Source organism: Photorhabdus sp. RM71S, assembly GCF_042879355.1.
GTDB lineage: Bacteria > Pseudomonadota > Gammaproteobacteria > Enterobacterales > Enterobacteriaceae > Photorhabdus > Photorhabdus kayaii.
Genome location: NZ_JBHFKV010000001.1, coordinates 1 through 57671 on the forward strand (window position 1 = coordinate 1; position 57671 = coordinate 57671).

The window sequence follows — 57671 nt, forward strand, 5'->3', positions numbered from 1 at the left end:
TCGGTCAGTTGTGTATAGGCCATAGTGCATTTTCCTTTGGCGAGAAAGATGCCTACTATAGCAACTGACCGCCCTTCTGAAAAATTGCACTTATTAGTCGAATCTGCCATGAGTGAATATTTCAAGGTGTATAATTAAAAAACAAATTAGATTTATTGCTTAAATTTCATGATATTGATGAAGTAGCCCTAAGTATTTTATGCTAATACTTAATTATAGTTATACCTCTTACATTCAAAATAGGGTATTCAATAGAATCACGTAATTTTAACTTAATATCTTAAATAGTCATAAACATTCTGAGGTTTGGTTTGCAAAATTATATAAAAACCTTAATTATCAAAAAATTGACTTCCCTGAAATAGATACCCCCAAAATGAAATTCTCTTGGAGAACAAACGATGAATAAAACATTAAGGAATATATCCTTATTCACAGGTATTATATTTGGAAACCTGGTATTATCTCATGCCGCAATTATTCCAGCAGGTACATTATTGTCAGTTAATCAAGATATCGTTCGCAATAATGGTTCGGAACCTGTGTCTCTTGATGTTCATAAAGTTGAAAATGATGTTGAATTTAATATTATTCATGATTTTTTTAGTGGATTAATCAGAGCGGGCAGTGATGGAAAAATCAATCCTGATTTAGCGATCAGTTGGGAAGCCAAAGATAATAAAGTGTGGTTATTTCATCTAAGAAAAGGAATAAAGTGGTCTGATGGCTCCCCTATTACTGCCCATGATGTGGTTTTTAGCTGGCGACGTTTAGTTGATCCCAAAATTGCCTCTCCGTATGGCAGTTATCTTGGAAACATGCATGTAGTCAATGCCAAAGATATTGTTGCTGGCAAGAAAAAAACCGATGAATTAGGTGTAAAAGCGCTGGATAATTTAACTTTGGAAGTGACGTTAGAACAACCCGTATCCTATTTTTTACAGATGTTGGCCTACCCTGTTATGGTACCTATAAGCCAAAAAGCGGTTGAAAAGTATGGCGAAAAATGGACTCATTCCGATGTATTTGTCAGTAGTGGGCCATTTAAGTTATCCGAATGGGTTGTTAATGAGAAAGTTGTGGGTATCAGGAATTCACAATATTGGGATAGTGCTCATACTGTTATTAATAAAGTCACCTACCTTCCAATAGCATCAGAAACGGCAGATATCAATCGTTATCTAGCCGGAGAAATTGATATCACCAAGAATATCCCGTCGATTTTATTTAAATCCTTAAAGACAAAATTAGGTAATCAAGTTCATATCACACCAGCATTAGGTGTTTATTATTATGATTTTAATAATAAAAAACCACCTTTTAATGATTTCAGAGTCAGGCAGGCATTAAATTTGGCTTTAGATAAAGAGATTATAGCGAATAAAGTTTTGGGGCAAGGTCAAGAACCTGCTTATAATCATACTCCACCAAATACTGGAGGAATGAATTTAGGGCAACCTGATTATGCATCATGGACACAACAAGCAAGAATTGAGAAAGCTAGGAAGTTATTAAATGAAGCGGGTTATAATAGAAGTAACCCATTGAAATTTAAACTTCTTTATAATACGTCAGAAGAGCATAAACGGATTGCTATTGCGGCGACTTCAATGTGGAAAAAAAGTCTGGATGTAGATATTATTTTGCAGAACCAAGAACGAAAAGCTATGTTGGATGTTATTCATCAAGGTAATTTTGAGATGGTGAGATATGCACGGATCGCTGATTACGATAATCCTGCCTCGTTTTTAAATAATTTTGTTACTGATAGTTCTAATAATACATTCTTATATAGCAATCATACTTATGATGATTTGATAAATAAAGCTAAAGCAACAAATGATCGAAAATATTTTCAGCAAGCAGAAGATATTTTGGCAAAAGATGTACCAGCAATTCCTGTTTATTACTATATCGGTGTCAGATTAGTCAAACCTTATATTGGTGGGTATTATATGAGCCCATTGGGTTTTGTGTCGACAAAAGATCTTTATGTTATTAAACATTAGTAGAATATTATTATAGTACTTAAGTAGATATTACGGTTTTGGACAGGTTGGTTGTTTTAAACCGTAATATGAGATATGAGATGATTTAATATTTTAATCAATTGTTTTTATTACCATATATCGATAATTTTTTATTTTAATTATCTGAATAGGAATATTCTGATGAAAATATATCACCATAACTATAAATAAGTGTTTTTAAGATAGCGGGCGTTACCTAAGATGCATCAACTGTCTATTATATGAACCATATCGAATAAATTAGAAAAATCATATCGTTTTATATTACAAAAAATAGTAACAGGCATATTTCAAACAAAATTTCAATAACTTAATATAATTAGATTGTTAATCAATTTATGAAATGGATAATCATATTATATTTATCTAGAATTGATAGCTAAGTCCTGGGGCTTTATTTGTCGTAGATAAATTATCCTGTAAAATGGAGGACACTATTATGTATAAACATAAAGTGAAAGTGATGACTTTATCCGCTACGATAATTACAGCTTTATTTAATGGCGCATGGGCTCATGGTTATATTGATAGTCCAGGAAGTCGTGCATTCCTTTGTTCTGCACAGGGAAATGAACAAAATACGGATTGTGGGTTAGTTAAGTATGAGCCTCAATCTCTTGAAGCTAAGAAAGGCTTTCCGCAAACTGGTCCGGAAGATGGCCATATTGCTAGCGCTGGCATTGGTCATTTTGGCTCATTGGATGTTCAAACTGAAGATCGCTGGAGAAAAATTCCTATTACTGCCGGTGATATTGAGTTTCAGTGGGAAATTATGATTCAACACAAAACCTCAAGTTGGGAATATTTTATTACCAAACCTAATTGGGATCCCAATAAACCTTTAACCAGAGAGCAATTTAATAGTACACCTTTCTGCTTTGAGGATTATCAGGAAAAAATGCCGGGCAACCGAGTTATTAATAAATGTACCTTACCAGAGGGTTATCAAGGCTATCACGTTATACTGGGTATTTGGACAATCTCAGATACCTTAAATGCATTTTACCAAGTAATTGACACAACAATTAGCCCTGCTTGATTATAAAATAACTATTATCGGGAACAGCATGATGCTGTTCCTGTTTATCGAACTTCTTGTTCCATCTATTGAACTCAATTAATATAGGTTTGCTCCCAAATTATGTGGAACAAACCTACGCAACAAAGCTCAAAGACCGAATTTTTCTTTAAGTTTATCAAGCTGTTGTTGTTGAAATAGCTCAAACTTAGCTCTTGGCTGCTGCAAGCGTATAGAATCTAACATTGGATCTTTGACTTCCGTACGAATGCCGCTCATCTGTTCAAGTACAGCCAATCCACAGAATGGTACATAAGACTCCGCATACCCGCCTTCATGAACAACGACTAGTTTTCCGTCGCATAAACTATCTGCTGCCTGTTGCACTAGCTGGGTCATCTCCCGAAAACTTTCACTATGGAGCTGCATCCTGGCCAAAGGATCCACCGCATTCGCATCATAGCCACAGGCAACAATAATCAGTTCCGGTTTAAAACGTTCAAGCGCTGGAAGTATTATCTGTGTCATTGCATAGATATAGCTATTATGTCCGGCTCCAGCAAGTAATGGGATATTCAGGTTATAACCTATTCCTTCACCTTCCCCAATATCATCTTCACCGCTGTATCCTGGAGGGAAGCAACCATCCTGATGTATCGAGATGGTCAAAACATCAGAACGCTCCCAATAAATATGCTGAGTACCATTACCGTGGTGAACATCCCAATCAATGACCGCAACTCGTTTTAAATCAAAACGTGCTTTTGCCTGTTCAATTGCCAATGGGATATTTGCTAGAAAACAAAATCCCATGGACTTATCAGGTAAACAGTGATGACCTGGTGGTCGAGAAAGGCTGTAAGCATTATCAAGCTCACCGCTAAGCACTGCTTCCACCGCCGCACAAGCAAGGCTGGCTGAAAGCTTAGCAATTTCATAGCTTCCCGGCCCCAGAGAGGCTTCTATACCAAGCATTCCTCCACCATTATCACTGACTTGCTTAAACCGCTTCAGGTACTCTTCCGGATGAATTTTACGTAGTGTTTGCTCATCAATAGGCGATGCCGAAGAAAGGTGCAAAGAGTGGCTCAAGCCCGATACATCCATCAAATTTTTTAGCCGCCTTTTTGTTTCCGGCGATTCAGCATGTGCAGTTCCAGAAGTAGGTTGAACCCAACCACCGACAGGTAAAGTAACTACATACGCGCCAGTACTATGCCAAAAACAATGTTCATCAAAGAAAAACCCTGTTTTTCGTTTCATCACCCTTCCTTATATATTAAATTAATTAACATATCATTAATATAATCAAAACAAAAACAGATTATGCCTAAGCCTCCCTAATATTCGTGGGCACCGATGAGATAACCCGAACAAGTATGTTCTGACCTCTAAATCCAGCACTTAACTGCTGGATTTAGAGGTCAGAACCACTCGGTGAAGCCCCATGTCGTGGTAAAGTCTCTAAGTATTTTCAGTTGTATGTTGCCCTGAATTCCAACAAATGCAAGATGGTCATCCTTTCTCATACACCACTCGAATCCTCCAGACGAACGCTTAACCACAGCCATATCTTCCCATTTTTGTTGGTACTGAGCTTTACAGATAAGTATCTCGTGAGCGTTGTAGCCAAGGTAAGCCCCGTGATCACTTACAGGGGAGGCCCGGCAAATAAAGCCAAGGTAGCCTCCCCTCTTTCCTTCCCAGACGCACTCAAATTTTTGGTGTGGTATAGTGCTCTCCCATATTGCCAATGACACGCTCCCCGGCGCTGCATGAAACTTACTAGCCACCGTTACAGCAGTCGCGTAATCACCCGCTGGATACGGATGAATAATATAGGATTTTCCTGGGATCGGAGTATCGTTGCCTGTGAGTATTCCCATAATCATTCTTCGTTAGTTTATGTGGTATTCACATTCATTTAGGTAGATATTTTAATTATTGTGTCTTTTTAATGAAGCTCAATAATCAACATCAGTATCCTGATATATAAATATCTAAAAAATTCATAATAAATGACATCTACAATCCAACCATGAATTTCGACACAAGGATATTATAACTTTTATTGTTTATTTGAATTTTAATATTCGATGGCTTTGTGTGGCGTATGGCACAAAGGTGACAGTAAAAATCCGCCTTCGCCCCACCCCGAGTATTGTTTCTGTGCTGCTGAAATGAACATTTCCACCAAACAGTCTTGTTCATAGTAACGTTCAATGCATTGATATTTTGTGTTTTTTCTCAGTGGTATCATTTAGTGACATTCCTGACCACATTGTCGCCTTCAAATTTTATAGGTGGTTGAATGTGCATTTGACATATTTGAGTTTGATGTTTGCTCCTTTTGTTTTATAATAAAAAGTATGTTGTAACTAATTGTGTTATTCAAATGAGTAAATATTTATCAATTGAAGATTTGAATAGTTGTTTTCAAAGACAAGAGAATAAGTTGAAACAACTGTATGAACAATTAAATAGCTATTCTTTGTTGGCCGCTCATGTGTTTATTCTGCCTGATGTAGAAAAAGGCAGTGAACATGAGCCAGTAACGAAAATAATTGTTAATGAAGCGACGGATAATGACGCATTAAATATAGGGTTAAATCATTACCAGAAGCTATTTATATATCACAACAACCAAAATATCAGCAGTAAAGCTGCCGTTCGTCTTCCCGGTGTATTATGTTTTTCTGTGAACCAACAACAATATCGCTCTGCTTTACTTTTGATTGAGGAAATTAATAAGTTGAAAGCAGAACTTGAACATATCGTAACTGTGCAATCAGGAGTGGATAAAGAACAACGGTTTGAGTTTGTTCACAGTCAGTTACATGGTTTGATAACTTTAAACGCTTACAGAACCATCACTCCCCTTATCAATCCCGATTCAGTTCGCTTTGGTTGGGCAAATAAAAATATCATCAATAAAGTCACAAAAGATCAAATTCTACAACGTTTAGAGAAAAGCTATAACGCTGGACGAGCAGTTTCCCCCTATTCTCGTGAACAGTGGGCAGCATTAGTCGCCAAAGAAATTATCGACATAAAAAAATTACCTAATGATGTGGTTTTAAAAATCAAACGTCCAGTGAAAGTGCAGCCCATTGCACGAGTCTGGTATGCGGAACAACAAAAACAGGTGCAGTATGCTTGTCCCCTGCCAATAATTGCATTTTATGTTAACTATGGCGATAACCAACCAAAGATAGGTAGACTTGCCAACTACGATGCCAATGCCATAGTGCATCGTTATAAACCCAAAGCCAAACCACTGGAATTGATTATTCCAAGGCTACATTTATATCGTGAGATTTAGCAAAAACCGCCGTAAACCCTTGTCCAGTGCGAGGGTGTCAGAAAGCGGTTGCTCCAGCATCTGCATGAACGCATGATATTTTTCCAGAATACTCCCGTACATTCTACTAACCGGAGCATTCGTCTCCGGTCAGTTTTTCATGTCTAAACAACAATTACTTCAAGCTGCCAACCATATCTTCCGGACGAACCCACTCATCAAACTCTGCGTCTGTCAGATAACCCAGTTTCATCGCCGATTGTTTCAATGTCAGCCCTTCTTTATGGGCTTTCTTAGCAATTTCTGCGGCTTTGTCATAACCGATATGTGTATTCAGCGCTGTTACCAGCATCAGAGATTCATTCAGCAACTGAGTAATGCGATCACGGTTAGGTTCGATACCAACTGCACAATGTTCATTGAAACTACGCATACCATCCGCCAGCAAGCGAACAGATTGCAGGAAGTTATTAATCACCATTGGACGGAACACATTCAGCTCAAAGTTGCCAGATGCACCGCCAATATTAATAGCAACATCATTACCCATCACCTGAGCACAAAGCATTGTCACCGCTTCACACTGAGTTGGGTTAACTTTACCTGGCATGATTGAACTACCCGGTTCGTTTTCAGGAATTGAAATTTCGCCGATACCACAGCGAGGGCCGGAAGCCAACCAACGAACATCGTTTGCAATTTTCATCATGGATGCTGCCAGACCTTTTAATGCCCCATGAGAATGAACCAGAGCATCACAAGTCGCCAAGGCTTCAAATTTATTTGGTGCAGTAACAAACGGATGGTTGGTCAGTTCAGCCAATTTCTTAGCAACACGAACAGCATATTCAGGATGAGTATTTAAGCCGGTGCCAACCGCAGTTCCCCCTAGCGCCAGTTCACAAACATGGGGAATACTGTCTTCAATGTGTTTCAGATTATGCGTTAACATTGCAGCCCAACCAGAAATTTCCTGACCAAGGGTCAATGGCGTCGCATCTTGCAGGTGGGTACGACCAATTTTAACGATATCCTTATAAGCTTCAGCTTTATCAGCCAATGTTTTTTGTAATATTTTCAGCTCAGGAATAAGGTGTTCACGCAACGCGATAACAGCGGCAACATGCATTGCTGTTGGGAAAACGTCGTTAGAACTCTGACTTTTATTGACATCATCGTTAGGATGGATAAGGCGTTCATTCCCCCTCACCCCACCAAGGATCTCGCTACCACGGTTCGCCAACACTTCGTTCATGTTCATGTTACTTTGTGTTCCAGAACCGGTCTGCCAGATAGCAAGCGGAAATTCTGTCGGATGTTTACCTTCCAGCACTTCTTTCGCAGCAGCAATAATTGCTTCTCCACGTTCTTGCGGCAGAAGGCCTAAATCCATATTGACACCGGCCGCAGCCTGTTTGGTCAATGCCAGAGCATGAATTAATGCAACCGGCATTTTCTCCTGCGAAATGCGGAAATGCTCAAGTGAGCGTTGAGTTTGCGCTCCCCACAATTGGTCAGCAGGTACTTCGATAGGCCCCATTGAGTCTTTTTCAATGCGAGTGGCTGCCATTACTATCTCTCCTTAACACACAGAATAATCGAATATGCATATACCCGTCATCTTTCAAGTTGCCTCTTTGTTGGCTGCACTCGGTCACATAGTTACCTATGCTCCCAGGGATTCGCTCTCTTGCCGTCGCGATGCATCTTGAAATCAATAGGGTATAATCAGTCTTTGCAGATAAACTGATTAGCATTCTGTTATCATGCCACATATTAGTTCCTGATTATGCCAACCAAGTCGTATTTATCGTATTGTGGTAGAAAGGAAATAGATTGATTTTTTTAAAAAGAGAGTAACGGCCATGTTGAAGATGATAAATCAGATCCAGCGCTATTCATGGGGAAGCAAAACCGCCCTGATGGATATTTATGGTGTTGAAAATCCAGATAATCTGCCAATGGCTGAATTATGGATGGGTGCCCATCCTAAAAGCAGTTCACTTGTAGTCAATCCAGAAACGGGAAAACCCATTGCCTTAAATGAATTAATAGCCAGTGATCCGGAAAAATATCTGGGGAAAAAAGTTTCAGATAGATTTCACCGTTTGCCTTTCCTATTTAAGGTATTGTGCGCCGCTCAACCTCTTTCAATTCAGGTTCATCCTGATAAAAAATCCGCAGAAGAGGGGTTTGCCAAAGAAAATATCGCCGGTATTCCGTTGGATTCCCCGGAAAGAAATTACAAAGATGATAACCATAAGCCCGAATTGGTTTATGCCCTTACCCCTTTCCGGGCAATGAATGGGTTCCGTCCATTAAACGAAATCGCGCAATTACTGAAATTTATTACTGCGGCCCATCCCAAAATTCCGTTCTTTATTCAGACACCAAATGAACAGAATCTTGCCTGCTTATTTTCCCAATTACTGAATATGAGTGGTAAACAAAAGCAGTTAGCTCTTGGCGTATTGAAATCAGCATTGAATAGTCGGCTCGGAGAACCTTGGGATTCCATCAAAAAAATGACGGCATTTTACCCTGACGACAATGGCCTATTTATTCCACTTTTACTTAATGTCATCGAACTTGAACCTGGTCAAGCCATGTTTCTATGCGCCCGCACGCCTCACGCTTATCTGGAAGGCGTTGCTCTTGAAGTGATGGCAAACTCAGATAATGTCCTACGAGCGGGCTTAACCAACAAATATATTGATATTCCTGAGCTAATGGCAAACCTTGACTTTATTTCAAAACCAACAAACACCTTATTTATGCTACCAAGACAGGAAAAAACAGCTAAAAATTTCCATATTCCAGTGGATGATTTTGCATTTTCTATTTATTCTCTATCGGAACAGTCAATTACGCTTGATAACAATTCAGCATCGATTGTTTTTTGTGTTGAAGGTCAAACAGTTATACAATCTGGCGAACACCAATTGAGAATTTTCCCAGGTGAGTCAGTATTCATATCTGCTGCCGAAAAGGCTGTGATAATTCACGGTGATGGTTTTACCGCCCGGGTTTTTAATTAATAATACCAATCTGGGCCTAAAACTTATTCACAGGCGCTGTTAAGCACTACTTACACTCCAAGTTGTGTTAACGGCCATTTTTATACCAAGAGAATGCATATTACCTGCAAAATATGCATTAAAAGGATGGATTTGCATTATGAAAAAATCGTTAGTGGCAATAGGCATTATTGTTGCCTTGGGAGCAGCCTGGACTGGAGCTTCATGGTATACAGGTAAACAGATTGAACAACGTATAGATCAATCTATTTCCCGCGCCAATGCTGAGATGAAAAAAGCCTTCCCTGAAACAGGTCTGATGTTACAGAGTAAAGATTTCCACCGTGGCGTGTTCAGTTCTGATGTCCGTCTTGTTCTGACAGCTAAAGACGGCGTTAAAAACGCAGAAATCAAACCCGGTGAAGAGATTTCAATTAAATCGGTGATTGATCACGGGCCTTTCCCACTTGCACAAGTGAAAAAATTAACCTTAATTCCTAGTATGGCTTCCGTACATTCCGAGCTGGAAAATAATGAATCTTTAAAACCCCTGTTTGAAATCACTAAAGGAAAATCACTGTTCACTTCTGATTCACGTGTCAGTTATAGTGGTTCTGTTATTTCTGATGTTGATATCGTCCCTGTCGATTTTGAAAAAAATGGTGCTAAGTTCAATTTTTCCGGCGCCAAACTGACTTCCGATCTCAGCCGTGATCTGAAAGAGATATCACTGGCAATCAAGAGTGACCAGTTAGTCATCAATAAAAATGACGAAAATTTCCTTGTCAAAGGTATTGATTTAAACCTAGCTAACAAAAAAGGCAAATTTGATATCTATATTGGCGATCAAAGCATCAAAATTCAGGAAATCAGCCTAAAAGGCATCGACAATGAAGATATGATGCTTTCCGGAGTTAAAATAGATTCAAATATCGGTGAAGATGAAACTAATCTGAAAGGAAAAATCACTTATAGTTTAGATGGTCTTAAACTGAAAAACATTGATTTTGGTTCTGGTAAGTTTGCAATTACTGCGGATCGTCTGGATGGTGAATCTGTCCGTAAGTTCACCCAAGCATATAATGATGCCACAACTAAATCCCTCGCGTCTGGTGATCTCTCTTCCGATGCGGCAAACACAGCGATTATTGACGCGGTATTTTCTAACCTGCCTATTTTGCTGAAAAACAATCCACAATTTGGTATTGAGCCATTGACCTGGAAGAATACTAAAGGTGAAAGCACCATTAATTACCAAGTGGGTTTGAAGAGCTTGCCGAAAGATAAAAGTAGCTTGTCTTCAATGAAAACAGAAGAAGCTATTCGCACTTTAATTCAAAACATGTCTCTGAATGTCACATTACCAAAACCTATGATGATTGAGTTCGCTACTCAGTCGATGATAATGAATGGTGTGGATAAAGCAAAAGCTGAACATAATGCTGAACAACAGATAAAACAGTTTGAACAATTAGGACAGTTGTTTAAAATTACCACGGTTGATAAAGATGCTATCAGCATTAAATTTAACTATGTAGACGGTAATGTAGAAATGAATGGTAAGAAAATGCCCTTACATCAGTTCATGTCTGAATACAATTTATCCGACCCTTCTGATGATGAAGCACCAGAGCAAATAGTGCCAGAAGGCGACACCCCCCACGACAATGGAAAAGTGAAAGCAGAAGGTACTGTGAAACCTGTGCAATAAAACGCGCCCATAAACGTTTTGTTAAATTGCCAGTCAACGTATGTGACTGGCTTTTTTATATAAAAAAGGACTGGAATGTGATTGACATAAAACTCCCACTAACAGATTTACACCGCCATCTCGATGGAAATATCCGACCGGAGACTATCTTAGATCTTGCCAACCAGCATAATATTCAGCTTCCAGCAAATGATCTGGAATCACTACTCCCTCACGTACAAATTATTGAAAATGAACCAAGCTTAGTAAGTTTTTTGCAAAAACTTGATTGGGGAGTGGCAGTATTAGCTGATTTGGACGCTTGTCGTCGTGTTGCTATCGAAAATGTTGAAGATGCCATCAATACTGGGCTAGATTATGCTGAATTACGTTTTTCCCCTTATTACATGGCGATGAACCACAAATTGCCGGTTGAAGGGGTCGTTGAAGCGATTATTGATGGTATCCGTTCTGTCCGTCAAAATAACGATATCGACATCCGTCTTATCGGAATTTTAAGCAGAACTTTTGGTGAACAAGCCTGTACTGAGGAATTAGCTAGCCTGCTGGCTCACCAGCAACATATTACTGCATTGGATCTCGCGGGTGACGAGTTAGGTTTTCCCGGCCATCTTTTTCAATCTCATTTTACCAAAGCCCGTGATGCTGGATGGCATATAACCATTCATGCCGGCGAAGCCGCTGGTGCTGAAAGTATTTGGCAAGCAATTAGGGAATTAGGAGCTTCTCGTATTGGTCATGGGGTAAAAGCCATTACCGATCCCGTATTGATGGATTATTTGGTTGAAAACCGTATTGGTATTGAAGCCTGTTTAACCTCAAACCTTCAAACCAGCACCGTCAATTCTTTATTGGACCATCCACTGAAACGATTCCTGGAAAAAGGTATTCTTGCTTCCATTAATACCGATGATCCGGCCGTTGAAGGCATCGATATCCGCCACGAATATGAAGTTGCCGCACCTGCCGCGGGTTTATCTATTGCTCAAATTCGCCAGGCTCAGATAAATGGGCTGGAAACCGCTTTTATCAGTGATGCAGAAAAACAGGCATTACGTATGAAAGCAGCAAGTCGTTAAATATAAACAGTGCAGGAATGGAGATTCCATTCCTGACTTATTTTGGCTATTTATTAGGGATCACGGTTATATAATCACTGACACAATTTATCAGCTTACTATCACTTGTGATCAGTGGAATCTTGTTGTGCTTCGCCTGAGCGACAATTAACCGGTCAAACGGGTCTTTATGTAGTTTTTCAGGTAAATCGCTCACAACAAGCGTATGCTCGCTTTTTATGGGGATTTCTATCAAACCAGCCTCAAACAACCCATCCCTGAACTGTTTGGGATCTACGGAAAAATCAGGCTTGTTGAGACTATTTTTGATGACCACTTCCCATACTGACGCCGCACTAAAACAAAGAGTTTTGTCGGTATCTTCAAGTATATCAACAATATCTGCTTTCAATTTTTCCGGTTCATATGCCATGAACAGCAGGATATTGGTATCTAACAACAAATCCATTAGGAGTATTTTCCTTCAAACATATCAATAACTTCGGTGCTGTTCATATCGTCAAAATTGGCGGGGACGCTACCTTTGCCTTTGAGAAAACCAAGCTTGCGCTTAGGTTTATCTTCTCTGTATGCGATGACTTTAACCAATGCATGACCATTCTTGGCGATCACTACGGGCTCACCGGTGCGAGCGACTTCCTGGATAATTCTGGACAGGTTAGTTTTCGCGTCGTAGATGTTAACCTTTTCCATAAAATGACCTCTTGTTGTACATACTTTAAGCATAGTTATTTTTATTGGTCTAGTCAATTTAGTTAGACTAATGGTTTGCTTACAACTTGCTAATTACTCAATTTAAAGGATATATCCCATGACCGTATATCATTACGGATTGCCTCAGAAGAAAAATCGCTGTTAGTGCCTACAATATAGGTTTATTGTTAAATGATTTTTTATATACCCTAGTCGCCTCAATTCATCATATTAACTATCTTTTTGGATAATTGAATCATTCCCTACCATAGATTTATATCTATTTTTATTTTAACCCCTTGGCATAACGTTGCGCCAATACTGCACACACCATCAACTGAATTTGATGAAAAATCATCAACGGCAACAACATTACACCAACCGTCGCAGCGGGGAATAAAACATTTGCCATTGGCACGCCATTAGCCAGACTCTTTTTCGAACCACAAAAAACAATCGTAATTTCGTCTTCTTTATTAAAACCTAACCAACGGGCAATATAAGTATTAATAACCAACACAACCGCCAATAAAACACAGCAAACCACCCCAATCATCAGTAGCGAATAACCATCAATTTTATGCCAGATACCTTCTACCACCGCCTCACTAAAAGCCACATAAACCACTAAAAGAATCGATGACCGGTCAGTCATATTAACCAGTTTTTTATGTTTTTCTACCCAACGGGCAATCAATGGCCGCGACAAATGCCCAATAATAAAAGGAACCATCAATTGAAGAATTATGGATTTTATTGCTTCCAGCGTATCGGGGCTGCCTTCGCCTTGTGTATGGATCATCAACCCGACTAATATTGGCGATAAAAACACGCCCAGAATACTGGACGCCGAAGCACTGCAAATGGCAGCGGCAACATTACCACCAGCAACAGAGGTAAAAGCAATAGCTGACTGAACCGTAGCCGGTAATGCACAAAGATAAAGGAATCCCCAATAAATCGTTGATGTCATGATTTCGGGTACTAGCAAATTCAACCCTAATCCGATAATTGGGAATAAGACAAAAGTACTGAGAAAAACAACTAAATGAAGCCGCCAATGTCCCATGCCGGTAATAATGGCCTGACGGGATAATTTAGCTCCATGCATAAAAAACAGCAAAGCAATAGCAGCCGTCGTTAGCCGTTGAAACCAGACTTTAATTTCTCCCTCGCAAGGCAAGAATGTCGCAATAACGACTACCGTCACTAATATCATCAAAAAAGGATCTATTCTTAACTTTTGCCACCAAGTCATTAGTTATTTTCCTTGCTTTGCAAATAGTTAGCCCGGTTTACCAAGCTAACTACTAAGAATTAAATAGCTGAAAATAGACAAATCTTAAGAAATTCTGCGGGAGTTTATTCCATCACCACGATACCAAGCCGTTCCATCAGCTCCGACGCTTGATAGGTATCGATTTTCACGCCCTCCAGATTAATGCTACGAATGTCGAGTTCACCCAGCATTGAGTTAGTTAGATTACAGTGTGTAAAATTTGCTGCGCGCCAATCAAAAGCGGCAAATTCACCACCAGAAAGATCGGAGCCACTGAAATTTGCACCAAGAATATTCGCACCGTTCCAACGGTTTTCCCATAACTCACACTTTTCAAGAATAACCTTAGAAAAGTTGGCATAGCTCAAGTTACTTTTGGTTATGTACGCACGACAAAACCAGACACGAGAACTAATCATATTCACAAAACTGGTTCCACGAAAATCTGAACCTTGAGCCCTACATTCCCTGATCTCTATACCAAGGGCGTTAGCATTCCTGAAATTAACCATTGACAGATCACAGCTTTTAAAGCTGGCGTCCTTTAGCACAGCATGGCTGAAGTTACACCCCATCTGACTTTCCTGGTCATAAAACTGACAACCGATAAACTGCGTTTCGCTCAGATCGGCCCCTGAAAAATCGCAGTTAAGGAATTTACTGTTTTCAATTACCTTTCCAGTAAACTGGTTACGTCCAATCTTCTCATCACACAGTATTAACGTTTTCATATAATGACTGTTCGTTGTTGTTTTGCCGACTGAATACCGGCTTCAATTAATTTCATAATTTGAATGGCTTCACTTGCCGTGACTGGATTAGGTTTACCTAGCGTAATCGCATCACGGATAGCAGCATAATAAGCAGAATAATTACCAGGCAAAGTCGGCACATGTTCAGTCACTAACTCCTCTCCACTTAACAGTGTCATAACACCGTCACGAATATCATATCCCCAATCGGCATGCAGTGGCCTTTCCCCCGCTTTCAATCGCTCTTCCTGAGGATCAAGACCATATTTTACGTAACTACCTTCCATACCATGCAACGTATAAACAGCAGATTCAGCCGCCGCCACAGTTGTTGCATGAAGAACTACTTTGATATCCGGGTAATTCAGCAATACATGAAAATAATCCACCGCTTCCGCTTGTGGGCGAATCATTCCCAAATCAGCCGTAATAGATTGCGGTTTACCAAACAGTTGAACCGCTTGATCGAGTAAGTGAGGGCCTAAATCATACCAAATGCCACTTCCTTGCCCTGCCGCTTCACGCCATCTTTGACGTATAACCGGACGATAACGATCAAAATGGGATGCGAAATATTTTAATTTGCCCAAACGATTCTCTTTAATTAACGACTTTATCGTCAAAAAACCGGAATCCCAACGGCGGTTATGAAATACAGAAAGTAATAAATTCGCTTTTTCTGCCTGCTCTTTTAAAGATTCAGCTTGTTCAACTGTGATAGTAAACGGTTTATCCACCACAACATGCTTACCCGCTGCCAATGCCTTCTGTGCTAGAGGATAATGCGTATCATTAGGTGTCGGAATAACGATTAAGTCAATGTCGGGATCATTAAAAAGATCCTCAGTGCGGGATATCACCGGGATATTTGGCCAATCTGATTTCACTTTCTCAGCATCACTACTGGAAATAGCGGCCAATTTAACACCAGCAGTGCCAGCAATTAATGGTGCATGAAACGTTTTACTCGCATAACCATACCCCACCAGCCCAACCTTTAACAGCTCACGCATAACAGCCTCTCAAACTCATTAATAATATGCAGCAATTCAGCATCCGTAAAAAATATCATCGGTGATGACCGCTGCGCAAATTATCTCTGAATCTACTCTTGAAGATCTTTCAATCAATCTATTTCCTAAGTTATCAGAATCGCCTATTATTCTTTTTTCATATAGCTTCAAGTGGAATGATTTATGTATCAAACCAATGATTACCATCGAATTAATGGTTGGATTCTGGCTCCGGCGGCTTATCTGATTATGACCTTTCTCAGCGCCAGTATAATGCTCGCCTTATATATTGTGGCATTTTTTAGTCAAAACAATGCATTGAGTGCCGGGAATAATCACTTTACTTTAATGTGGTTTCTTTCTGTTGCCATTACTGCGGTAATGTGGTGTTACACCCTATGGGTATTGAAACTGCTTTTCATTCGATCAAAAAGATTTCCCCAAATTTTTATTATTTGGCTTATTGTTACCGTATTAATTGCATTGAAAACTTTCGCTTTCTCCCCTATTCCTGATCAAATAGCTTTGCGTGCATTAGCATGGCCACTATTGGCAACTGCTATTTTTGTCCCCTACATTAAACGCTCTCATCGAGTCAAAATGACTTTCACACAAGATCGATAACCTCAACTTTCTTTGGTTGTTATCATTAACAATAGATTGCCCCTGGTAAAACGAGGGCATACTTATAATTTAATAAAAAGTCAACAAACTCATTTTCAGGCACAGCAATGACTGACTATTTTCTTTTATTTGTTGGAACCGTATTGGTTAACAATTTCGTCTTGGTGAAATTCCTCGGTTTATGCCCTTTCATGGGCGTATCTAAAAAACTGGAAACTGCCATCGGGATGGGGTTTGCGACAACATTTGTTATGACACTAGCCTCTGTATGTTCATGGCTGGTGAATACCTTTATTTTATTACCACTGGACTTAATCTATTTGCGTACTCTGAGCTTTATTCTTGTCATTGCAGTCGTGGTGCAATTCACAGAGCTTGTTGTACGCAAAACCAGCCCGACGTTATACCGGTTATTGGGTATTTTCTTGCCGTTGATTACGACTAACTGTGCTGTACTGGGTGTGGCGCTGCTGAATATCAATCAATCACACGATTTTTTACAATCCGCTATCTATGGTTTCGGTGCTGCCGCCGGTTTCTCTCTTGTTATGGTATTGTTTGCCGCTATTCGCGAACGTCTGGCTGTTGCTGATGTACCCGCCCCTTTCAAGGGGTCATCTATTGGTCTTATTACTGCGGGTTTAATGTCCTTGGCTTTTATGGGCTTTAGTGGTTTGGTGAAATTCTGATGACATCGTTATGGATTGCTATTGGTGCACTCAGTGCGCTAGGGTTAATTTTTGGGTTAATCCTAGGGTTTGCTGCCCGCCGTTTTCAGGTGGAAGAGGACCCCATTGTTGAAAACATTGATGATATTCTGCCGCAAAGCCAGTGTGGACAATGCGGTTACCCAGGCTGTCGCCCTTATGCTGAAGCCGTAGCGAATAATGGCGAGATGATTAACAAATGTGCACCGGGTGGTGAGCAAGTCATGCTGAAAATTTCAGAGCTGCTCGGTATCGATCCTCAACCATTAGATGGTGATGCAAACATACAAAACCCTGCACGCAAAGTCGCCTTTATTGATGAAGAAAATTGCATTGGTTGCACTAAATGTATTCAGGCATGTCCTGTAGACGCTATCGTCGGTGCTACACGCGCCATGCATACCATTGTTGAAGATTTATGTACCGGTTGTGACCTGTGCGTTGCTCCTTGTCCAACAGACTGTATTACGATGATCCCTGTAGCAACAACCACTTCCAACTGGAAATGGGATTTAAAAGCTATTCCAGTTAGAAATATTCCTGTTCAGCCACCTCTCGCCACTTCCATTAAAAGTACCCCGGTCAAAAATATTGAGGCTGAACACCATGTTTAATTTATTTAATTTGCTCAATAAAAATAAAATCTGGGATTTCGCCGGTGGTATTCATCCACCTGAAATGAAGCTGCAATCCAGCCAGACCCCTTTACGCATTGCGCCACTACCGGAAGAGTTAATCATCCCATTGCAACAACATTTGGGTACGGAAGGCGAGTTGCTGGTTAAAGTGGGTGATGAAGTGCTTAAAGGCCAACCTTTGACATTTGGCACTGGTCGTACTGTACCGGTGCATGCATCGACTTCCGGCACAATCATTGCCATTGAACCGTGTATTACAGCGCACCCATCCGGGTTGAAAGAGTTATGCGTTCGTTTGTGCCCTGATGGGAAAGATCAATGGGGTGAACGCATTCAAGCACCGGATTATCAATCACTGGATGCAGATACGATTCTTAACCGAATCCATCGGGCCGGTATCGCAGGTTTAGGTGGAGCCGGCTTTCCTACCGCAGCCAAACTACAAAGCGGCCGTCATGGTCTTAAGACACTGATCATTAATGCCGCAGAATGCGAACCTTATATTACCGCGGATGACCGCCTGATGCAGGAACATGCCGGCGAACTTATTGAGGGCATTCGTATTCTGGAACATCTGCTTAAACCGGAGCAGATCCTGATTGGTATCGAAGATAATAAACCAGCAGCAATAAAAGAACTCAAAACCGTTCTAAAGGGCGATAAATCGATTATCGTCCGGGTTATCCCAACCAAATATCCTTCTGGCGGCGCCAAACAACTGACCAAGATACTGACCGGTAAAGAAGTCCCCTCCGGTGGCCGTTCCTCTACTATCGGTGTACTGATGCAGAACGTAGGTACAGTGGTTGCAATCAAACGTGCCATTATTGATGGAGAACCTTTGATTGAGCGCATCGTCACAATTACTGGCGAAGCCATCACCTCGCCGGGTAACTTTTGGGCGCGGCTCGGTACTCCGGTACAATTTCTTCTCCAGTTAGCCGGTTTTGCGCCACAATCAGAACAGATGGTCATTATGGGTGGGCCCTTAATGGGATTTACGCTACCTGACCTCAACGTGCCCATCGTTAAGATCAGTAACTGTATTCTGGCTCCATCCCATCAGGAAATGGATTCAAATACAACGGAAGAAGCTTGTATCCGTTGTGGATTATGTGTGGAAGCCTGCCCTGCCCGTTTATTGCCACAACAGCTCTATTGGTTCAGTCGGGGACAAGAGCACGAAAAAGCCAGAGATCACAATCTGTTCGACTGTATTGAATGCGGCGCCTGTGCTTATGTCTGCCCAAGCAATATTCCTCTAGTGCAATATTATCGCCAAGAGAAAGCCGAAATTCGGGCCTTGGATCAGGAAAACCGCCGTTCAACCGAAGCCAAAATTCGTTTCGAAGCTAAGCAGGCGCGCATGGAACGAGAAAAACTGGCCCGAGAGGAAAGGCACAAAAAATCGACCGTCCAAATTGATAATAAAGATAAGAGCGCTGTACAAGATGCGCTTTCCCGCGTGAAGGAAAAACAGGCTAACGCGGGTAAAATTGTTGCTATAGAACCGGGGCAAATACCTGATAATGCCGCAGTAATAGCTGCTCGTCAGGCAAGAAAAGAGCAGCTTCGCGCTCGTCAAGCGGAAAAACAGGCGGTGGAAAATATTAGTATTGCTCCATCTGAACCACCAAGTGCAGAAGATCCACGCAAAGCCGCATTAGCAGCAGCAATTGCCAGAGCTAAAGCGAAAAAAGCAGCTCAAAATCAAGAAGTAACACCATCACCAGAAGCGAGAGAACCAGAAACTACCGCTAGTGAAAAACAAGATCTTCATAAAGATGCGGTCGCTGCCGCTATTGCCCGTGTTAAAGCCAAGAAAGACCAAACACAGCAATTAGCTGAAACTCAAGCAGAACCACCGCCAGCGGAAGAAACTGATCCACGTAAAGCTGCCGTCGCCGCTGCCATTGCTCGTGTTAAAGCCAAGAAAGTCCAAACACAGCAATTAGCTGAAACTCAAGCAGAGCCACCGTCAGCGGAAGAAACCGATCCACGTAAAGCTGCCGTCGCCGCTGCCATTGCTCGTGTCAAAGCCAAGAAAGTCCAAACACAGCAATTAACTGAAACTCAGGCAGAAACACCGTCAGCGGAAGAAACCGATCCACGTAAAGCTGCCGTCGCCGCCGCTATTGCCAGGGTTAAGGCCAAAAAAGACGCTCAGGAACAACAGAAAATTTCAATAGAATAGTGATTGTTATAAATGAAATTCAGACCCGTTCAAATTGACAATAAAAAACTAAAAGTCGCAAGTTCGCCTTTTACACACGATCAGCAAAGTACCAGCCGCATTATGCTGTGGGTTGTGCTGGCAGCGATCCCCGGTATTGCAGTACAAACTTACTTCTTTAGTTACGGTACCTTGTTCCAGCTCCTGCTTGCAGTGATTACCGCCCTACTTGCAGAATCATTTGCCCTATCTTTGCGTAAACAGGCAATTATGCCTCGTTTGCAGGATAATTCTGCATTACTGACAGGTTTACTTTTAGGGATCAGCCTTCCACCACTGGCTCCTTGGTGGCTGATTGTATTGGGAACTGCCTTTGCGGTAATTATTGCCAAACACTTATACGGTGGCCTTGGTCAAAACCCATTCAATCCGGCAATGGTCGGTTATGTCGTACTGCTAATATCATTCCCAGTGCAAATGACCAGCTGGTTGCCTCCTATGGATTTACTGGCAACACAAATCACACCGCTAGACAGTCTGATGGTGATCTTCAGCGGTCATACTCCCGATGGCACAACATTACAGCAGTTGCAACAAGGTTTCGATGGAATTAGCCAGGCTACACCGCTGGATAGTTTCAAAACCGGTTTATTGACTCACAATATTGATGACGTTCTTCGCCAACCTATATTGCAAGGATCTCTGGCTGGCATTGGCTGGCAATGGGTCAACATTGCTTATCTTGTTGGTGGGTTGATTCTGCTGAACAGAAAAGTGATAACCTGGCAAATTCCTGTGGCATTTATCCTGGTATTAGGCTTATGCGCACTCATTAGCTGGTTGATTGATCCATCTCATTATTCGCCACCATTATTACAACTGTTTTCCGGTGCAACCATGCTAGGTGCATTCTTTATTGCAACCGATCCCGTCAGTGCTTCCACGACACCCAAAGGTCGTTTGGTTTTTGGTGCCATGATCGGCTTATTAGTCTGGGTTATCCGTGTTTATGGTGGTTATCCTGATGCCATAGCATTTGCGGTCTTATTGGCGAATATCACCGTGCCACTCATTGATCATTACACCCAACCCCGCGTTTACGGGCATAAATAAGGAGCCGTTATGTTAGAAACCATGCGACGTCACGGCATCACACTAGCCATTTTTGCTGCAATTACCACCGGGTTGACGGCTGTCGTGAATTCACTCACCAAAAGTACTATCGCAGAACAAGCCGCACTACAGCACAAGTCGCTGCTTGATCAGGTTATTCCGCCTGCCCTATACGACAATGATATACAAAACGAGTGTTATCTAGTCAATGCGGATGCTCTGGGCAATAACTTGCCTCATCGTCTCTATCTAGCCCGTAAAAATAGTCAACCCGTAGCGGCAGCGTTAGAAAGTACTGCACCGGATGGTTATTCCGGTGCTATTCAATTACTGGTTGGCGCAGATTTCTCGGGAAAAGTACTTGGTGTACGGGTTACAGAACATCATGAAACCCCAGGACTAGGGGATAAAATTGAAACCCGGATTTCAAACTGGATTAATGTATTCTCAGGGAAAACCATCACATCAAATCATGACCAGCACTGGGCAGTGAAAAAAGATGGCGGTGAATTTGATCAATTTACCGGCGCCACTATTACCCCACGCGCCGTGGTAAACTCAGTCAAACGAACCACACTTTATTTACAAACTATACCTAAACATCTCTCTTCTCTAGAATCCTGTGGAGAAAAATCATGAGTGAAACCAAAAAATTATTTATCCAAGGGCTATGGAAAAACAATTCCGCTTTAGTACAACTGCTAGGATTGTGCCCACTGTTAGCCGTATCTTCCACTGCAACCAATGCGCTCGGCTTAGGGCTGGCAACGACACTGGTTCTAGTCTGTACCAACATTGCAATTTCCAGCTTGCGTCGTTGGGTACCCAATGAGATCCGTATTCCAATTTATGTTATGATCATCGCCTCGGTTGTAAGTGCTGTCCAGATGTTGATTAACGCCTACGCTTTTGGTCTGTATGAATCATTGGGGATTTTCATTCCACTGATTGTGACTAACTGTATTGTTATCGGCCGTGCTGAAGCCTATGCAGCGAAAAATCCAATTATGCCCTCTGCGATTGATGGCTTAGCAATGGGATTAGGAGCCACTTTTGCCCTGTTTGTTCTTGGTGCTATTAGAGAAATTCTCGGCAATGGAACCCTATTTGATGGCGCTGATTTACTGCTGGGTAATTGGGCTAAAGTATTACGAATAGAAATCGTTCATATGGATTCCCCTTTCCTGTTAGCGATCTTACCACCCGGTGCTTTTATCGGTTTGGGATTAATGCTGGCAGCGAAATATCTTATTGACGAAAAAATGAAAACTAGGGCAATAAAAGAAAAAAGCCGTGCAATAACCATGTTACCAGAATAGGACAGTTCCATTTGATATGAACAAGCAGAAACGTATCGACATTTTAACGCGTTTACGGGATAACAACCCAAAGCCAACAACTGAATTAGTTTTCACAACACCATTTGAGTTACTTATTTCAGTACTGCTTTCAGCGCAAGCAACAGATGTGAGCGTTAATAAAGCCACAGCGAAACTCTATTCGGTTGCTAATACCCCCAAGGCAATACTTGACCTTGGTGTAGATGGGCTGAAAGAGTATATAAAAACTATCGGTCTGTATAACACCAAAGCGGAAAATACAATTAAAACCTGCCAGATATTACTGGAAAAACATGCTGGCGAGGTTCCCGAAGATCGTGCTGCATTGGAGGCATTGCCAGGTGTTGGCCGCAAAACAGCCAATGTGGTATTAAACACCGCTTTCGGCTGGCCGACTATTGCAGTCGATACCCATATTTTTCGCGTTTGTAATCGTACTCAATTCGCGCCCGGTAAAAATGTCAATGAAGTCGAAAATAAATTACTACAAGTTGTCCCGGCTGAATTTAAAGTTGATTGTCATCATTGGCTTATTTTACACGGTCGTTATACCTGCATAGCCCGTAAACCTCGTTGTGGTTCCTGTATTATTGAAGATCTATGTGAATTTAAAGAAAAAATTTACCCTGAGTAACTATTGTAATTTTCATTGCAATTTCCATACTGTTTTACGCTATTTTGCAGATGTTGCTTGCTCGACATCATCAATTCGCGTAAAACTGTTATTCTAAAAAACTATCTGATAATAACCCTCAACTTTCTCCGCGGATATTATGTTTCAAAACAACCCGCTGCTTGCACAGCTAAAACAGCAACTTCATTCCCAAACACTTCGAGTAGAAGGTTTGGTCAAAGGTACCGAAAAAGGATTCGGATTCTTAGAAGTCGATGGGCAAAAAAGTTATTTTATTCCTCCCCCACACATGAAAAAAGTTATGCATGGCGATCGAGTGACTGCCGCTATTCATACTGATAAAGAAAGAGAGATCGCCGAGCCAGAAACATTGGTCGAACCATTTCTAAGTCGCTTCGTTGGCCGTATCCAGAAAAAAGAAAATGATAACCGTTTATGGATCATTCCTGATCACCCACTGCTAAAAGATGCTATCCCTTGCCGGCCGACCAATCAGGTCACTCATCCATTTCAACATGGTGATTGGGCTGTCGCTGAAATGCGTCATCATCCATTGAAAGGCAGCCGTGGTTTTCATGCAGAAATTACCGGCTATATCACTGAAGGCGACAATCACTACGCCCCTTGGTGGGTAACACTCACTCGCCATAACCTGGAACGTGATGCTCCCGCTATGGCTACCGATTGCCAGATGAACGATGGCGATCTTGAGCGCATTGACTTAACGTCGCTGGATTTTGTCACTATTGACAGTGCAACCACGGAAGATATGGACGATGCTTTGCATATTGCTAAGCAAGATGACGGTAGCCTGAAACTCAGCATCGCCATTGCTGATCCAACAGCTTATATTGCGGCTGACAGCGAACTGGATCAAATCGCCCATCAACGTGCTTTCACTAACTACCTGCCGGGTTTTAATATCCCCATGTTGCCACGCGACCTGTCAGAGAATTTATGCTCTCTGCGCCCTAACGCTCGTCGTCCGGCATTGGTTTGTCAAGTTTCTATTCTGGAAGATGGTCAACTGAGTGATGATATTGCGTTTTTCTCTACCTGGGTTGAATCAAAAGCTAAATTAGTTTACGACGAAGTTTCTGACTGGCTGGAAGAAACCGGGACTTGGGAACCTGCTTCCGAAGCGATTAAGGCTCAAATCACGCTCCTGAAGGAAATGAGTGATCGCCGTAACCAATGGCGCCACCAAAATGCGCTTATTTTCAAAGATCGTCCTGATTATCGCTTCATCCTCGATGATAATGGTTACGTACTGGATATCGTAGTAGAACAACGCCGCACAGCTAACCGTATTGTTGAAGAAGCCATGATCACTTCTAACCTGTGCGCCGCAAAAATACTACGCGATAAGTTAGGTTTTGGTATTTACAATGTCCATATGGGTTTTGAGCCACTGCAAATTGAACAAGTGGTTGAATTACTGAAAGAAAATGGTGTCGATGCTAACACAGAAGAATTGTTAACCTTAAACGGCTTCTGCAAATTACGCCGTGAATTGGATAAACAGCCAACACAATTCCTTGATAGTCGCATTCGTCGTTTCCAGACTTTCGCAGAAATTAGACCTGAACCCGGCCCTCATTTTGGTCTCGGTTTTGATGCTTACGCCACCTGGACGTCACCGATCCGTAAATACAGCGACATGATTAACCACCGTTTACTGAAAGCGATTATTCAAAAAACGGATGTGAAACAACCCTCAGAAGAAACCTGTTTACAACTGGCTGAACGTCGCAGACTGAATCGTATGGCTGAACGAGATGTAGGGGATTGGCTGTATGCCCGCTTCCTGCAACCACACGCAGGAACAGAACAACGATTTACCGCAGAAGTCATTGATATCACCCGTGGTGGTTTACGTGTCCGACTGGTCGATAACGGTGCAGTGGCCTTTATACCGGCACCATTCCTACATGCCGTGCGTGATGAGCTGCAATGTAGCCAAGAGACCGGTACAGTGATTATCAAAGGTGAAGTCGCTTACCAATTGAACGATATTCTTGATGTTCGTATTGATGAAGTCAGAATGGAAACGCGTAATATTGTCGCCCGCCCTACGGCCTGATTTCCCTTAATTGAACCCTTTCTGAGTCAAACTACAGTTTAATCGCTGTAGTTTGTTCTAACCTTACATCTCGTTCTGTTCGATACGAGGTGTCACTATATTGAACCATTATCATTATCCCCTCACAGTGATAACATTTCCCTTTCCACTTCTTTACAAATATTTACTATTTCTACTGTTTACTACTCGCTATAGAGTGTTTTTAATAAATACCCCGTATTAACCACAGAGACCTTATCAGCCCACTCCTCAACGGATACATTGTCTTATATTTAACCATATTATAAAAAACTATAAATAAATATTTATATATAGTTATACTAATTAATAATTTTACAATGTTATTAATTGGTATTTGATATTAACTGATATTAACTATAATTACCCTGCCTTACGATTGTGACTTTAAAATCAAAAAATAATATTTTTATATGAGCAATCATTTCTATAAATCAGATGGATACGGTAGCTATATAGCTAAATAAATTTAATCAACTTGGAGGGTTATATGTCACATTTTGAATATGATGTAGAAAATAAAAACGATGCCTATCAATCAAAAGAAAATGAATATACCGTGGTCAATGGAGAGTATTTTAAATATAATACGAAAAATGATAAAAATAGTGATAATATTTTTACTTACCTATTAAAAGGCAATCAAGACTATCCAACTTGGATAACCTCTGATATTAAAAAAGTGAGTCTATATATCATAGAAAATTTATTTTCTTATAATAAATACTCAACTAAATTACAACAAACTTTAAAACGAGCTGTGAACGCCGTTTTCAATGAATATTCCGAAATAAAATACTCTGAGTTACTGCATAACATTAACAATATATTCAACCTTTTTTTCATAAAAAATTATGATAGTTCTGATATCGATACAGCAATCAATATTTTAATATCAAAAATAGAAATTCATGAAAAATTAGCAAGCATAAATAAAAATAAAGTCAATTCAGATCAAACTAAAGCCGATATATGGCAGGAACTGGGTATCAATGCGGAAGAACCTTTACTAAAAATATATCGTCAGGCATTCTCTACCGGAGAAATCGATGATGAGGTCTATTCAGATGTATTGCTAACTTTTATGTCAGATGGCAATGTAACGTTAAGTGATAAAGAAAAATCAGATTATAACCAACGAATCAAAGATAAAGAAGATCTTTTCAAATCCTATAAAAAAGGCATTGAAAAGGTGAATAGTTTAATTTCTGCTAATAATATTAATCCAGGCATTCCGATTACTCATCCAGAAACAAACCAAAGTATCAGCATTGGAGATGACATACTATTAGCTCTACTAGCCAAAGAAGAGGTAGCATTAAAAAAACAACATCGTACCGAGTATAGTCAGAAAGATATTTTTGAACTGCAAACTCTACAAGCTGCTAAGTATCATTTATTAGTCTTATCTTCATTAGGTGCCCTATTATATCAGATTGCCCCTAAAATCGGAAAAATGACTCAAGGTCATGGTGATTATCGCGATATCATTTTTGCCCAAGATCAGGCTGAATTATTATTTAAAAAACATAATATTCACTATGATACTGATCATGTTCTTTCTCAAGAATCAAAACATATTGAAATGGAAGGCTGTATTATTTTAACAGCCGCAATCATTTATCGAATGAGAAAAGAGAATTCCAATGAGGAACAAGCATTTAAGTATTCTACATTAGAAACAATAAAATTATTTGAAAATGACAAGCAAAAACTTAATCCTTTCAATAAAAGCAACGTAAAGCCAGCAGGATATTTTTCTTTTATTGATTTCAAAAAGAGAGATAAATTTGATTCACAATATAATTTTAATGAGCAATTTAATGTTTATAAAAACAAATACAGTCATTATGAATCCATTTCACTCAGTAAGTTAATACTTTCATCTCCGGCTGCGCAATTAACTGCCGAAGAAATTGTTAATCCACCAGAAGAAGCCTTTCTCTATTCAGTCGAACACGGCATGGGAAATGTCGCCATGATAAAAATGTATCAGGGTAATTGGTTGGTTGTCTCAACAATACAAGGAGGAGTGAAAGCAAAAAAATATTCCCAACAACAAGTTGATAGCCAACCCACCTTACGTGCTATGTCTAGACCCAATGTACTATTTTTAATTGAGCAAAAAATAGAGATAGGCATGGGAATATTAATGGCAAATAGAATGGTTCGTACAGGAAAAAGACTTTTCCCGATTGGCTATGTACGGGCCAAAACCTTGAGTGGTTTCTCAGAAACAAACAGATATAAATATTCTTACGACGCATTTTGGAATGATTATTACGGTATAACTTCAGGAATGAATGTCGGAATTAGCTTCACAGGTTCACCTAAATTTAATTTTCATAAAGAAGAGAACTTACTTTCTGTTACCACAACAATAATACAGCAAGGCTTAAACGATATTGCAATAAAAAGTAAACAGGCGCTGGATATTACCTCTGGTTGGCATATCGCGGCAACCATTCTTATTCCTTTCTATAATGTTATCTATAAAGCAACAACCGATAGTGAATATAAATTAACTGGAGAGGATATTGGCTCCATTGTCTTTGATACAGCAAATGTGCTGTTAGTTGTTGCTACCCTAGGTATGTCATTGACTGAATCAATGGCTGCAAAAGTCACACAGACCACATTGCGCCTCAGACAAGCCGGTCTAACCGGAAGAGCTTTAATTACAGCGGTTATCAGAACATTACCAGAGCATGGCGTAATCACTTTGCGTCAATCTTCTCGCATTCTGCTCGGCGGATTAATTGATTTAATCGAGCCTTTACCGATTAGATCAACACTGACCTTAACTTACCGAGGAGTTGTAAGCGCAGTAGGTGTGATAAAAAATAGCATTAAACTTGAGAAAAGTTTCGCCGATATTTTTAGCAAAAGTACCAGAGGGATTGGTAAACTTAAAAATGAATGGAAAGTCAGCAATATTTCACTCGACGAAATGGTCCCTCATGCAAATGAGGGAATATATAAAGGGGTCTATTCAATACACCCTGCTAATGTGGAAACAGCAATTAAACAGAACTACTATATAAAGGAATCTGGTGCTAATTATCAAGTCAAATGGGATGAAGCAAACCACACCTGGCGAGTAGCCAACCCGGCTTATCCAGAACAATTTAGTTACTGGCCTGCGGTGAAATTAGATAAAAATGGCCATTGGATTACTCATACCGATGTATCTAATAAATTTCTTATCCTGGAGCAGAGTAAAAAAATAGATCAGGAACTTGAAGCAGCACGCAGTAATATTAATAATGATAAAATATTGGATGCATTTATTCATATCAATACCGCATTCAAAGATCATGAAAAGTATGATATCGATAAACTATCAGATATTACTGACACATTAACCCATTTCTTGGAGAAATCCCTAAAACTTGGAAATAAACAAGCCCTACTCAACACAGAGATAGTGAATATCCAACAAGCCTGGATACGTGAAGTCACCTTACCATTACAAAACAATCCATTACCAAAAAACCTCAGTATTTCGGCTGAAAAAATTAATGCCATCAAAACCGAACTGCCTTATCTATTGAGAGAAATCTATCCTGTTGGAAATCAATTACCTAATGCATCAGCAATCAATAAAATTGCCCTAGCTATTGAAGAAATACCTAGCACACCGATGCCAAAATACTCTTCGGGTAATATCCCAAAAACTATACAATACACATCCATAGAGAGTAACCGTGTAGATATTCCTCCTGTCGGGATCACAATAACAGGTAATGATCTATTTATTAATCAAGTCACTCACGTACTAGATGAAATAAGTGAAATCCCTTCCGGAAATATCGTTATTCAGGAATTGGAAAAACAGGGTATAAATATACAACCTCCAATGATGAGTGCCATTGTACGCGAAAAAGATGGTCAATTTTATGCCCGTAATAGCGCCGGTAGCAGTATTACCTTTGACCCAGAGAATCACCTAATTGGCACAGAAGAAAAACTTGTCGAGGAGCCCTGGCGTTCCCGTGAACCTGCTATCGCTTTATATCATGAGATGCTACATATCTATTATAATCGTTACCCAACATGGTTTACCTCTATCGATAATAAAATAATTGATCAAAAAGTCAGTGGCGGTTTTTCTTTACTGGAAGAATCACGCATTGTGGGAACAAAATATTACTCCAATGATAAAAATACGTTATTTGATTTCAGTAATTCCGACTATTTATTAGAAAACAATTCTGCCTTATTGACTGAAAATAGATTCAGAACAGAATATGCCATATTCAAAGGTGAAAGCGAGTATGTTATTCAACCTTATTATGGTAAAGGCGATAGTCAAATTCCATTGACAGACATCGAAATAAACATAAATGAATCACATCGCAATGTCATGGGTGTGGGTAGTGGAAAACCTGAAAAAATGCCCGGTGAATCAGCTACTGATTACCGTAATAGAGTGAAGGAATGGCGAAAAGAGAATAAAAAACCAGGGATGGATATAGATATTGGATCAGCTGATATTAGAAAAAGAAAAGCACAATTCAGAATTGGACTTTTACAAAAAGAATATCCTCAACTTGAACCACAAAAAATTGAGCTTGGCGGTGCATTCGAATTATGGACAGTACCTAATGAACCGGCGAATAGATTAATGCTGAGTTCACATGGATATTTTTTCTCTGATAGTGCAACGACGCAAGTCCCCGCGGGAAAAACGATTCAATTTCTTGGTCCTCACGGTCAGACATTATTGGAATCACCGGAAAATCTATTGAATTCTCCCTTTGATGTTACATTAGGTAATAGCGGCTTAACTGTACAACCTTATGCAACAATTAAAGCAGGCAACACAGCAAGTCTGGCTAATGTAAGAATAGGTGATAAAACGTTTACCATGAACGATATTCAGAATATGGCTACTAATGATATTGAAAATTATCGGCTAGCCACTGGAGTAGAAGCCAATACAGTTAATCATAGCAGGGTAAGAAATTACGGTATCAAATATTATGAGAAAATGCCTGATGAGGAAGTGAAGGCGGCAGTATGGAAAAATAGAACAGACAGTACGAATATCAATAAATATGACGCACTATTAGTCAGCCCGGAAGCGGGGAATCGTAAAAAATTGTCCGATATTTTTACGCTGCTGAAAACCGATGAAAGGATGGCAAAATATGATGAAATAACCTTTGTTGCCTGTCGTGAAGAATTAAACAGAATAAATATGAAATCAGTACATGATACCGGTCTTGGCGGTGGTTATGAACCCAAACTACAAGCAACGGTGATTCTTTCACGCTCTAAACGATCGGCGACTCTCACGCCGGATGGAGCAATTATTTATTCTATTATTGCAGTAAATCTACATCATAATCTCATAACAGAAAAAATTATCGGCATAGCACCTTTCTTATTGATAGATAATTAAAAGGTTTTTGTATTACTTGAAACACTAAATTAAGGCGAGAAATGTTTTCTCGCCTTATTTATTTTAAACTGTGTTAATTCTGCGCTAGGAATTATTACGAGAACGAACACTTCTGTCAGAAAATACCGTACAAACATAACTCTAAGAATAATACAGAATCTATACTGGAAACAGCGCAATTAGCATCCGAAGAAACGTTGCTCGATCAAGCTATCATTATATGGGAATCCAGCCTTACTCCTCGCGCCGTGAGGAGTAAGAAAAAACATCCTACGATTTTGATATCTTATTTAGCCTACTACGTAGATCTGCGGGGGCAATATAATAAGTTGTCCGTCTTATTTTTATAGGAAGAAATATATTCATTGCCTCAAGCTCTCTAAGTAATTTTCTGGCTGTATTTTCACTAACATCATATACATTTTGAACCGATTTCACTTTAAACAATCTTCCGGGTTCTTTTACACCTTTTTTAATTAAATCTTTTTGAATGAAGGTTAGCTTACTTTTATACTTTGAATTTTCCAATACATCGACAATTTCATAAAATTCTTTTGTTTTTACTTTTAAATACTCTTGTAATTCATCAAATGCGTTTAGAATAACATTAACATTAAAATCGATAAAATAAGTTAAATCCCCATAATCCTTTTGAACATAAAGATATGACATACCATAGTCCTTAGCGTGCTCCTTGATAACCTTGCTTATTGAAATATATTCAAAAATATCATATCCATTCTTTAGCATATACCAATAAAATATTGCCCTTGCAGTTCTGCCATTCCCATCTCTAAATGCGTGTTCATACCCCATCATAAAATGAAGAATAATCGCTTTTATTACTGGTGGTATAAATTTCCTGCCATCCTCTCCATTATGATTTTCGTTAGCAAAAGCACATAATTCTTCTAACCTATTTTCTAACTCCTTATAGTTTGGCGGGTAAAATAATGGATTGTCATCATTTCCAATGTAGATATCATTACTGCATCTAAATTCCCCCGGTATATTTTCGTTTTCAGATACGCCATTAGTCGCTATTCTGTGAAATTCAAGCATCAGATCCCTTGTAAGGAGTTCTTGTTTTCTTTTATCCGCTAGCTTTAATAACATATAATTATTCAGAATCATTCTCTCATCAGGAGTGCTGGGCGCTAATTCTTCCTCTAGCATTTTTTTTGCGTCAGCTCGGGTAGTTGCTGCACCTTCCAATTGAGCGCTGGTGATGGCTTCTTCCATCAGTAAAGATGATACTAAGTAATTCTGTTGAATATTACCTGATGCTTGAGATCCTGCAATTGCAGCTACTTTACCGGCACCAAGTTGTACAATTTTGTGCAACTTTGGTTCTAGTGCATCATGTATACAAAAACTAAACTCATTCCCGCTTTTATCAAATAAGCCCGTACTTTTTTTTACCTGATCTCTACAGAACTTTACCGCATACCAGATGTGTTCAGCTTCTTTACTAGGAACTCGCCACTTAAGCTGACTCCAATGAAGGTATCTTCCTTGTTTATCAACAATACTATATTCACTGAGGTATTCCCCGAATTTAACAAAATCTAAATTTGAAAAATTAAGTTTAGGTGATTGTTCTACAGGATGTTTTGCCATATTACCTCACATTTTAAAATTTGATGTATAGGTAAGTATGATAGTAAATCCTTAAGGAGGTCAACACGAATAAACCAGATTCATGAACTGTTTGAAACATATTGAGATGTCCCGGGTGGTCAAATCCCGATAAAACCACATCATTCTCGTCCCTCAGTCTCTGTTTTTCCTTAAATATCGTGAATCATCAGCGGTGGATTTATCAGATTTTAGTAAAATAAGAGGTATAATAAAGTCTCTTAACTATAAAATTTAAACTTAAGAGGTGTATTTGTGGCTCTAATACTTTATACCGAATCAGAGTTGCTGGCAGAACTTGGGCACCGCCTCCGGGAGCATCGGGGTGCAGGCCTTCTGAATTCTTCCGTTAATCAGAAGGCCCCGGCGGAGGTACTGCACATCAGCCACGTCTCGACTGTCGTCTGAAAAGGATTACAACCCTAACTCAGATAATCCAGGATGATCATCAGGGCGGCGACCTAAAGGCCAATGAAATTTGCGCTCAGATTCTTTTATCGGAAGATCATTAATACAAGCATAACGGTTGTACATCAAACCATCTTCGTTAAATTCCCAATTCTCATTACCATATGAGCGAAACCAGTTACCGGAATCGTCATGCCATTCATAAGCATAACGAACCGCTATTCTATTCTCAGTAAACGCCCAAAGTTCTTTAATCAATCGATATTCATGCTCTTTCGCCCATTTTCTGGCTAATAAGTCCTGAGCTTCTTTACGACTATGTACAAATTCAGCACGATTACGCCAATGGGTATCCAATGAATAAGCCAATGCAACTTTTTCAGGATCACGGCTATTCCATCCATCTTCCGCCAAGCGAACTTTCTGAATAGCGGTTTCACGGGTAAATGGCGGCACCGGCTGGCGAATTTCTTTTGTATTAGACATATTATCTCCTAATTAAATTTTCCATTAACTCACATCGTATTTATTCAGCAATGCCTCGGCAATATTCATCGCCTCTAAAGCATAATGTGTATCATTCATCACATGCGCAGTTGTAATAGCGCCTTCTATTAAGAGCAAGAGCTTCCTCGCTAAATCCGCTGATGAATCCGGCGATATTTCTTCACAAATAGACAGCACGTAAGTAAAAACTTTCTCTTTATGTTCCTTAGCAATTATTCTTACCGGATCATCAGGATTAGGGCGTTCACCAGATGTATTAATAAATGCACATCCTCTAAAATCATCACTTACGAACCATCTTTGTAATACCAAAAAAACATTCAGCAATTTCTCTTTAGGTGTTTTATATTCGACTATTGATGAGGTAAACCATCTCATCCATCGTTCATCTCGCCGACGAAGAACTTCTTCAATCAACCCCTCTTTCGTACCAAAATAACGATAAATTGTCTTACGTGAAGAACCGGTAGTGCGCGTTATCAGATCGATACCCGTCGCCGCAATCCCCCTTGTGTAAATTAATTCCTCTACAACATCCAACATGTTTTCCCTGTTGTTGGGCGCCTGCTCACCTTCCATGTTTTTCATGGTAGAACGATCATTCTCCATAGTCAACCTCTTTACTGAAAAAATAGATTTAAATTGTTATCTCTATGATTTAAAAAGTAATTATTAATGTTCATCGCCTTTATCACCAAAGTTGCTCATTCCCATACGAAAATGCCCTTTAATAATGATCTTATCAGAGAAATGAAGAGATAATATTAAATTTCCTACTACCATTTCTTGCTTATTATATCAATTAAAAAATAGAAATTTATTTTTAAAAGGAAAAAACAATATCAACATATTATTTTCATAGAATGTTTACAATATTCTATTTTATCTCTTTATTGTGAGTTATTTTTAATAATAAATCTTTAAGAATATTATTAATAAATATCTTAAAACACTACCAACAATTAGACAAATAAATAAAATGAATGAAGGGCGAATATCCGCCCTTCTGTCAACCACCAGCTAATTTAACTGTCATACCTTTGGCTTCAAGCAATTGTTTCAATAAATCCCTTTTATCACCTTGAATTTCTATTTCGCCATCCTTTACTGAACCACCACAGCCACATTTTTTCTTCAATTCAGCCGCCAGTTTAATCAGTGTCTGATCATCAGCATCAATCCCGGTAATCACGCAAACCCCTTTTCCTTTACGACCACTGGTTTGACGTTGAATACGAACAATACCATCTCCTTTTGGACGCTGAGATTTAACCGTTTCTTCCTGAATACGCCCTCTGTCTGTGGAATAGACCAACCGAGAATTATTATCTTGCATTAATCACTCCCGCAATAGATTGATTAATTTGACGCAATGCGGCCGCAGGATCGGCGGCACGGGTAATCGGACGGCCAATGACCATATAATCAACGCCAGCCAATACCGCCTGTTCTGGCGTCATGATACGGCGCTGATCACCCACATCACTGCCCGTCGGGCGAATTCCGGGAGTAACTAATTGAAAATGCTGACCACAAACCTTTTTCAGTTGCTGAGCTTCATGCGCAGAACAAACCACACCATCCAGCCCACATGCCTGAGTCAGTTTTGCCAACCTTTCAGCCTGTTGCGCTGGTGTCATATCAATCCCAATACCTTGCAGATCCGATTGTTCCATACTGGTTAATACTGTGACAGCAATTAATAACGGCGCATCATGACCATAAGGCAGCAGCGCCTCTTTCGCCGCTGTCATCATTCTGGCACCACCACTCGCATGTACGTTTACCATCCAAACCCCCATCTCAGCAGCAGCAGCTACCGCTCTGGCGGTGGTATTAGGAATATCATGGAATTTCAAATCTAGAAATACTTCAAAACCACGTTGGTGCAGCAACTTAACAAACTGCGGACCATGTAGGGTAAACATCTCTTTACCTACTTTCAGACGGCAATCCTGTGGATCAATTTTATCGGCAAAAGCCAGCGCCGCATCCTGATTGTCGTAATCTAAAGCAACAATGACAGGCGAGCTAACCTGTCTACCGAACGATGTTAAGGTATGAGATGTCATTTTTTAACCTTTTTGACTAACAAAGCAATATTATGGTGACACTGTCACTGACCATCTAATCCACGGATCGGTTTAATCGAATCCCACGAACGGCAGGATGGACAGTGCCAATAAAGCGAATGAGAAGTAAAGCCGCACTTATGGCAGCGATAATTAGGTTTGGTGCGAATTTGCTCACCAACCATGTCCCGTAGCAAGATAATACTTTCTTTCGCCCGACCCTCTTCTGCTTCGGCCAGGTGGTAATCCATCAAGCGATAAAATAGGCGCATGGTCGGATGACGCTCTAATCGATGGTTGATGTAAGTTTGCGCGACTTCATGCCCTTCTTGCTGCTCGATAATATCAGCCAGCAAAAGCTCGGCCGTTGCCCCACAATCCTCTTCGACACAACGTCTCAGGAAATTTTCCCATTCATCAAGCTGATTCCGATGCTGGTAACACTCCTGGAGAATAGGTAACACCTCACTCACCAACTGTTTATCCTGCTCAAGAACAGATTTTAAAGCATCCGCCGCTTTATTGTACTCTTGCCGGGCCATAAACAGACGCCCCAACATGATAGAAACTCTGGCGCAGTTTTTATCTGCCTGAACCGCTTTATTGAGATAACCGATAGCCTCATCAAGATCATCACCGCTCATCTCCTGTAAAGCGAGTTCACAATAAAAATGCGCAATTTTTTCCCGTAAATCATGTTTGCCGGATTTGACTAATTTCTCAGCAATATCAATGGCTTTTTTCCAATCACTGGTTGCCTGATAAATAGTCAGCAGCGATTGAAACGCATTTTGTCGAAAATCTTTTTCATTCACCAATTGAGAGAACATATTTTCAGCACGATCATACAAACCCGCAGACATATAATCGCGGCCCAATTGTTGCGTCGCAAGCAAACGCTGATCAAATGTCAGAGAAGCGCTTTCCATGAGAGATTGATGAATGCGGATAGCCCGCTCTACTTCTCCCCTGGAACGGAATAGATTCCCCAAAGTCAAATGCGCTTCAAAAGCAGAACTGTCCTCTTTAAGCATTTCAAGAAACAGATCCACGGCTTTATCTTGCTGGTTTGAAAGGAGAAAGTTAACCCCGGTAACATATTCTCGTGATAAGCGATCAGCATTTTGTTGCTTATCCTGTTGAGCACTTCTGCGCCCCATATACCAGCCATAAGCAGCGGCCACAGGAAGCAACAGAAACAACAGCTCTAACATAGGGGTTTATTCCTTGCTAAGTGCAAGCGATGAATGAGTAACCGAAGGTTCAGCAGGTTGCTCCAGTTGCGCTTCAAGTCGCTTAATCTTGCGTTCAGCTCTTCCTAATGACAAACGAGCACGAAGATAAAATAATCCACAGATAACCCAACCTAACACGAAACCGCTAGCAAATAATACAGCTAAAAGTGTAGATATAGAGTAATTCCCTTTAGCAATCAGATAGTTAAATGTAACAATCTGTTCGTTATTTGATCCAAGAGTCATCGAAACGACAAAGATCACCAATACCAGTAATAAAATCAGAAAATATTTCACATTTTTTCCTGTTATCTATTGTTGCTTGGACATTATGCTGGATAACGGCTCATTAAATTAGCATTTCCAGTCTGGATAAAGGAAGCAATTTATCATGATAAATGCGTCTTTCAGCTTTTTTGCGATATCTTCCCATCGATTAAGTGTAAATAAGAAGCAATGACACCGCCAAATCCTTTTTGTCGTTAATCAACCGCCATTTTTCTGAGTGACGACGCGACCATAAAAAAACCCACTAAAAGTAGCGACAAACTTGCAGCAAACAGGGTATATACCTAGAATGAAAAACATATCCGGTCTCTCATTGCCAACCTGCCAACAATACAGCTACAGGTGGTAACAATAAAATCAGGGTTGCGATAATAATAGGTTTAGTAAATGGATTCATATCTGGCACCGGATTATTTTTATACACATTTTAAAAACTTGTTCAGTGTTAACATGTTAGTGTTATAACAGCCATTTATATATGATTATTTGAAAGTTTTTGACAGATAATTTGCGGTAAATATGGCAAAATATAGCCGCATTATAATCAGAGAAAATCTTTTACGCAGTGTCCGCTGATTTCCCAGACCGGTATTGTTTTTCACATCTATGTCTTGTAACGAGTCTGAATCAACATATGAACAATAAAATGCAATTAAAACGAGTCGCTGAGGCCAAGTTACCCACTCCTTGGGGTGATTTTTTAATGGTCGGCTTTGAAGAAATCGCCACAGGTCAAGATCATGTCGCATTAGTATACGGTACTATTTCTGGCAATGAACCTGTTCTTTCCAGGATCCATTCAGAATGTCTGACCGGTGACGCCCTGTTTAGTCTACGTTGTGATTGCGGTTTTCAACTTGAAGCCGCCCTTGCTCAAATTGCTAAAGAAGGGCGAGGTGTATTACTTTATCATCGACAAGAAGGTCGTAATATTGGCTTAATCAATAAAATTCGTGCTTACGCGTTACAGGATAACGGTATCGATACTGTAGAAGCTAACCATCAGTTAGGTTTTGCCGCCGATGAGCGTGATTTCACCTTATGTGCAGATATGTATAAATTACTCGGTGTTCAAGCTATTCGTCTGCTGACAAATAATCCCAAAAAAGTGGAAATTATGACCGAAACAGGTATTAATATTGTAGAACGTGTTCCATTAATTACCGGCCGGAATCCTAAAAATGCTTATTATTTGGATACCAAAGCCAAAAAAATGGGTCATTTGTTACCTGAGCAAAATTAGTTTCTCAGTAAGCTAGCTGGAAAAAACGGCGCTCAAATAAATCAGTGCCGTCTTTAGTATGATGTATACCCTATGGATTTCAAGATGCATCGCGACGGCAAGGGAGTGAATCCCCGGGAGCATAGAGAACTATGTGACCGGGGTGAGCGAGTGCAACCAACAAAGAGGCAGCTTGAAAGATAACGGGTATAAAAATTATTTCAACATGTGACGAATAACATAGTGCAAAATACCACCGTGGTGGAAATAATCTAATTCAGTTCTGGTATCAATACGACACTGAGCATTAATGATTTCCTGACGCCCATCCGAATAAGTCACTTTCACCGGAACAATCTGTCCCGGCTTGAGGTCATTCATCCCTTCAATATCAATTGTCTCATCACCTCGCAGATTTAATGTCTTACGATTTACGCCCTGAGAAAATTCCAATGGCAATACCCCCATACCAATCAGGTTCGAACGGTGAATACGCTCAAATGATTCCGCAATCACCACCCTAACCCCCAATAACCGAGTCCCCTTCGCTGCCCAGTCGCGGCTCGAACCAGAACCATATTCTTTGCCTGCAATGATAGCCAATGGTGTTTTTTCTTCCTGATAACGCATAGCTGCATCATAAATCGCTAATTGTGTCTGTGATGGAATATGGCGGGTATATCCTCCTTCGATACCAGAAATCATCTCATTACGGATACGGATATTAGCAAACGTTCCACGCATCATGACTTCATGATTACCGCGCCTTGAGCCGTAGGAGTTAAAATCCTTAGGTTCAACCCCATGTTCTTGAAGATAACGCCCTGCCGGGCTGTCAGCTTTGATATTCCCCGCCGGAGAAATATGGTCTGTGGTTACAGAATCCCCAAGAATAGCCAATATATTCGCGCCGTGAATATCCGTTATCGCTTCAGGTTCTGCTGTCATTTCACTAAAGAACGGTGGGTGGCGAATATAAGTAGAATCAAGCTGGAAGTGATAAGTTGCAGAACTCGCAACATCCAGCGACTGCCATGTTTCATCACCATCAAAGACTTCCGCATACTCTTTGTGAAACATATCAGCCTTAATTTGATCAACCGCTTTAGCAATTTCTTTGCTATCAGGCCAGATATCCTTCAAATAGACATCATTGCCTTGTTGATCCTGACCAAGAGGATCTTTAGTCAAATCCTTTTTCATGTTGCCGGATAAAGCATACGCCACGACTAACGGCGGCGACGCTAGCCAGTTAGTTTTTATCAGAGGATGGATACGGCCTTCAAAGTTTCGGTTGCCAGAAAGGACCGCACCGACGGTAAGATCAGCTTGCTTAATCGCCGCTTCAATAGATTCATGCAGTGGCCCAGAGTTACCAATGCAAGTTGTACAACCATAACCTACCAGATTGAAGCCCAATTGCTCCAGATACGGCATCAAGCCAGCCAGTTCAAGGTAATCCGTCACCACTTTCGAGCCTGGCGCCAGTGAGGTTTTCACCCACGGTTGGCGTTTAAGCCCCTTCTCAACCGCTTTTTTCGCCAACAACCCCGCGGCCATCAGCACAGTGGGATTAGATGTGTTGGTACAGGAAGTAATCGCAGCAATGACAACAGCCCCCTCTTCTAACTCATACTTCTGGTTATCCAGATTAACTGGCGCTGAGATGGCTTTCCCCTGGGATTTATTCATTTCCAGATCAACGGATGATTGAAATACTTGAGGTACTCGCGCTAAAGCCACCCTGTCTTGTGGACGTTTCGGTCCAGCGAGGCTCGCTTCCACTGTCGACATGTCCAGCTCAAGACTACTGGTAAATACCGGTTCATCACCGGGATTTCGCCATAATCCTTGGATCTTACAATAAGCTTCTACCAGCTCAATCTGCTGTTCTGCACGCCCTGTCAATCGCATATAGCTCAGGGTAATATCATCTACCGGGAAGAAACCGCAAGTTGCACCATATTCCGGTGACATATTGGCAATGGTTGCCCTGTCTGCCAGCGGCAAATCAGCTAACCCATCCCCATAAAATTCAACAAATTTCCCGACCACACCATGGGCACGCAGCATCTGAGTCACTGTCAGTACAAGGTCTGTTGCAGTAATCCCTTCGCGTAACTTGCCGGTAAGTTTAAAACCCACCACATCAGGAATAAGCATGGAAACAGGTTGTCCTAACATGGCCGCTTCAGCTTCAATACCGCCCACCCCCCATCCTAAAACACCGAGACCATTGATCATGGTGGTATGAGAATCGGTACCAACCAAGGTATCAGGATAAGCCAACTCTCGTCCGTTATGCATTTCATGCCAAACCGTTTTACCCAGGTATTCCAGGTTTACCTGATGGCAAATCCCGGTTCCGGGCGGGACAACACGAAAACGGTTAAAAGCTTTTTGCCCCCAACGCAGAAAGAGATAACGCTCGTAGTTACGTTCCATTTCTAATTGAACATTTTGTTCAAAGGCTTTTTCCGTGCCGAATTTATCCACCATAACTGAATGGTCAATAACCAAATCAACGGGTGATAGTGGATTAACTTGTTCAACATTACCACCAAGGCGCTGAACCGCTTCTCTCATGGCCGCTAAATCAACAACGGCAGGCACCCCGGTGAAATCCTGCATTAATACACGTGCCGGCCGGTAAGCAATTTCTCTGTCTGCATGGCCGGTATTTTGCCAATCAACAATTGCTTTCAAATCATCATCAACAACAGAATTGCCATCGATATTGCGAAGAAGATTTTCCAGAAGAACTTTCAGTGATTTGGGCAAACGGGAAATATCACCCAAATGTTTAGCAACCAGTGGTAAGCTGTAATAATCATATTGTTTACTTACAGCGGAAAGTGTTGAAACACAAACTTTTTTTAAATCAAACGACATAACTCCTCCTTCTTCTTATACTGGCATAACTCAAAACCACCTTAGTGCCTAGCCGTTAATGATAATGGCACAAATTAAACATAACATATAAGCAAATATTTGTTTCTCATTACCACACAATGAATCAATTCAGTGTAACTATCAGAATTTCAGTAATAAATTTTGATAATTTAGTCGAGTAAACAATCGAATGATAATCAGCTAGAATTAACCCGCTAACAATTCAATTGGATTCAAATTATCAATAAAAAAACAAGGACAAAATAATGGATATAAAAAACGAAATTACGAATAATCAGCAACATATCGCAAAAATCAATGAAGCTAATACGTTCTTTCACATCAACGACACTTATTTTAATATAGAAAATACCAATAAATATAATGAAAAGGATGGCTTAGTTCAGTTCATCATAGCCAAACAATTATCTGATAAACCAGAAGTTATAGAGAAAACAAACAACCTAAGTCAAACATTAATTGCACTCTCCTCCATTGCAACCAATTATGTCAATAAATACGCGGAAAAATATGGAGAGCAATATAAAACAGATATGGATTTTTGGACGAAAGTCGTTAACAAATTACCTCTAATGGGTACCAGCAAAGTTGAATCCAAAAATTACACCGATTCATTAAATGGTTTAAGCATTTCAAAAAGTTTCCTTAATTTTATCATGAATGTTGTTGTATTCGAAAATACGGATATGCTGCCAGATTTCGCTAATTTTCTTACCAAGCAAGGCGAAACGATTCGTTTAGGCATACGGAAAAATAAAGGCTTTTATTCTACAGTGACACTGACGATTGCCATCGATACGTTGATTGTAGGAGAGAAGACAGTATATATTCCGAAACTAAAACTCTATCGAGTTAATTTTGATAGCACCAATTCAAACTTTTTATCAAGCTGTGCTTCTAATGAAAATATCAATATTGATTTTGAGTATTCATCCTTAATATCGGTCTTAGACTATGAAGCACTCGAACATCCTGAGATTAAAACCAGTTTTGATAATTTCATTAACAAGCAAAGAAAAACATCAATAGAAGATTCTGATGATTTCTTCAGTGGTGAGTTTGAACCGATCTGATAAGCAAAATTAGGGAGCTAATCGCAACATTAGCTCCCTAATTATTTCATTATACGATTGGTAATTTGATATCTTTGAACATGACTTCGATATCTTCATTTGAGCGTAAAGCAACTGCCTGATCAATAACATCACGTGTCAGGTGAGGCGCAAAACGCCACATAAAATCATACATGTAGCTGCGCAAGAAACTACTGCGACGAAAACCAATCTTAGTTGTGCTGTAGCTGAATTTATCACGCATATCAATGCAAACAAGGTCATTATCCTGCACCGGATCAACCGCCATGTTGGCAATAACCCCCACACCTAATCCTAACCGGACATAAGTTTTAATGACATCAGCATCTGTCGCAGTGAAAACAATTTTAGGCTTTAAGCCCACTTTATCGAATGCGACATCTAACTCAGAACGACCGGTAAAACCAAATGTATAAGTGACCAGTTGATATTCAGCCAGTTCTTCAATTGAAACACTCTCTTTACCTGCCAGCGGGTGATCCGACGTGACCACCAGCGTCCTGTTCCAATGGTAACAAGGCAACATTATCAAGTCTTCATATAAATGCAGTGCCTCAGTTGCAATAGCAAAATCAGCACTACCCTTACTGACAGCTTCAGCAATTTGTGTTGGCGACCCCTGATGCATGTGTAAAGAGACCTGAGGATAACGTTCAATAAAGCCTTTAATCACAGGAGGTAATGCATAACGGGCCTGTGTATGAGTAGTAGCAATATATAGCGAACCACGATTCGGATAAGTATGTTCACTAGCAACTGACCGTATTGCATCAATCTTAGATAATACTTCACGAGAAATTCGGACAACCTCTTCACCTGCGGGAGTAACATGCGTCAGGTGTTTACCACTACGGGAAAAAATCTGAATACCTAATTCATCTTCAAGCATTCTGACCTGCTTACTGATCCCGGGTTGAGAGGTATACAGTCCTTCTGCCGTAGATGAAACATTGAGGTTGTGGTTTACCACCTCCACGATGTAACGAAGCTGTTGCAATTTCATATAAACACCATCCCAAAATAAACGCTGTGAACAATTATGACTTAGAAATCTGGACTGATATTGCTGTTTGCTATTTATTATAACGAATAGAAATAATATTGTTGTCGCATATAACCACTATAACACGATTATATATTTATATAACGAATAATTAAAAATTCATAATGAATGTTTAACCGGATTCTAATTCATATATTTTAAGATAATGCCAATAGGCGAAAAAAGCCAACCTATAAGGTTGGCTTAATAGAAGAAAATAATCCCTTTTCTGAGAAAAAGAGAGTATTGATTCTGTCAGAAATTGTTACTTTTTGTCTTTCTCAACCCATTTCCCATCAACATAAAACACACTCCACCCCGTTGCCTTGCCATTTTTCTCTGAAGAAGCATATTGCTGTTTAGTCTTACGGCTAAAACGGATAACTGCTTTATTACCTTCAGCATCCGCCACAGGCGCATCAGCCAGATAGCGTAATTTCTCCGGCAAACGTTCTTTAAAACGCGCTAACTCTTCTACCAACGGCGCTCTGGTTTCTCTGGATTTAGGGAAAGTATTTGCTGCTAAAAATACACCGGCTGCACCATCACGCAATACAAAATAGGCATCAGATTTTTCACAAGGAAGCTCTGGTAGCGGAACCGGATCCTCTTTTGGTGGCGCGACTTCTCCACTGCGCAAGATTTTGCGGGTATTTTTACAAGTTTCATTGGTGCAGCCCATGTATTTACCAAAACGCCCCATTTTCAAGTGCATTTCAGCGCCACATTTATCACATTCGATAACAGGACCGTCATATCCCTTAATACGAAATTCACCCTCTTCCACTTTGTAGCCATCACAAGCCGGGTTATTACCACAAACATGTAACTTACGTTGGCTATCAATAAGGTAACTGTCCATCGCTGTACCACATTTTTTACAGCGACGACGGGCGCGCAATGCGTTTGTTTCCGCCTCATCCCCTTCCAAGACATTAAGAATCTCATTTTCAGGGATAAGGTTTATCGTCTGCTTACAACGCTCTTTAGGTGATAACGCATAACCAGAACAACCCAAGAAAACACCCGTGGTTGCCGTTCGAATGCCCATAGAGCGCTGACATGTCGGGCACTCAATAGAGGTAATTACCATCGGATTAGGCCGCATACCGCCATCTTCCGGCTCTTTATTGGCGACGTCTAGCTGTTCACTAAAATCTGTGAAAAACTCATCCAGAATCCCTTTCCATTCGGCTTTGTTACTTGCAACCTGATCAAGCTGATCTTCCATTCGCGCAGTAAAATCATAACTCATCAGCTCGTTGAAATTTTCTTCCAGACGATCAGTAACAATTTCTCCCATTTTCTCCGAGTAAAAACGGCGACTCTCCACGCGAACATAACCACGCTCCTGAATCGTGGAGATAATGGAAGCATAAGTGGATGGGCGACCAATACTGCGTTTCTCCAGCTCTTTAACCAGGGATGCCTCACTGTAACGTGCCGGTGGTTTGGTGAAATGCTGGCTTGGGATCAGTTGTTGCAAATCAAGTTCTATACCAATTTCAACAACCGGCAACGTGTGGTCTTCATCACCTTTGCGTAACACAGGCATCACTTTTGTCCAGCCATCAAAACGCAGTGTACGACCTTTGGCCCGCAATTCAAAATCACCCGCCTGTACCATCAATGTTGTGGAATCGTATTTCGCTGGTGTCATCTGACAAGCCACAAACTGACGCCAGATTAGCTGATACAGCTTCTGTGCATCCGCATCCATATCTTTCAGTTGCTCTGCCATGATATCAACACTGGAAGGACGAATCGCTTCATGCGCTTCCTGTGAATTCTCTTTACTGCTGTAAGTATTGGCTGCTTCTGGCAGGTATTTATCGCCAAAATTATCACTGATATAACCACGAACCATATCCAGCGCATCCTGACTCAAGTTAGTTGAATCAGTACGCATATAAGTAATATATCCGGCCTCATACAAACGCTGAGCCATCATCATGGTCTTTTTAACACCAAACCCTAAACGCGTGCTGGCCGCCTGTTGCAATGTAGATGTGATAAACGGCGCACTCGGTTTACTGGAGGTTGGACGATCTTCACGATCGATCACTTTGTAACGGGCTTTTTCCAGTAAAGAGACGGCGGCTTGAGTTTGTTCACTATTAACCGGCTTAAACGGTTTACCCTGCTGATGGGTCACTTCCATATGCAGTGAAATTTCGCCTTTCGCCAGCAAATCAGCATGTAATTGCCAATATTCTACCGGTACAAACGCTTTAATTTCACGCTCTCTTTCTACTACAAGGCGTACCGCCACCGATTGCACACGACCGGCAGATAGCCCTCTAGCCACCTTTTTCCACAGTAGCGGAGAAACCATATAACCCACGACTCGATCCATAAAACGGCGAGCTTGTTGAGCATTTATCCGGTGAATATTTAATTCACCCGGATTATCAAATGCCTGTTTGATGGCATTTTTAGTGATTTCATTAAAAACAACCCGGCTAAAACGATCGCCATCACCGCCAATCACTTCCCGCAAGTGCCATGCAATGGCTTCTCCCTCTCGGTCAAGATCCGTTGCGAGATAAACATGATCAACTTTTTCAGCCAGTGATTTTAGCTCTGCCACGACCTTCTCTTTGCCCGGCAAAATCTGATAATTCGCTTCCCAACCACGGTATGGATCAACGCCCATACGGTTGACTAATGCAGCTTTCTCATCTTTTTTAACCTTCTTCTTAGACTTATCGGTAGATGAGCTCGAACTCTTTTGGCTGGCTGAGCCGCTGGTCGGCAAATCACGGATATGACCAACGCTGGATTTCACCACGTAGTCACTCCCCAAATATTTGTTGATTGTTTTGGCCTTTGCCGGGGACTCCACTATTACAAGAGCTTTACCCATAGTTATCTTTACCTAATTATCTTTTCAGATGGTGGAATTCACTGCGCCATATCACGGTATTTAAAACCTCTTTTTATATTGCGATAGATTCTCAATATATCAACTTATTTTTATTCAGTTGATTTTCCCAAACTCGAAACATATTGAATTATCTAAGGTATTTTAGATACCGCCCATGATCTATGCAAATGAATGAAGCGATCACCGTAAACAAAATCTTCCATCTGCATGATGAAAAGTTCACACTCTACCTGATAAAAAATGATGCGCAACAAATTATTTTTGATTAAGGATAGAAAAAGGTAGAACAGAACAACACCGATTAAAGGTGAACAATGACTAAAAAAAGCCAGCGATATTATCCGCCAACGTGAAGATTTTATTCATGGTATGTATATAAGTAGCGTAAAGCAAAAAGGAAATGTATTAGTATTAATGGTGAATTTTTTCTAAGGGAAAATGGTTTACCCACAGTAAAAAGTACTGCTATTTTCAATATGTTCAAACACCTGACTCATATCCTGTCGAAACAATATTATCTCGAAAATTAATAACAAAAATTTATTGAGCAACGAATAGGCAGATATATAAAAACGATATAAAAATATATCTGCCGGGTATAAAACAGCTCTGACAGTAAACTACAAGTATTAATTACATTTCTAAGGTGAGATCAGAGAAAAAACCCGCCATCAAACGATTAAACAGCTCTGGTGCTTCCCAAAATGGCCCATGTCCCAAGTTGAGCAAGTTATACACCTGACCAGTCCAGAGATTTTTGTAGGTTATCCCGTTAATGTAATCAATATTAACGAATAAATCTTCTGCGCCATTAACGATAGCCAGTGGCGTTGGGTTTGTTTCAACCAATAACCGTTGATCCATAACGTCCGGTGAAACCGACGCTTCAGACATATACTGCCGGGCCAAACCATCGGTCCGCGCCACTGCGGATCTCAAAAATGGCTCACAAAGTGCGTTTTCTCCATACAACGCCAGGGTATAATCCGTAATCTCCTCTTCTGTCAGCGAAGCCTTACCCGATATTGCCATAAACCGGCTTGGTTTAAATCCAAGACTGACATTCTCTGCGCCTGGACTAACCGGCGGCGTGCCACAAATCATTAGCCCAACAATCCCTGGGAGTCGCGGGATCAGCTCTAAACCGATATGTCCCCCCAGTGACCATCCGAAAACAGCAACTTTATCGATGCCTAATTTTTCCAGTACTTCGATGATGCAAAGTGCATAACCAGGTATCGAATAGGTCCGGCGAGGGTCCACTGCATTTGATGAAGCACCGTGCCCTGGTAAATCAATCGCTAAAATCCGGTATTCGTCACCAAAACAGTTAATTTGATGGCGAAAAACGTCTTTGCAACTCGAATTACCGTGTATAAGGAGGACCGGTAACCCATCACCTCCCGTATCAGCAACAGAGATGACAGCATGACTGGTATGAATATCGTATTGTGAAATAGCCATAATACTTTATTTCCTTATGAATATTATTGTAAGTTGCCATTCTTCGGGAATTTTCATAATGCGTTTAAAGACGCCAATAACGCTGTGCAAAAGTGACTTGTATTTATTTGAAAATCAGCCAGACAGAACACATAAACGCAAAGCCAGAGTATCAACTATTGGTGTAGAAAAGCCTGCGGCTCATCACAAGCAGGAAGGGGGATGTAAAGCAAATTATGTAACACCTGTAATATTTTAACAGGGCCAAAATACCTGGCTTTTCAGGGGAATAACATCGTGAGAATAAGCGCCACTCTATTCAATTAGCACTACAATTAAGCAATATATCAAGGTACCCCTGAACGTCGAAATAGAACGCCTTGGGGTACGCCAAGATAATTGATTCAAAATAGCGGAATTTTAATTAAAGCAGAGGCTTCTCCCCTCTTTGCCACCAGCGCAATAATAGTTTATCAATACTTTCCATTGCATTGCCGGTGAAACGCTCTACCATGCGTTTACGGCGTGTATAACTGACACCAATAACTTCACAGTTATCTATTTGAGCAATCAACAGATCATCGCTGACACCAATTTCGTCAATCAATCCCTTCTCTTTCGCCTGTGAGCCGTACCAATATTCGCCTGTCGCCACACTTTCCACGTCAAGTGATGGGCGATGAGTATGAATAAACGATTTGAATAGTTCGTGAGTCTGATTCAGATCTTCCTGAAACTTTTTCCGACCCTGCTCTGTATTTTCCCCCAACACAGTCAGTGTACGTTTATATTCACCAGCCGTATGGAGTTCCACATCAATATCATTTTTCTTCAATAACTTATGAATGTTCGGAATCTGAGCGACCACGCCAATAGAACCAATGATGGCAAAGGGTGCAGCAACTACACGATCAGCAACACAAGCCATCATATAGCCCCCACTGGCAGCAACTTTATCTACGACGATAGTCAAGCGAATCCCTTTCTGACGCAAACGGGCAAGCTGAGAAGCCGCCAATCCATAGCCATGCACCATGCCTCCAGGACTTTCCAGACGTAACAGCACTTCATCTTTTGCATCTGCCACGGCCAGAATTGCGCTAATCTCTTCACGTAATGAATCGACTTCATGTGCATCCATACTTCCTTTAAAATCCAGCACATAAAGACAAGGTTTCTGTAACCCTTTATGACCTGCCTTAGCGTCACTTTTCTTCTGCTTGGATTCGAGCTTTTGTTGCTTATTAAACGCTTTCTGCCAGATTTTTCCTTCCGCTTCCGTCATGCGTGCCCGCTGCATTTGACGCTGTTTATCCCGATATGATTCACCAAGGTCGGTGAGTTTCAGTTCTCCTTTTAGCGAGGATTTCCGCATTCCCATGCCAATACCGAATATTGCCAAAGCAATAACAGCCAACACCAATGTAACTACTTTGGCTAAAAACAACCCGTAAAGAGATAAGTACTCCACAAAATCCACCTTTTGTTTCTTAGACTATGAATTTACAATAAATGCATTTAATTTTTTTCATTTAAAAACAATATATTATAATTAATTCGCATTCAATAAATACGAATATGTACAAATAAAAACGTCCAGTATATCGGCCTCAGTAGCTAATTCTACACCATTAGATAGAGAAATGGGGGACCAGTTCAAAAATGAGGGATTAGATTGCAGAATCACAAAAACCCGGCGTTTCAACCAAGCACTATGACTGTTACCACTACTTGACTGTTACAACTATCTGAAAGAGAAGCAGGAAATTATCGAACAATGGGAAAAGAGATCGTTATCGCTACATACCCGTTATCCTTCAAGTTGCCTCTTTGTTGGCTGCACTCGCTCACCCCGGTCACATAGTTACCTATGCTCCCGGGGATTCTTCCTTTGCCGTCGCGATGCATCTTGAAATCCATAGGGTATACCCCAAACTTCATTAATGAGAGAAAAAGACTATGATATTCATTTTATTAAATGTAGTAAAATTGACTGTTTTCTTTATATTATTTGCAATATTTAGTTATTTTTTTATTTCAGGAAAAAACGTAAAAAAAACAGTAATATCATCGGTGTTATCTGCTGTTGTTTTTATTCTAGTTGAGATTTTATCTCCAGCGCTGCTGCTCTGTTTTTTATATCTCTCTGAATTTTTTTATAATGCCGTGCATTAAATGCGCGGCATATTTAGTCCATAAATAATTCAGGTTGTCTTTAACTAAATAAAATCGTTACATAGCTCTTGTAATTTATTATTATTAATAACACGCCCCACATGGAAACCGTCACAAGCAGCATGATGAACCTGAATTGCCAAAGGCAACTGAGTTTGATTTCCATTTTGGTAAAATTTTCCCATTGTAAATATGGGTGGAAAATAATCGATAAAACTTGCAATGTTCAAGTTAAATCCATCAAAACTTACCCACGGCACTGATGATATGTGAAAGTGATTTTCAGGTAGTTCTGGTTTAGAAAAAAAGCAAAGATCATCTTTATAGGTTTCATAATCATCAGAATAGTTTTTCATAAACTCGGACAGATCAGCATTGAACTCAGTCCAAGTCGCTGAGAATGTTTCTGTTTCCTTGTGAAAGATTGTATACGCAGGATTTACACCATCCCATACAATTAATTCTTCATCTTTTATAGCCATTCTGAACTCAGAATAAGAGTTCACAACTTTTGATATTAAATAAATCATGGTTGGATAGAATTTATATTGTTTTTCTACCAACGAAGATAACAAATGGGTAATATCAATTTTTGCTGTTAGACTAAATCCGCATTGCACAACATTACGGTAATGCAAGAAATGCTCTTTCCTATCCCAGAGATCTATATCAACCTTTGAGTAATTCATGTTTTCCCCTTCTAATGTAAAATTTAACAAATTGATTAAATTAGAAGGGCTGCTCTTTCTGTTTGTATTGGACTCATAATCACTCCGGTATGAAATTGGATTAAATACTCAGTTTCTGACGAAGAAAAATTATACATTAGCTAAAAATAAATAACTACCAACACAGCAACTATGCTCCGTTTATCTCCTGAGCAATCAACCTTAGCAAATTTGACTCAATATATCACTTTCTGTTTTGATAGCCCGAACGGCCTCCGACGGTAACAAATCGCGCCATCAATAACAGGAAATCTTCAAATGTTACATTACCAACCAAGACATGACCTCCTACAACAACGTATTATTTTGGTGACAGGTGCTGGAGAGGGTATTGGCCGTGAAGCGGCTTTGACCTATGCCCGTTACGGTGCACAAGTGATCTTACTTGGCAGAACAACACACAAACTGGAAGCTGTCCAAAAAGAGATTGAACAAGCAGGTGGGGCCCCTGCAACTGTTTACACCATGGATCTGCTTACCGCCACAGCCGAAGGGTGTCAGGCATTCGCTGGCGATTTAGCGCAACATTATCCGCATCTGGATGGCGTATTGCATAATGCAGGATTACTGGGAGCTGTCGCACCGATGGCAGAGCAGCCAGTGCAATTATGGCATGATGTTATGCAAGTCAACGTCAATGCGACCTTTATGTTAACGCAAGCCTTATTACCACTATTATTGAAGTCACCTGACGATTCATTAATCTTTACCAGTTCGAGCGTTGGCCGCGAAGGTCGTTGTGGTTGGGGAGCCTATTCCGCCTCTAAATTTGCAACCGAAGGCATGATGCAAGTTTTAGCAGCAGAATATAAGCACATTTCTCTACGCGTTAATTGTATTAATCCCGGCGGTACACGCACAAATATGCGCTCCCGCGCATTCCCTAACGAAAATTCTGCTAAACTGAAAACACCGGCAGATATTATGCCACTGTATCTTTATCTTATGGGCAGCGATAGTCTGCATAAAACAGGCATCAGTTTTGATGCCCAACCCGGACGCAAAGCAGGACCAGCCGAATAATGACAATCAATGACAACCAACATCAAAAAAGGCAACAACGCCTAAAAGAAAAAGTGGATTTTCGTATTGAAGCCGCCCAGTTAGAACGGGGTATTCTCATCGTTTTTACCGGCAATGGTAAAGGCAAAACCACTGCGGCATTTGGCACTGTAACCCGAGCGATAGGTCATGGATTTCGCGCCGGTGTGATCCAGTTTATCAAGGGGAAATGGGAGAATGGCGAGAAAAATCTGCTGGAACAGCATGGAGTGAATTTTCATGTTATGGCAACAGGTTTTACCTGGGAAACTCAAAGCCGGGAAACGGATACTGTAGCCTGCCAGCAGGTATGGCGCTATGCGTTAGAGATGTTATCTAATCCCGATTTGGATCTAGTTATCTTGGATGAACTGACTTATATGGTGAGTTATGGCTATCTTCCTCTGGAAGAAGTTATTACTGCGCTCAACCACCGACCGGAACACCAATCCGTTATTATCACCGGCCGGGGCTGTCATCGTGAATTATTGGAAATGGCAGATACCGTGACAGAGATGCGCCCGGTAAAACATGCCTTTGACGCCGGCATTAAAGCACAAAAAGGGATCGATTGGTAAAAAAGGCCCCGTTATAACACACGAGACCCAGAAAACTTAACGACCTTTTGGTGCGGTTGTTCGCCCCGCATTCTGGCGTGAACTGCCCGGACGTTTACCTGCCGATGGACGCGATGCGACTTGAGCATGGCGTTTAACCGCTCGGCGGATTTGGTTAGCTTTAAGACGGCGTTGATCACGCCCAACGGCCACTTTGGAAACCGTCTCTTCATTCAAATCCACTAATTGGCGTAAATAGTTAGTCTGCTCCAGACCCAATTCCGTCCATCCCCCGCGTGGTAAGCCTTTTGGCAAACTAATATCCCCATAACGCACACGAATAAGACGACTCACCTGTACACCAACTGCTTCCCAAAGACGACGAACTTCACGGTTACGTCCTTCTGTCAGCGTGACGTTATACCATTGATTCATCCCCTCTCCCCCCTTAAACGCGATAGTACGGAATGAAGCTGGACCATCTTCCAGTTGAATCCCTTTAGCCAGTTGTTTCAATTTGGCATCATCAACTTCACCAAAGACACGGACAGCATATTCGCGTTCAACTTCACGGCTTGGATGCATCAAGCGATTAGCCAGTTCACCATCCGTGGTAAATAGCAACAAACCACAGGTATTCACATCCAGACGCCCAACCGCTATCCAGCGGGAACCTAGCAATTTAGGCAGACGATCAAAAACCGTTGGCCGTCCTTCTGGATCATGACGAGTACAAAGCTCACCTTCTGGTTTGTAATAAGCCAAAACACGGCAAACCGCTTTTTGTGATTCTTTGATATTTAATACCCGACCATCGAGGCGGATTTTTGTGGCGGGCTGAACTTCAAGGCGATCACCTAAAGTCGCAATCTTACCGTCAACACTGACGCGCCCCTGTTGAATATAACCTTCTATTTCGCGGCGGGAACCGTGACCGGAACGCGCGAGAATTTTCTGTAACTTTTCAGATTTCTGTATCTTACCGCTCATTGAGCAACCTCTGTTGTCGCCTTCACAGGCGTCGTGTTATATATCAATCAATACGTTATGATAGAATTCAATCATAACAAACTGATTTTAATACATTTGATAGCATAGAATGCTAGAAAATAGCTCATACATTCTAATCCGTGGCCGAGCATTCTACACTAATTTCAGACACAATGATTCTAATCCAGCAATTCCCATCACACGAAAACTGAAAACATCATGGCTGGCGTAAGGTAACAATATCTCCATCCTTATCGCGATTTACCGACATTTAATATAACAGATTCCCCATTATCAGGATTAAAAAACCCAACACTGATCACATTTCATACTAGCCATTCTGACGGTCAATTAATTACACATTAGAGATCATCGCCGATCAATAAATAACCCATTGTCGATTGATTGATGATTCTGATCGAATAAACCCCCGTTGGGTTATAAACCGGCGGATAGATAACAGAAAATAACAAATTATGCCCTTCAGGATGGGATGCAATTGCCCCAATGGTGCTAACAAAGCCGCAATTACCAAGATAAAGCTGGCCCATATCGATCATCTCTATCCCTTTAATAAACATGTTAGGGGATTCAATAAAATCTTTAATACGGTTATGCTTATCAACTCCCCCGCTTTGCCATTGCTCAGGAGGATATGAATCATCCAATAAATAACCATTCTTCTCTGATAACGCTTTAATTAAGGCCAATACCGGATCTTTTGCATATAACGTGACGCCTTTAAAGTCAAAAGGTTCACAAGCAGCCAGAATATCATTTAATTCACTTAATTTTACCGCTTTATCAGGATCTCCGCTCAATGCTTCTTGCACTGATTTTTCAGCATATGCGTCACGTCCACATGCGATTAAATCTCTATCTGGTGATTTCTGCCATGTATGAACATTAGCGACATCAACTGGTTTATCGGAGAAATTAATAACTGACATTTTCAATATCCCTTGATTTTATAATGGATGGATAACCTTACGCTGTTATTTATATTAAATAGCCAGCCCAAAGATTTTTACCTAATAATATAATTAAATAATTAGCAAATAAACTTACCTTGGGTGAGGTAAATATTTCCTTATCACGTTATTAAAATCAACTTAATTATTAAATAGATGATAATTTTATTTTATTTTATTTTATTGAGTCAGCATTAATAATTCGAAACAACAATAACCATTTCTATTCAATTAAAAAATCAAAAATATATACCCTATGGATTTCAAGATGCATCGCGACGGCAAGGGAGAGAATCCCCGGGAGCATAGGTAACTATGTGACTGGGGTGAGCGAGTGCAGCCAACAAAGAGGCAACTTGAAAGATAACGGGTATAAAGCCTGCGTATAATACACAGGCTTTATATAGATTCTGAAAATAATTACTGCGTAGCTTATAAGAATGGCGTGATATTGCCAGCCCCTTCCCGTATTACAACCGGCGTATTCTCAGTTAAATCAATTACGGTGGTAGGCTGTTGCCCTAAATAACCCCCGTGAATAATCAGATCAACCCGTTTTCCCAAATTATCTTTAATTTCTTCAGGATCAGATTCAGCAAAATCATTGCCCGGCAAAATCAGGCTAGTGGACATCAATGGTTCACCCACCTGTTCAAGAAGCGCCAAAGCAATTGGATTAGATGGAACACGTAACCCGATGGTTTTCCGCTTATCATTCATCAAACGACGAGGTACTTCTTTCGTCGCTCGCAAAATAAACGTGTAATTGCCCGGAGTATTATTCTTAATCAGACGAAAAGCCGAATTATCGACATAAGCATAAGTCGATATCTCCGACAAATCCCGGCACATTAAGGTGAAATTATGATGACTGTCTAACTGGCGAATACGACATATCCGAGTCATCGAATCTTTATCTTCCAGATGGCAACCAATCGCATAACCGGAATCAGTGGGGTAAACAACCACCCCTCCTTTTTTCAACACATCCACACTTTGCCCTATTAAGCGGGGCTGCGGATTATCTGGATGAATATAAAAAAACTGGCTCATAAATTACCTCTTAATTTTATGCTGCCCCTACAGTGACCAGTTACGCCATATTGGTACCACATCACCGGGTAACCACAATTTACGCCCTAACTCTATCCATGAACAAGGCTGGTGAAAATCAGAACCTAACGAAGCCATCAAATCATATTCCCGTGACAACTGACCGAGATATTGCCGCTCGTTAGGTGCCTGCTGGCACTGTGCAACTTCCATTGCATCACCACCATGTTGTTTAAACCAGGCAATCAGACGCTTCAACCATTTGGTCGATAAATCATATCGTCCCGGATGCGCAATGACTGCTTGACCACCTGATTGATGAATGGCATCAATAGCTTGTTCAATTGTACACCATTGCGGTGGAACGTATCCGATTTTTCCCTTTGCCAGATATTTTTTAAATATTTTCGCCATTGTTGGCTCTCTGCCCATTTCAATTAAATAACGGGCAAAATGGCCTCGTGTTACTTGTCCGCCATTCGCTAATCGGCTCGCTCCTGCCCAAGCATCGGAAATACCCACCTTTGCCAGCTTGCGACCTATTTCAATTCCTCGTTCTTTCCTGAGTTCAGATTGTTTATTAAGTAATTCAATCATTGCATTTGACTGAATATCAATGTTCAGACCAATAATATGAATCTCGATATTTTGCCACAAGGTGGATATCTCAACCCCTGATATGAGCTTTAATGGCAAATCATGTTGGTTGATATATTCATGGGCTGGCAAAATAGCGTCTGTCGTATCGTGATCAGTCACGGCCAATACATTAACGCCCATTGCCACCGCTCGTTCGACCAATTCTGCTGGTGAAAGTAAACCATCCGATGCAGTCGTATGGCTATGCAGATCGTAAATTGTTACTAACTCAGTGGCTGAATTTGTCATTATCCCTTTCTCTGCCCAAATAGCTTAAAACGCTTGATGGGATAGCTTAACGGTAAATGGTCGCGTTTTACAGAAATAATCATGTTCAGCCCTAGAATATCGGGTTGAACATGATTATTTTAAGAATGAAAAAACTGACAGATAAGAAAAGCAATATCCCTTTTTATTGGCAAAGAAAAATTAACCGGCGTTTTTCTTCACCTAACCAATAGATTTCAAATAATAGGGCTTACCCGGATTATAGAGTGGCCCCATGTCGATGGTTTCATCATTAGATTTGGCAATATAGCCCATCCCTTCTCTGGCCGCATTTGCCAACAAGCCACAATCCTGATCGCCTGACCAAGAAAATATGCCTCCCAGTTTATTCTTAGCGACATATTCCGCTTTTTGCTTCACCGTGCGAGGGGTATCTAATGAGATAAAGTGTCCCTCTTTTTCACTAAACAAGAAATCAGCATCAGCATTGGTATCTGTCATTAACACAAAGCCATTTTTCCCGCTAGCGAGAGTGTGTTCACTATCCAGATAATTATTAACAATATCAAAGAATTCAGGTGAACCTTTTTCCATTGTTCCTAATGCATCGCCAGTTTTATTATATTCGCGCGTTTCAAGATTTGCCCCTTTGCCCGCACGGCCATAGTTAGCATAACCTAAATGAATTTTCTCCAAAGGTATGCCAAGCTCCTGATGTAGGTAATTGATAGCAACTTCCGCGGATAAATCAGACGCATCTGATGGATCAGGATCTTTTGGCGAATAGAGATTAGTATGATGGCCGATATAAGGTGCCCACCCGGTACCAAAATAGTCGTAACTCATTAAGTAAATATTATCCAGACCATTCTTGACTAATTCAGCAATATTAGAGGTTTTTAATTTCGCTTTTACACCACTACAAGCAATGGAGATCTCTTTTCTATCCTCTCGCCCAAATCGACTATCCAAAGATTCACGTAATTCTTTAATTAACAGAGCGTAATGTTCTCCATCTTTATCACTAATAACATTACCTTCCTCTCCCGGGCTTCCAGGATATTCCCAGTCAATATCGACACAACTGAACATAGGAAAACGCTCAAAGAAATCAACAATACTGTCAACAAAAACACGACGCAGTGCCGCCTCAGCCGCCATCACGGAGAAATAACCGGACATACTCCAGCCACCAATACTAAAAGCTAATTCAAGTTTATGACCCGCTAAACGCGCCGTTTTTTGCAGTTCACGTAACCCACCTAATAAACCCGAAGCTCTCTTTTGTTGATAATAAGGCAAGAATGTTCCCGGACCGATATCAGTATTCGCGCTTTCTTTCGGTAATCCCACATTACGGGCAGTCCCTAAATCACCATAAGGGTCAAGAGGGACAATATGGCCTTCAGTAATTTTTATTTCACTCTGGCTATTCCAACCATCGGCAACCTCTTTGATTTTATCCCCTTTCACACCAGTATCACCGTAAATACCCAAAAAGCTAAATATTAACTTATCATAAGCGGTGACCTTGATAGTGCTTAAATCAAACCCTCTTCCCCGATCACCAGCCCCTTTATCCTCACCATCCAAACGTGCATCATATTGGCACCAATCAGTAATATAAGCAGAAAGTTTTGGCCTGGATTTATCGCTTTCATATTCATTAAACATCGGGCGACAAACACGCGTCGCAGTATAAGAAAGGTTACCCGCTGAACCATCAGGTTTAAAATTAACATCCGGCCGTTGATAGGTTTGTTCTGTAATAGCATCCGGTTGTAAAACCGGTGAAGGAATATCTTCGGTTGGATCAACGCGCCCATCGGTAGGATTTCCGTGCTGTTTTATCTCATCTTCCGTCGCTGGACGAATATATTTCCAGGCATTATGCGGTGTTCCCTCTTTAG

At 40.6% G+C, this 57671-nt stretch carries 47 protein-coding genes and 1 pseudogene (1 of these 48 running past the window's edge); 22 read left to right on the top strand and 26 right to left on the bottom strand.

Annotated features, from left to right (window positions below):
• Window positions 1-401 precede the first annotated feature (401 nt).
• Together ACGF5R_RS00005 and ACGF5R_RS00010 are read left to right on the top strand one after the other, a co-directional pair.
• Window positions 402-2009, top strand: coding sequence for an ABC transporter substrate-binding protein (locus tag ACGF5R_RS00005; protein ID WP_387689056.1), 1608 nt, complete (start codon window positions 402-404; stop codon window positions 2007-2009).
• Window positions 2010-2469: 460 nt separating this feature from the next.
• Window positions 2470-3069, top strand: a complete 600-nt coding sequence (locus tag ACGF5R_RS00010) for a lytic polysaccharide monooxygenase (protein ID WP_112878208.1) — start codon at window positions 2470-2472, stop codon at window positions 3067-3069.
• A 129-nt stretch (window positions 3070-3198) separates the two neighbouring features.
• Here the strand turns inward: ACGF5R_RS00010 and ACGF5R_RS00015 are convergent, their stop codons facing one another.
• A complete protein-coding gene (locus tag ACGF5R_RS00015; RefSeq protein ID WP_112878207.1) occupies window positions 3199-4311 on the bottom strand; it encodes a class II histone deacetylase in 1113 nt (370 codons plus the stop codon).
• A 161-nt stretch (window positions 4312-4472) separates the two neighbouring features.
• Window positions 4473-4934, bottom strand: coding sequence for a hypothetical protein (locus ACGF5R_RS00020; RefSeq protein WP_262981132.1), 462 nt, complete (start codon window positions 4932-4934; stop codon window positions 4473-4475).
• Between the two features lie 509 nt (window positions 4935-5443).
• Here ACGF5R_RS00020 and tus point away from each other — a divergent pair.
• Window positions 5444-6370 (top strand): DNA replication terminus site-binding protein, encoded by a 927-nt coding sequence (gene tus / locus ACGF5R_RS00025; protein WP_112878205.1) that lies wholly within the window; start codon window positions 5444-5446, stop codon window positions 6368-6370.
• A gap of 154 nt (window positions 6371-6524) precedes the next feature.
• On the opposite strand, the gene fumC is transcribed toward tus, so the two are convergent.
• Window positions 6525-7919: a class II fumarate hydratase gene (gene fumC / locus ACGF5R_RS00030; protein WP_112878204.1), complete on the bottom strand. Its 1395-nt coding sequence runs from the start codon at window positions 7917-7919 to the stop codon at window positions 6525-6527.
• A 295-nt stretch (window positions 7920-8214) separates the two neighbouring features.
• Between fumC and manA the strand changes: the two genes are divergently transcribed.
• The 3 genes from manA (at window position 8215) to add (ending at window position 12156) form a co-directional block, all read left to right on the top strand.
• The gene (gene manA / locus ACGF5R_RS00035) at window positions 8215-9387 is read left to right on the top strand and encodes a mannose-6-phosphate isomerase (RefSeq protein WP_112878203.1); all 1173 of its coding nucleotides are present in this window, start codon (window positions 8215-8217) and stop codon (window positions 9385-9387) included.
• 139 nt (window positions 9388-9526) lie between these two features.
• Window positions 9527-11077 carry a YdgA family protein gene (locus ACGF5R_RS00040; protein WP_387689059.1) on the top strand — a complete coding sequence of 517 codons (1551 nt, stop codon included), beginning with the start codon at window positions 9527-9529 and terminating at the stop codon, window positions 11075-11077.
• A gap of 77 nt (window positions 11078-11154) precedes the next feature.
• The gene (add, locus tag ACGF5R_RS00045) at window positions 11155-12156 is read left to right on the top strand and encodes an adenosine deaminase (protein ID WP_387689062.1); all 1002 of its coding nucleotides are present in this window, start codon (window positions 11155-11157) and stop codon (window positions 12154-12156) included.
• A gap of 46 nt (window positions 12157-12202) precedes the next feature.
• Here add and ACGF5R_RS00050 read toward each other — a convergent pair whose 3' ends face one another.
• From ACGF5R_RS00050 to ACGF5R_RS00070, 5 genes are all read right to left on the bottom strand, one after another.
• Window positions 12203-12604: a type II toxin-antitoxin system VapC family toxin gene (locus ACGF5R_RS00050; protein ID WP_112878200.1), complete on the bottom strand. Its 402-nt coding sequence runs from the start codon at window positions 12602-12604 to the stop codon at window positions 12203-12205.
• Window positions 12604-12849: a type II toxin-antitoxin system Phd/YefM family antitoxin gene (locus ACGF5R_RS00055; protein ID WP_112878199.1), complete on the bottom strand. Its 246-nt coding sequence runs from the start codon at window positions 12847-12849 to the stop codon at window positions 12604-12606. Before ACGF5R_RS00055 ends, ACGF5R_RS00050 begins: the two co-directional genes overlap by 1 nt.
• Before the next feature lie 286 nt (window positions 12850-13135).
• Window positions 13136-14107, bottom strand: coding sequence for a bile acid:sodium symporter family protein (locus ACGF5R_RS00060; protein WP_387689065.1), 972 nt, complete (start codon window positions 14105-14107; stop codon window positions 13136-13138).
• 104 nt (window positions 14108-14211) lie between these two features.
• Window positions 14212-14859 carry a Qnr family pentapeptide repeat protein gene (locus tag ACGF5R_RS00065; protein WP_112878197.1) on the bottom strand — a complete coding sequence of 216 codons (648 nt, stop codon included), beginning with the start codon at window positions 14857-14859 and terminating at the stop codon, window positions 14212-14214.
• Window positions 14856-15893: an oxidoreductase gene (locus ACGF5R_RS00070; RefSeq protein ID WP_112878196.1), complete on the bottom strand. Its 1038-nt coding sequence runs from the start codon at window positions 15891-15893 to the stop codon at window positions 14856-14858. Before ACGF5R_RS00070 ends, ACGF5R_RS00065 begins: the two co-directional genes overlap by 4 nt.
• Before the next feature lie 183 nt (window positions 15894-16076).
• Here ACGF5R_RS00070 and ACGF5R_RS00075 point away from each other — a divergent pair, with 183 nt between their 5' ends.
• The 10 genes from ACGF5R_RS00075 to ACGF5R_RS00120 all read left to right on the top strand — a co-directional run bounded on the left by ACGF5R_RS00075 (window position 16077) and on the right by ACGF5R_RS00120 (window position 30630).
• Window positions 16077-16517 carry a DUF2569 domain-containing protein gene (locus tag ACGF5R_RS00075; protein WP_112878195.1) on the top strand — a complete coding sequence of 147 codons (441 nt, stop codon included), beginning with the start codon at window positions 16077-16079 and terminating at the stop codon, window positions 16515-16517.
• 107 nt (window positions 16518-16624) lie between these two features.
• Complete coding sequence (gene rsxA, locus ACGF5R_RS00080) at window positions 16625-17206, top strand: electron transport complex subunit RsxA (protein WP_011146612.1); 582 nt, start codon at window positions 16625-16627, stop codon at window positions 17204-17206.
• The gene (gene rsxB, locus ACGF5R_RS00085; RefSeq protein WP_112878194.1) at window positions 17206-17838 is read left to right on the top strand and encodes an electron transport complex subunit RsxB; all 633 of its coding nucleotides are present in this window, start codon (window positions 17206-17208) and stop codon (window positions 17836-17838) included. The genes rsxA and rsxB overlap by 1 nt, the downstream gene beginning before the upstream one ends.
• Window positions 17831-20056, top strand: coding sequence for an electron transport complex subunit RsxC (rsxC, locus tag ACGF5R_RS00090; protein WP_387689068.1), 2226 nt, complete (start codon window positions 17831-17833; stop codon window positions 20054-20056). Before rsxB ends, rsxC begins: the two co-directional genes overlap by 8 nt.
• Before the next feature lie 12 nt (window positions 20057-20068).
• On the top strand, window positions 20069-21148 hold the full coding sequence (gene rsxD, locus ACGF5R_RS00095; RefSeq protein WP_112878192.1) for an electron transport complex subunit RsxD: 1080 nt from the start codon (window positions 20069-20071) through the stop codon (window positions 21146-21148).
• A 9-nt stretch (window positions 21149-21157) separates the two neighbouring features.
• The gene (gene rsxG, locus ACGF5R_RS00100) at window positions 21158-21787 is read left to right on the top strand and encodes an electron transport complex subunit RsxG (protein ID WP_112878191.1); all 630 of its coding nucleotides are present in this window, start codon (window positions 21158-21160) and stop codon (window positions 21785-21787) included.
• Complete coding sequence (locus tag ACGF5R_RS00105) at window positions 21784-22467, top strand: electron transport complex subunit E (protein WP_387689070.1); 684 nt, start codon at window positions 21784-21786, stop codon at window positions 22465-22467. The genes rsxG and ACGF5R_RS00105 overlap by 4 nt, the downstream gene beginning before the upstream one ends.
• A gap of 16 nt (window positions 22468-22483) precedes the next feature.
• Complete coding sequence (nth, locus tag ACGF5R_RS00110; protein WP_112878189.1) at window positions 22484-23122, top strand: endonuclease III; 639 nt, start codon at window positions 22484-22486, stop codon at window positions 23120-23122.
• 139 nt (window positions 23123-23261) lie between these two features.
• Window positions 23262-25205 (top strand): exoribonuclease II, encoded by a 1944-nt coding sequence (locus ACGF5R_RS00115; protein ID WP_387689073.1) that lies wholly within the window; start codon window positions 23262-23264, stop codon window positions 25203-25205.
• A 508-nt stretch (window positions 25206-25713) separates the two neighbouring features.
• Window positions 25714-30630: a putative adhesin gene (locus ACGF5R_RS00120; RefSeq protein WP_387689076.1), complete on the top strand. Its 4917-nt coding sequence runs from the start codon at window positions 25714-25716 to the stop codon at window positions 30628-30630.
• Window positions 30631-30900: 270 nt separating this feature from the next.
• Here ACGF5R_RS00120 and ACGF5R_RS00125 read toward each other — a convergent pair whose 3' ends face one another.
• The 7 genes from ACGF5R_RS00125 to ACGF5R_RS00155 all read right to left on the bottom strand — a co-directional run bounded on the left by ACGF5R_RS00125 (window position 30901) and on the right by ACGF5R_RS00155 (window position 36787).
• A complete protein-coding gene (locus tag ACGF5R_RS00125; RefSeq protein WP_112878186.1) occupies window positions 30901-32250 on the bottom strand; it encodes a Fic family protein in 1350 nt (449 codons plus the stop codon).
• A 432-nt stretch (window positions 32251-32682) separates the two neighbouring features.
• Entirely contained in the window at window positions 32683-33162 is a 480-nt protein-coding gene (locus ACGF5R_RS00130; RefSeq protein WP_112879390.1) for a nuclear transport factor 2 family protein, read from the bottom strand.
• A 24-nt stretch (window positions 33163-33186) separates the two neighbouring features.
• Window positions 33187-33792 carry a TetR/AcrR family transcriptional regulator gene (locus ACGF5R_RS00135; RefSeq protein ID WP_387689079.1) on the bottom strand — a complete coding sequence of 202 codons (606 nt, stop codon included), beginning with the start codon at window positions 33790-33792 and terminating at the stop codon, window positions 33187-33189.
• A gap of 400 nt (window positions 33793-34192) precedes the next feature.
• A complete protein-coding gene (yciH, locus tag ACGF5R_RS00140) occupies window positions 34193-34519 on the bottom strand; it encodes a stress response translation initiation inhibitor YciH (RefSeq protein ID WP_112879392.1) in 327 nt (108 codons plus the stop codon).
• A complete protein-coding gene (gene pyrF, locus ACGF5R_RS00145) occupies window positions 34509-35255 on the bottom strand; it encodes an orotidine-5'-phosphate decarboxylase (RefSeq protein WP_262980042.1) in 747 nt (248 codons plus the stop codon). The genes yciH and pyrF overlap by 11 nt, the downstream gene beginning before the upstream one ends.
• 44 nt (window positions 35256-35299) lie before the next feature.
• Entirely contained in the window at window positions 35300-36469 is a 1170-nt protein-coding gene (lapB, locus tag ACGF5R_RS00150) for a lipopolysaccharide assembly protein LapB (RefSeq protein ID WP_112879394.1), read from the bottom strand.
• A gap of 6 nt (window positions 36470-36475) precedes the next feature.
• Window positions 36476-36787, bottom strand: a complete 312-nt coding sequence (locus tag ACGF5R_RS00155) for a LapA family protein (RefSeq protein WP_112879395.1) — start codon at window positions 36785-36787, stop codon at window positions 36476-36478.
• A gap of 637 nt (window positions 36788-37424) precedes the next feature.
• Between ACGF5R_RS00155 and ribA the strand changes: the two genes are divergently transcribed.
• Window positions 37425-38021, top strand: coding sequence for a GTP cyclohydrolase II (gene ribA / locus ACGF5R_RS00160; RefSeq protein WP_112879396.1), 597 nt, complete (start codon window positions 37425-37427; stop codon window positions 38019-38021).
• Between the two features lie 195 nt (window positions 38022-38216).
• Here the strand turns inward: ribA and acnA are convergent, their stop codons facing one another.
• Window positions 38217-40892 (bottom strand): aconitate hydratase AcnA, encoded by a 2676-nt coding sequence (gene acnA, locus ACGF5R_RS00165; RefSeq protein WP_387689083.1) that lies wholly within the window; start codon window positions 40890-40892, stop codon window positions 38217-38219.
• 266 nt (window positions 40893-41158) lie between these two features.
• Here acnA and ACGF5R_RS00170 point away from each other — a divergent pair, with 266 nt between their 5' ends.
• Window positions 41159-41986, top strand: a complete 828-nt coding sequence (locus ACGF5R_RS00170) for a hypothetical protein (RefSeq protein WP_112879398.1) — start codon at window positions 41159-41161, stop codon at window positions 41984-41986.
• Window positions 41987-42035: 49 nt separating this feature from the next.
• Here ACGF5R_RS00170 and cysB read toward each other — a convergent pair whose 3' ends face one another.
• Window positions 42036-43010 (bottom strand): HTH-type transcriptional regulator CysB, encoded by a 975-nt coding sequence (cysB, locus tag ACGF5R_RS00175; RefSeq protein WP_112879399.1) that lies wholly within the window; start codon window positions 43008-43010, stop codon window positions 42036-42038.
• Window positions 43011-43314: 304 nt separating this feature from the next.
• The gene (topA, locus tag ACGF5R_RS00180) at window positions 43315-45915 is read right to left on the bottom strand and encodes a type I DNA topoisomerase (RefSeq protein ID WP_387689086.1); all 2601 of its coding nucleotides are present in this window, start codon (window positions 45913-45915) and stop codon (window positions 43315-43317) included.
• Window positions 45916-46266: 351 nt separating this feature from the next.
• On the opposite strand from topA, the pseudogene ACGF5R_RS00185 reads away from it, so the two are divergent.
• Window positions 46267-46466: pseudogene (locus tag ACGF5R_RS00185) on the top strand (DUF2498 family protein); the annotation flags it as partial.
• 103 nt (window positions 46467-46569) lie between these two features.
• On the opposite strand, the gene ACGF5R_RS00190 reads toward ACGF5R_RS00185, so the two are convergent.
• On the bottom strand, window positions 46570-47400 hold the full coding sequence (locus tag ACGF5R_RS00190) for an alpha/beta fold hydrolase (protein ID WP_387689089.1): 831 nt from the start codon (window positions 47398-47400) through the stop codon (window positions 46570-46572).
• Window positions 47401-47458: 58 nt separating this feature from the next.
• Here ACGF5R_RS00190 and ACGF5R_RS00195 point away from each other — a divergent pair, with 58 nt between their 5' ends.
• Entirely contained in the window at window positions 47459-47638 is a 180-nt protein-coding gene (locus ACGF5R_RS00195) for a hypothetical protein (protein ID WP_146747924.1), read from the top strand.
• A gap of 165 nt (window positions 47639-47803) precedes the next feature.
• Here the strand turns inward: ACGF5R_RS00195 and sohB are convergent, their stop codons facing one another.
• Window positions 47804-48850, bottom strand: a complete 1047-nt coding sequence (gene sohB / locus ACGF5R_RS00200; protein WP_112879402.1) for a protease SohB — start codon at window positions 48848-48850, stop codon at window positions 47804-47806.
• Window positions 48851-49598: 748 nt separating this feature from the next.
• On the bottom strand, window positions 49599-50243 hold the full coding sequence (gene catA, locus ACGF5R_RS00205) for a type A chloramphenicol O-acetyltransferase (protein WP_387689092.1): 645 nt from the start codon (window positions 50241-50243) through the stop codon (window positions 49599-49601).
• A 297-nt stretch (window positions 50244-50540) separates the two neighbouring features.
• Between catA and ACGF5R_RS00210 the strand changes: the two genes are divergently transcribed.
• Window positions 50541-51305, top strand: a complete 765-nt coding sequence (locus ACGF5R_RS00210; protein WP_387689095.1) for a YciK family oxidoreductase — start codon at window positions 50541-50543, stop codon at window positions 51303-51305.
• Window positions 51305-51901: a cob(I)yrinic acid a,c-diamide adenosyltransferase gene (cobO, locus tag ACGF5R_RS00215; protein WP_370446080.1), complete on the top strand. Its 597-nt coding sequence runs from the start codon at window positions 51305-51307 to the stop codon at window positions 51899-51901. Before ACGF5R_RS00210 ends, cobO begins: the two co-directional genes overlap by 1 nt.
• Before the next feature lie 36 nt (window positions 51902-51937).
• On the opposite strand, the gene rluB is transcribed toward cobO, so the two are convergent.
• The 5 genes from rluB to ACGF5R_RS00240 all read right to left on the bottom strand — a co-directional run.
• Window positions 51938-52870 (bottom strand): 23S rRNA pseudouridine(2605) synthase RluB, encoded by a 933-nt coding sequence (gene rluB / locus ACGF5R_RS00220; protein WP_112879405.1) that lies wholly within the window; start codon window positions 52868-52870, stop codon window positions 51938-51940.
• Window positions 52871-53232: 362 nt separating this feature from the next.
• Complete coding sequence (locus tag ACGF5R_RS00225; protein ID WP_262980037.1) at window positions 53233-53820, bottom strand: C2 family cysteine protease; 588 nt, start codon at window positions 53818-53820, stop codon at window positions 53233-53235.
• Between the two features lie 453 nt (window positions 53821-54273).
• Window positions 54274-54894, bottom strand: coding sequence for an L-threonylcarbamoyladenylate synthase (locus ACGF5R_RS00230; RefSeq protein WP_112875897.1), 621 nt, complete (start codon window positions 54892-54894; stop codon window positions 54274-54276).
• Between the two features lie 27 nt (window positions 54895-54921).
• Entirely contained in the window at window positions 54922-55782 is an 861-nt protein-coding gene (locus tag ACGF5R_RS00235) for a PHP domain-containing protein (protein WP_112875896.1), read from the bottom strand.
• A 201-nt stretch (window positions 55783-55983) separates the two neighbouring features.
• A protein-coding gene (locus ACGF5R_RS00240; RefSeq protein ID WP_387689099.1) for a glycoside hydrolase family 18 protein crosses the window boundary here: on the bottom strand, window positions 55984-57671 show its 3' portion. The gene runs 181 nt beyond the window's last position; 1688 of the gene's 1869 nt are visible here — the last part of the coding sequence; the start codon falls outside the window, past its right edge; the stop codon is at window positions 55984-55986.

What these genes read in the sequence shown, in the direction of transcription:
- rsxB (WP_112878194.1), top strand. Translation starts at nt 17,206, where the DNA reads ATGACATCGTTATGGATTGCTATTGGTGCACTCAGTGCGCTAGGGTTA.
- ribA (WP_112879396.1), top strand. Translation starts at nt 37,425, where the DNA reads ATGCAATTAAAACGAGTCGCTGAGGCCAAGTTACCCACTCCTTGGGGT.
- ACGF5R_RS00055 (WP_112878199.1), bottom strand. Translation starts at nt 12,849, where the DNA reads ATGGAAAAGGTTAACATCTACGACGCGAAAACTAACCTGTCCAGAATT.
- ACGF5R_RS00190 (WP_387689089.1), bottom strand. Translation starts at nt 47,400, where the DNA reads ATGGCTATTTCACAATACGATATTCATACCAGTCATGCTGTCATCTCT.
- ACGF5R_RS00225 (WP_262980037.1), bottom strand. Translation starts at nt 53,820, where the DNA reads ATGTCAGTTATTAATTTCTCCGATAAACCAGTTGATGTCGCTAATGTT.
- ACGF5R_RS00230 (WP_112875897.1), bottom strand. Translation starts at nt 54,894, where the DNA reads ATGAGCCAGTTTTTTTATATTCATCCAGATAATCCGCAGCCCCGCTTA.
- lapB (WP_112879394.1), bottom strand. Translation starts at nt 36,469, where the DNA reads ATGTTAGAGCTGTTGTTTCTGTTGCTTCCTGTGGCCGCTGCTTATGGC.
- manA (WP_112878203.1), top strand. Translation starts at nt 8,215, where the DNA reads ATGTTGAAGATGATAAATCAGATCCAGCGCTATTCATGGGGAAGCAAA.
- rsxD (WP_112878192.1), top strand. Translation starts at nt 20,069, where the DNA reads ATGAAATTCAGACCCGTTCAAATTGACAATAAAAAACTAAAAGTCGCA.
- cysB (WP_112879399.1), bottom strand. Translation starts at nt 43,010, where the DNA reads ATGAAATTGCAACAGCTTCGTTACATCGTGGAGGTGGTAAACCACAAC.
- ACGF5R_RS00210 (WP_387689095.1), top strand. Translation starts at nt 50,541, where the DNA reads ATGTTACATTACCAACCAAGACATGACCTCCTACAACAACGTATTATT.
- ACGF5R_RS00020 (WP_262981132.1), bottom strand. Translation starts at nt 4,934, where the DNA reads ATGGGAATACTCACAGGCAACGATACTCCGATCCCAGGAAAATCCTAT.
- rluB (WP_112879405.1), bottom strand. Translation starts at nt 52,870, where the DNA reads ATGAGCGGTAAGATACAGAAATCTGAAAAGTTACAGAAAATTCTCGCG.
- topA (WP_387689086.1), bottom strand. Translation starts at nt 45,915, where the DNA reads ATGGGTAAAGCTCTTGTAATAGTGGAGTCCCCGGCAAAGGCCAAAACA.
- tus (WP_112878205.1), top strand. Translation starts at nt 5,444, where the DNA reads ATGAGTAAATATTTATCAATTGAAGATTTGAATAGTTGTTTTCAAAGA.
- ACGF5R_RS00070 (WP_112878196.1), bottom strand. Translation starts at nt 15,893, where the DNA reads ATGCGTGAGCTGTTAAAGGTTGGGCTGGTGGGGTATGGTTATGCGAGT.
- ACGF5R_RS00060 (WP_387689065.1), bottom strand. Translation starts at nt 14,107, where the DNA reads ATGACTTGGTGGCAAAAGTTAAGAATAGATCCTTTTTTGATGATATTA.
- ACGF5R_RS00125 (WP_112878186.1), bottom strand. Translation starts at nt 32,250, where the DNA reads ATGGCAAAACATCCTGTAGAACAATCACCTAAACTTAATTTTTCAAAT.
- ACGF5R_RS00050 (WP_112878200.1), bottom strand. Translation starts at nt 12,604, where the DNA reads ATGGATTTGTTGTTAGATACCAATATCCTGCTGTTCATGGCATATGAA.
- ACGF5R_RS00130 (WP_112879390.1), bottom strand. Translation starts at nt 33,162, where the DNA reads ATGTCTAATACAAAAGAAATTCGCCAGCCGGTGCCGCCATTTACCCGT.
- yciH (WP_112879392.1), bottom strand. Translation starts at nt 34,519, where the DNA reads ATGCAAGATAATAATTCTCGGTTGGTCTATTCCACAGACAGAGGGCGT.
- rsxG (WP_112878191.1), top strand. Translation starts at nt 21,158, where the DNA reads ATGTTAGAAACCATGCGACGTCACGGCATCACACTAGCCATTTTTGCT.
- ACGF5R_RS00105 (WP_387689070.1), top strand. Translation starts at nt 21,784, where the DNA reads ATGAGTGAAACCAAAAAATTATTTATCCAAGGGCTATGGAAAAACAAT.
- acnA (WP_387689083.1), bottom strand. Translation starts at nt 40,892, where the DNA reads ATGTCGTTTGATTTAAAAAAAGTTTGTGTTTCAACACTTTCCGCTGTA.
- nth (WP_112878189.1), top strand. Translation starts at nt 22,484, where the DNA reads ATGAACAAGCAGAAACGTATCGACATTTTAACGCGTTTACGGGATAAC.
- ACGF5R_RS00015 (WP_112878207.1), bottom strand. Translation starts at nt 4,311, where the DNA reads ATGAAACGAAAAACAGGGTTTTTCTTTGATGAACATTGTTTTTGGCAT.
- catA (WP_387689092.1), bottom strand. Translation starts at nt 50,243, where the DNA reads ATGAATTACTCAAAGGTTGATATAGATCTCTGGGATAGGAAAGAGCAT.
- ACGF5R_RS00010 (WP_112878208.1), top strand. Translation starts at nt 2,470, where the DNA reads ATGTATAAACATAAAGTGAAAGTGATGACTTTATCCGCTACGATAATT.
- rsxC (WP_387689068.1), top strand. Translation starts at nt 17,831, where the DNA reads ATGTTTAATTTATTTAATTTGCTCAATAAAAATAAAATCTGGGATTTC.
- ACGF5R_RS00005 (WP_387689056.1), top strand. Translation starts at nt 402, where the DNA reads ATGAATAAAACATTAAGGAATATATCCTTATTCACAGGTATTATATTT.
- ACGF5R_RS00170 (WP_112879398.1), top strand. Translation starts at nt 41,159, where the DNA reads ATGGATATAAAAAACGAAATTACGAATAATCAGCAACATATCGCAAAA.
- ACGF5R_RS00065 (WP_112878197.1), bottom strand. Translation starts at nt 14,859, where the DNA reads ATGAAAACGTTAATACTGTGTGATGAGAAGATTGGACGTAACCAGTTT.
- ACGF5R_RS00075 (WP_112878195.1), top strand. Translation starts at nt 16,077, where the DNA reads ATGTATCAAACCAATGATTACCATCGAATTAATGGTTGGATTCTGGCT.
- cobO (WP_370446080.1), top strand. Translation starts at nt 51,305, where the DNA reads ATGACAATCAATGACAACCAACATCAAAAAAGGCAACAACGCCTAAAA.
- rsxA (WP_011146612.1), top strand. Translation starts at nt 16,625, where the DNA reads ATGACTGACTATTTTCTTTTATTTGTTGGAACCGTATTGGTTAACAAT.
- ACGF5R_RS00195 (WP_146747924.1), top strand. Translation starts at nt 47,459, where the DNA reads ATGCGTTTAAAGACGCCAATAACGCTGTGCAAAAGTGACTTGTATTTA.
- pyrF (WP_262980042.1), bottom strand. Translation starts at nt 35,255, where the DNA reads ATGACATCTCATACCTTAACATCGTTCGGTAGACAGGTTAGCTCGCCT.
- ACGF5R_RS00120 (WP_387689076.1), top strand. Translation starts at nt 25,714, where the DNA reads ATGTCACATTTTGAATATGATGTAGAAAATAAAAACGATGCCTATCAA.
- ACGF5R_RS00115 (WP_387689073.1), top strand. Translation starts at nt 23,262, where the DNA reads ATGTTTCAAAACAACCCGCTGCTTGCACAGCTAAAACAGCAACTTCAT.
- ACGF5R_RS00040 (WP_387689059.1), top strand. Translation starts at nt 9,527, where the DNA reads ATGAAAAAATCGTTAGTGGCAATAGGCATTATTGTTGCCTTGGGAGCA.
- ACGF5R_RS00235 (WP_112875896.1), bottom strand. Translation starts at nt 55,782, where the DNA reads ATGACAAATTCAGCCACTGAGTTAGTAACAATTTACGATCTGCATAGC.
- ACGF5R_RS00135 (WP_387689079.1), bottom strand. Translation starts at nt 33,792, where the DNA reads ATGGAGAATGATCGTTCTACCATGAAAAACATGGAAGGTGAGCAGGCG.
- fumC (WP_112878204.1), bottom strand. Translation starts at nt 7,919, where the DNA reads ATGGCAGCCACTCGCATTGAAAAAGACTCAATGGGGCCTATCGAAGTA.